A 56,286-nucleotide genomic window follows, 5' to 3' on the forward strand; every position below is an offset into this window, starting at 1 on the left:
AAGTATTCGCGCTTTCGGGCACCCCTCACCGCTCTCACCTGCGCATTCAGCTCAGCGGCAACGCCAAAATGCCTACCAACTGCGGAAGTCCGGTCAGGGGAACAGAATTGAGCCGACCACTTTCCGTGTTCCCTGCACAATCGTCGCCGATATGCAGTGCGCGAAGCGCAGTAGTTCACCACTGCAATTCAGCCTTCGATGCAACAGGGCATCTTCCAGTCGATGCGTCGGCGGCCACGCCCGGGACAGCGACTCGCCGATCGGCTCAGTACAGTTCGATGACGAGTCGATCGCTGAGCGACCGGGATACACAGAGCGCCATCTCCTCGTTGTTGGCCTTCACCGATGCGGACAGGCAGGTGTCGCGGTGATCCGGTGTGCCGGCGACGACCCCGGAGACGCACAAGCCGCAGATACCTTCGCCGCACGATCGGAAGACGTCGCATCCGGCCTCTTCGAGTATGTCGAGAATGGATCGATCGGCGGGGATCTCGAACACCTCGCCGCTGGCGAGTTCGACGGTGAACACCGTGTCGCCGGACGTGTCGACCTCCACGGGAGTGAAGGCTTCCCGGTGGACGCGTTCCGCGCCCACCACAGGGCGAACGCATCGGCGTAGGCGCGGATCGCCACAGACACCCACAGCACCCTGTTACGCGTGCAGCAACTGTCGCACAAAGCCGCCCAGCGGTTGCCTGGCGACGAGAGGTCGACTATTAGGCATTGGCCGGTCAGTCTCTGTGCGCGGCTGCGCTCGCGGAACCTTGATCGACCGTCCGGTCCGCGCCGCCGACCATGTCGTGGATCCTGCCGGAGTGCGGGTCGGTGCCGCTGCATCCACGTTCGGAGGGGAACGAGGTCCAGAACAGGTGCCTCACCGTGCGCGATCGAGGAGAAAGCGACATCGACGATGCCGGAAATAGACGTCGGGATCGATTCAGAACTCCGACCGCAAGCCGCGTGGCAGTTGGCGTCGGATCTGGCGAGATTCTCCGAATGGATGACGATCTTCGGAAGGCGGAAGGGACAGGTTCCGGAGTCGATCGGCGGGGGGAACCCAAGTGGCATCGCTGATATAGGTCAAGGGGTTCCGGAATGTCATCCATTGGACCGTCACCAAATACGACGAAGCCGAAGTGATCGCCCTGTCCGGTCACGGCCGCGGCGCGGTCCACATTGCTCTGTCGATGACGGTGACCCCGGTGATCGACGGAAGCCACTTCGACTTGAGTGCGGACATCGGCGGCGGTGTGCTCAACGGTCCGATCGGACGATTTGTGGCGCGGATATTGTCCTCCGACGTCCACAAGTCGATCGAGAACCTCGCCGCTCTGCGATGACAGACAATTCGCGAACGCCTGGGATTCAATCCGTTTCGTGGACATCGGTTGAACGGCCGGATGCTCGGTAGGTGAATCATGTTGTGTACGACGATATTGTGTTGTCAGGCAATTTTGCGACTCCGGCACTCTCAGGCTGTTGTTCCCCCGTCAATCGTGTACACGGCGCCGTTGACGAAGGACGCGTCGTCGGAGAACAGCCAGCCGACCAGGCGAGCGACTTCGTCGGGTGTGCCGTATCGACCCAGCGGGATCAGCGACACGAGTTGTTCGTGCACTTGATCGGCGGCTCCGGGCGCCCATTGTTCTTCGAGGCTTTCGATCATCCGTGTCGCGATCTGGCCGGGGGCCACGGCGTTGACGCGGACACCGCGCGGGCCGGCTTCCTTTGCTGCACTTCGGGTGAGCCCGACGACGGCGTGTTTGCTGGCGACATAGGCCGACAACAGCGGGACGCCTTCCAGGCCGGCTTGGCTGGCCGTGTTGACGATCGCTCCATTGCCACGGTCATAGAAGTGAGGGAGCACCGCCCGCATGCCCAGGTAGACGCTCTCCGCGTTGATGGTGAGGACCCGGTGGAACTCCGCCGGATCACTGTCATCGATGGCGGTCGCCCGCCCCTCCACCCCGGCGTTGTTGTGCAGGAAGTCGATTCGACCGAAGTGGTCAATCGTGGTGTCGACGTAGTGCTGCACTCCCTCGACGGTCGAGACGTCGGCTCCGATACCGACACACATCTGCCCGACGTCGTTGGCGAGCTCCTTGACTGCCGTCTCATCGAGATCGACTGCTGCGACGCGGATTCCGTGCTGGACGAGGTGGCGGACGGTGGCGGAGCCGATTCCGCCGCCGGCGCCGGTTACGATCGCGACCCGGTCGATGCTGTCTGCTGTCATGGTGGTTGTCCTTATCGTCTGATTATTGTGCGGTGTATCCGCCGTCGACCAGCAGTAGCTGGCCGGTGGTGAAAGCTGATGCGGGGGAGGCCAAGTAGGCGACCGTGTCGGCGATGTCCTCGGGTCGTGCGGTGCGGCCGAGCGGGTGCTGGGCGGCCATCGCGGTCCATTGGTCGTCGTCGGAGATCTTGTCGGCGGTGAAGCCGACACGCGAGAAACTCGGACCGACCGCGTTGACACGAATACCGTGTGGCCCGTATTCGACAGCGGCAGACCGTGTCAGGCCCAGGACGGCGTGCTTGGATGCCACGTAGGCGCTGATCGTCGGCATCGCCACCGTACTCATGATCGAGGCGGTGTTGATGATCGATCCACCTCGTCCGGCCTCGGCCATGACGGCGAGCTCGGCACGCAGGCAATAGAAGACGCTGTTCAGATTGACATCGATCACCTGATGCCACGCTTCGAGTGGATAGTCGGCCAGCGGTACCATCTCCCCACCGATGCCCGCATTGTTGACGGCAATGTCAAGACCGCCGAACGTGGTCACCACCGATCGCACCATCTCGTGCACGGCATGGGCATCGGTGAGGTCCACAGCGAACACCTCGGCGCTGCCACCGGCCCCCCGGACGGCGTCGACAGTGGCCTGCGCAGTGTCCTTGTCTCGATCGACGACGGCGATCGCAGCGCCGGCTTCGGCGAGCTTGAGCGAGATGGCACGACCGAAACCGCCACCGCCGCCGGTGACCATCGCCGCTTTGGTGGTCAGGTCATGAGATCCGGTCATTACGCTGCCTCCTCAGTGATGCGGTTGGCCCACGTCTGATCGAAAGTGCCAGAGGATATCTCGATGATGTTGTGGAAGGGGTCCTCGCAGTAAACGACGCTGCGACCCGGAAAGAGCGTCCAAACCTTGCTGCGTTGCCGGCCGCCATGGGCGGTGATGTGCTCAGCCATCCAGCCGACGTCGGGCCAGGTGATGCAGAGGTGGAAGGGCCCGGGTCGCCAGTACTCGACCTCGCCCGCGTCGGGTGTGACGGGTGAGGTGAACTGGAACAGTTCGAATCCCACACCGTCGGCAGTGGCCAGGAATGCGACCCGCAATCCGGCCCAGTCCACACCGAAGATGTCGGATAGCACCTCACCGAAGGGTTCGTCGTCCTTACCGATGTCCATCGGACCGCCGAGGACCGTCAGCCGCAGGACGTCTCGGTACCAGGTGATGGCCTCGTCGAGATCGGGGACCGAAATGCCGACATGGTTGAAAGCGGGTGGTGATGGCAATTGTGTTGTCATGAAGGTCCTTTGCGTGTTCGGCTTCCACTCACTGCAAGTCGGTCGAGCCGTAGCTGTAATCGACGAGTTGCGTGTTGTGCACGGCATCGTTGTCCTTGGCCATGTAGTAGTGCAGGCGGGCGTCACCCATCACCGCGAGCTGGCCGTCCTCGGTGTAGCCGCCGATCGGTCCGTCGAACACCGCGAGCATCAGGCAGCCGGTGTCGGTGGCAAACGGCTGGTGAATGGTGCCCGCGGTTTCCACGGTGAACGAGTCTGGTGTACCGCGGTCCTCGATGCGTTCGCCGTCGATGGTCACGGTGCCGTCGTAGTAGTAGAAACCGCCATCGAGGATGTAGACCTGCAGGTTGCCGACGTGCCAGTGCGAGGTGGCCTCGATGTTCGGATCGACCTGCAGCAGGATGGTGAAGGCCCCCGACACCAGATTGCAGTACAGCAACTTGTACCGCGTTCCGGGCATCAGCCAGTCGGTCCACTCCGTTTCCTCCATCCGGTAGAAGTCGCGGCGGTCACCTTTCGGGGTGTTACCGGGGCTGGTCATCCAGAACAGCGGGTTCCGAGGGGTGATGGTGGCGGGGGCGTCATCGAGTGCAGTCATCGTGGAGATCCTTGGGCTGGTAGTGAATTCTGTTGTGTCACAACGTTGGTGAATAACCGACCGAATGGTCGTCTGTGACACACACCACTGTGCCGCACCCTCGCTCCCAACACCAGTTCGCTTTTCGGTGCGTCCGGTAAGTGATGCTTATCGATGACCGGTCAATCCGACGAAAACATGGCCCGGGATGCGGTTTCCGCGCACACTGGTAGCGCTATGGACGTCCACCCCCGTGTACTGCGGTACTTTCTGGTCCTCGCCGAAGAGTTGCATTTCCGGCGGGCCGCGGAGCGGCTCTACATCACCAGCCCCGCACTGAGCCAGCAGATCCGGCACCTCGAGTCCACCCTCGGCACCGAACTGCTGCACCGCACGTCGCGCAGTGTCGAGCTCACCGACAAAGGGATCGAACTCATTCCGTTGGCACGCGCGATGGTTGCCGCCGCCGACGAGATCGCGGTCTGGGCGCGCACTGACCCAGGAGACGAGAAGGTGCTGCGGATCGGGTACATGGCCACCGGGGCCGGTGATTCGACCCAGACGATCCTGCGCTCGGCCGAAGAGGCGCTCACCGGCGTGGATATCCGTCTCCGATATGTGGATTGGGGAGAGCAGACCAAGGTCATCGTGGACGGTGAGGTTGACGTGGCCTTCATCCGTGATCCGGCACCCGTCCCCGACTTGCGGAAATCGACCGTCCTGACTGAGGCGCGAGTTGTGATCCTGCCCGTCGACCATCCGCTCGCGGCACGAGACAGCCTGCACTTCGACGACATTGCCGGAGAGCGCTTCCTGCCCAGCGCCACGGGCAGCCCGGAATGGATCGACTATTGGCTGGTCAATCCGCGACCCGACGGCAGTACCGCACGCCTCGGACCACCGATCTCCAGCGTCGAAGAGATGCTCGACTACTGCGCCGCCGGACGTGGCATCGCGATCACGGCGGCATCGGTCTCACGCTTCTATGCCCACCCCGGCGTCCGATTCGTCGAGATCGTCGACCTGCCACCCACACATGTATTCCTGGCCGCACGCAAGGACAACACCGACCCGCTCGTACAGCGTTTCGAAGAACTCGCACTGTCGGTCGCGCGATGACCGCGTGGTCGGTCAGGCCTACGGCCGCGCAGATCGCTCCGCCCAGTAGTCGAGAGGAGGCTCGGCCACCTCGCCGAGTTGGTCGATGCCCACCCCGAGGTCGTTGGCGATTCGTGCGGCCCGTTGCACGCCGGTCGAGGAGTGGTTGCTTCCCGGGGCGCGTCGCGCATTGGCGAAACATTCTCTGACGACGATCGCGTAACCCCGCCCGCGGGCTTCGGTCAGCGCAGCTCCGGCCGAGGGGCCTGAGGAGGTTCCACGTGGCCTGGATCGAGGAAGCGAATGTCGATGCCCTGTATCGCGTCGGGCGGCGGTCTTGTGGGTGCCGCCGCCCGACCGGCCGCCTACACCGTGTAGCGGCAGAGGGTTTCGCCGCCATCGACCTTGATGAGGTCGCCGTGGATGTAGCTCGACTCGTCGGAGGCGAGGAACACGGCGAGATTGTCGATGTCGTCGACCTCGCCCCGCCATTCCAGCGGGATCGATTCGGTGAAGGTGTCGAAGTCCTTGTCGTCTAACACTTCCCGGGTCAGCGCGGTCTTGGCATGCGTGGGGCAGATTACCGTTTCCGCGAATCTTGTTCTGGCCGTGATCGATTGCCAGGACGCGGGTGAGATTGGCCGCGGCGCCCTTGGAGATGCTGTAGTACTACAGCCGTAGATAGCGGATTCTGAGTTTTGACGGCGTGTTTGCACTGGTCAGAGCGGTTGCCGGGGCATGATTCGTGGTTTGTGAAGACAACAAATACGCCCGCGGCAGCCGCGGCTTTGAGAGTAGACCATGAGCAGTGGCGGACGCGGTTGGACACGGTGATGGACATGATTGCTCCGCATTTCGCGCGCTGCGAGGCTGCCCGCAACGCCGGCGCATTCGTACTCGGGGTGCTCTCGTCGATGGAAACGAAGAACTGCTGGACGATGGCTGAGTTGGCCGGGCACAGCAGCCCGGACAAGTTGCAGCACTTGCTGTCCCGCGCGAAATGGGACGCCGACGACATCCGCGACGACTTACGGGCGATGGTGATCGACGCGTTCGGCGAACCCGACGCGGTACTCGTCGTCGACGAAACCGGCGACCTGAAGAAGGGCACCAAAACTGTTGGTGTGCAACGTCAATACTCGGGCACTGCCGGGCGGATCGAGAACTGCCAGGTCGCGGTCTACATGACCTACACGAGTTCGGTAGGGCATGCACTCATCGACCGCGCCCTCTACCTGCCACAAAGCTGGACCGCCGACCGCGACCGCTGCACCGCCGCCGGCGTGCCCACCGATATCGGGTTCGCGACCAAACCAGCGCTGCCGCCACCCTCATCGAACGCGCTCTCGATGCGCAGATACCGGCGGGCTGGGTCGCCGCTGACGAGGTGTACGGCGCCGATCCGACACTGCGAACGATGCTGCAGCAGCGGCAGATCGGCTACGTGCTGGCCATCTCGTGTGATCGTCGCATCCCCACCCACGCCGAGCTGCGGGCTGCGGAGCTGGCCGACACGCTGACCGAGCGGGCCTGGCAGCGGCTCTCGGCCGGACACGGAGCCAAGGGCGAACGGCTGTGCTCGTGGGCGTGGATCACCTCCACCGAAGCACCGAGCACCGGCGAGTGCTCGCTACTGATCCGCCGCAACGACGCCACCGGCGAGTTGGCCTACTACCGCTGCTACAGCCCGCACCCGGTCACCCTGGCCACGCTGGTGCGCGTCGCGGGCCGACGCTGGACCGTCGAGGAATCATTCCAGACCAGCAAAGGGCTCACCGGCCTCGACCAGCACCAGGTGCGGACCTGGACGTCCTGGCACCGCTGGACCATCCTGGTCCTGCTCGCCCACGCGTTCCTCGCCGTCATCACCGCCACCCAACGCGCCCGAGAACAGCCGAACACGAACCTGATCCGACTCAGCGTCAACGAGTTTCGACGACTGTTCGTCGCGCTCGTACTGACGCCGCTACACACCGCCACCCGCCTCCTCGACTGGTCACTCTGGCGACGGCGACATCAACGACGAGCCCAGCAATACCATCAAAACCGCAGGTCACAACAACAATGAACCCGATCTACGGCTGTAGTAGTAGACCGATTGTATTGTTTCTTGACGGCCGAAAAGCTGTGAACGGCCATGAGAAAGTCCCCGCTGGTGGCCAGGTCGAGGTCCCCGGTGGTGGCCAGGTCGAGGTCCCCGGTGGTGGCCAGAAAAGAGTCCCCGTTGTGTTCGTCGTGTTGAACCTGAAATGGAGGCCCAGACGGTGACGGTGAAGGTGCCAACCGATCACTATCACCGCCTGGGAGTTCCGCTGAAACCGCGAGGGACCGAATTGGTTATGCGGGTGATGGGCAAGAGGCGGTGTCGCTGTCGAGTCGGTCGATGAGCCCGTCGGGATCAACCCGGGGTGCTGGAGACGGACCCCGACGGTCGCCAAAATGAGCGTTCATGACGATGTGCTGCCCCGTGCCCCCGCGACAGCAGGGGCCAGCGACAAGCCCGTCTTCTCTCAACGAGGCGGCCTTCGTGCTCGATGAAGTTTCGCCAATCTCGGCGATCATCGACACTCGCTGTGAACGAGCAGGGGGAGTGGCGAACGGCGACGCTCCGACCTGCGGCTCGCCATTTAGGGTGAAAGTTCGTGGCTCCGGATTCTTTTCAAAATCAGTCGCGAATGTTCGGCGCTCGCAACGATGTCGAGGTCGCAGACTGTCGCGACGTCGTCGGCAAGCCTGCGGCGCATTTGACAATCAGGGTGTCGGGGGCCAGAGCGCGACTTGGTAGCCGAGAATCCAGGCCAGTGCAATCACTCTGCGGCAACGTATTTCTGCGCAAAGATACAGCCCGACGCGATGTCAGCGTCGGTCATGTGACCAGAGCGGTCACCAACGCTACAGACTGTTGGAGCGCGTCGGAACCGATGTTGCCGATCGACTCATCGATGGCCGTGACGGGAAGCCATTGCACCAATTCGGGAAGTATCACGCCCTCGGGTTCGGGAACCGGGACGACCATCGTCATCGCACCTTCCGGTATCGGGCCGGGAATGAAGGGGCACACGATGATCCGCCCGGTGTCTGCTGCGAGGTGAATGGAGTTCGATAACACCGCAACGAATATTTCCTGGCTGACGTCACGACGAGGCGAGACATCGCCGGGGACGATCACAGGCCGGCGGCCTTGTTCGCATTGTAGATCGCGTCGGCGTACTGGTCGATATTCAGGGCCGGAACCGTGTGTTCCGTATACGCCTTGAGCGCAACTCTGAGGTGCTCGTTCCGCAGCGCACGCTCAATCAATTCTGAACGGTTGAGGCCCGCCGCCTTGGCATCGGCGTCGGCCGTTGCCAAGACCACGCTATCCACAGTGATCGACACCTTATCCTTCGCCATATGCTCATCCTACCATTAGTAGGACAAGTGTATTGCGAACGAGCGAGGAGAACGGCTCTTCCGGATTCAGAATGGCCGTGCGCGCGCGATCGGCGGCCGAGACGCCGGTGCCGATCTCCTGCACGGCGTCCACGGCGGCCGATGGTCAGGTGTGCCGTTGTCGTGTCCCGGAGCAGTCCTCGACGACGGTAGCTGCAGCTGGGCACACCGGTCTGACTCCATTGCCACACAGAAGAATCCGGTGGTGTGACGCGCCATGAAGGCCACCGCGCCGACCCAAGCGGACCCACAAGCTGTTCCGCTTGGGCAGGATGACCAGCGGCGCGAAGTCAAGCGGTCGGTCAGGAATGACGGTCAGATCGGGCAGCCGTTCGAACAATGTCTGCACGCCGATACGGGCTTGGGCCCGTCGTGTCATGACCGGCGAACGCCACTTCCGAGGCGTGCAGCGCGACTCGCTCCGCGGTAAGAACCGGTCGGCCATCGTCGTCGCCGCGCACTGGCCATGATCGAGATGATGTCCTCTCCCTGTCGAGCTACTCGACCGGAGTGACTGGCGGTCTCGAGGTTCGGAATCAGCGTTCTGATTCGGCCCGACTCTTGAGGTGCTGCAGGGTGTCGGAAATGTGTGACTCGAGCTCATCGGCGTGGGCCGCGGGACCGCCGAGGAGGCCGCCGAACACGCGGGCGATCCACGGCATCCCGTCCGGCATGCGACGGTGTTCGCGCAGGATCGTCGACGCCCCGTCCATTGTGATGCGGTATGTCCAGATTGCCCCACTGGTTTTGGTGTGCCAGGACAGTTCTTGTCCAGGGACCACCGAGACGACGCGGTTGATGGTCGGCCAGACGATGAAGCCACGCCGGTTCCAGCCGAGGTAGGCTTCACCCGCCTGGAAGGGTCCCTTTCGGCGGCGGGTGATCGCGAACAACTCGGGACTGGCGTCTGGCATTGTGCGTGGATCACTCAGCAACTGCCAGACACGATCCGGGGTGGCCCGGATCGTGATCTCGCCGTCGAGGTCCCGATCGAATGCATCTGTCGTCACATCGATAGTCTGCCCTGTTCAGTCGTGATGCGGCGGACAGTTCTCCCGAAGTTCCTCCGCCCGTTGTCCGTTCATCGTCCCCTTGCAAGGTCATGGCGAACGGACAGCGGGCGGAGGAACTTTCAGCCGGGGACACAAGTCGCCCCTACTCAGGAACCAGCCGGGACGTGTCGCGCCCTTTCGACAAGCTCAAGGGGCGGAACAGTCGCGCCCTTTCGACACGCTCAAGGGGCGGGACAGTCGCGCCGTTTCGACAAGCTCAAGGGGCGGGACGCATACCAAGCTCGGCGACCACACGCTGGGCGGACTCGATGGCGCCTTCGATGTAGCCGGCGTGCTCGGCAGCGGTTTCGGTTCCGGCCCAGTGGATGTCACCGGTCGGGGAGTGCGCCACCGGGTAGAAGCCCTCGCGGGTCCCGGCTACCGGCAGGGCCGCGTAGCCACCACCGACGAACGTGTCGGCATGCCAAACCTTCTCGTGCCAGTCGGTGGGGTGCCGCACGTCGGCGCCGAGGTGGGGTTCGAGCTGATCGAACAGAAGACTCTGGCGTTCCTCGACAGGCAGATCGCCGATGCGGCGGGCTTCGGGGCCGCCCACGAGCAGTGTCAGGTGACCGGGACCGCCGGGTGGCGACGAGTCGAAGACGGCGCAGCCCGGGTCGCCCAGCACGATCATCTCCGCGTCGGTTCGCTCACGCCAGAACGGCGCGTCGTAGACGGCCAACGCTTTGTACACCGCACCCATGAACATGTTGCGCTGCAGACGGTTTCGACCTTCTGGCAGCGGTGGATCGAAACTGATCCCGGCGACCATCGGGGGTGGTACGGTCACCACCACCTTTGTGGCAGTGATCGTCGCCGTCTTGGTCGTCACGGTGACCTCACCGTCGTGCTGAGCGATCGCGGTGACCGGGCAACCGAGGTGTACCCTCGCGCCGAGACGTTCGGCGAGGCGGTCGGCGAGCGCCCCGGCTCCTTCGACGAGCAGCGAATCTTGTGCGCCGCCGCTTGTTTTCATCATGGTCGTCAGCCCGCCCGAGACGCGGATCAGCTCCAGGAATGCCGTCACCGACAACTCGTCGGACCCGGCACAACAGGTCGCGGCGATGACGACCTCGAGGATGCGGCGTGCTCGCGCGGACGGGACACGTCGAGCCACTGACGCAGGGTCGTCGAGTTCTGTTTGTCCCGAGCAGGGAGATGCGAGGCCAGTTCGAATCCCACCAGCGCAGCATTGGCTGCCAGCATCGCGGGGGATACTGAGCTGATCGTCAAGCAGCTGTCGGCCATCATCGGCGCCTTCGGGCTGCGCATCTGGAAGGGGGTCGCGCCCAACTCTGCCGCCAGCGCCTCGAACCGGTGGTGGCCCTGACCGATCCATTGGCCGCCGAGGTCCACGGCCGAGCCGAGGGCCGTGGTCTCGACCATCACCCGCCCGCCGACCCGGTCCGCCGCCTCCAGCACGACTACATCGATTCCCCTGCGGTGCAACTCGTCCGCGGCGACGAGGCCGGCACCGACCACCACTACTTCGGCGTGCTGGGGGAGTGTCGAACTCGTGGCTTCCATCGGAGCTCGCTTCATGCTCGGGGGTCAGTTGTCGCTGTCGAGGATTGCCGCGGCGGCGCGATATCCGGACCGGATCGCCCCGTCCATGTAGCCGTTCCACACATCAGAGGTCTCGGCACCGGCCCAGTGGATACGTCCGACGGGCGCGGCGACCGCCTTGCCGTAGTTGGTCCACACCCCGGCGGCGAGTCGGCCGCCATAGCAGCCTCGGGTGAATTCCTCAGCATTCCAATTTAATTCGAGGATCTCGAGCGGCTCGGCGGCCTTCTCGCCGAAGTACTTCACCAGGGCGCCGAGGATCAGGTCCCGTCGCTCCTCGGCGGCCAGTTCGGCCGCGGCGCGGGCATGGCGGCCTTCGAGGAAGCCGACGAGCACGCCGCACGAGTCGTCGTGCGGTGAGTTGTCGAGGACGACGTTGAACGCGTCGTCGAGGCTCATCACGAATCCGTTGAGTCCTTCTTCGCGCCAGAAGGGTGTCGGGTAGGCGACGTTGACCTTGATGACCGATCCGGCGGGGAATTGTTGGGTCAACGCATCCCGGGTGGCGGGCAGCGGCGGGGAGTAGCGCAGACGCCCGGCCAGGGTCTGCGGGATGGCGACCACGGCATGGGCGGCGGAGATCTCGCCGCCGTCGAAGGTGACGACCACTCCGCGGTCGGTCTGCGTGATGCCGGTGACAGCGGTGTTGAGGCGGACGACGTCGCCGAGGTCGGCGGCCATGCGTTCGGAGAGCTGGTGGGTGCCGCCGATCACGCGAGATTCCTGCGCGCCACCGGTGGTGGAGATGAGGACCTCGAGACTGGTGCCCGACTTCATGTAGAAGAGGAAGTGCAGCAACGACAGCTCGTGGGATTCCGCAGAGAACAGCGCCGGCACGACGAGCCGGAAGAATCGGATGACGACGTCGTTGCTCGTTTCACCGACGAGCCACTGGTCGAAGGTCTGCCGATCGAGGTCCTCGGCGCCGGTGGTGGTCCACGGGGTGGCGAGGTCCACGCTGTCGGCGAGGACGGTGATCGACTCCCAGATCCGGCCGACCTCGAGGGCGTCGGTGTCGGACAGGCCGAAGCTCTCGTCGGCGTATCGGTGGACCGTCCCGTCGTAGTAGGTGATGGACTCGCCGCTGTCGTAGGACGGGTAGGTCTTGAGGCCGAGTTCGTCGATCAAGGCCAGCACGGCATCCTGTGTGGGTCCGACCCACTGGCCGCCCATCTCGATCGGAACTCCGTTGCTGAAGGTGGCGCCGTGGTTGCGGCCGGCGACCCGGTCGCGCGCTTCGAGGACGGCCACGGTCTTTCCGGCCTGGGTGAGTCGGCGGGCTGCTGAGAGCCCGGACAGTCCGGCTCCGACGATGACGACGTCGACGTGGTTCATGATGGATCTCCTTGTGGAACTGGGTTTCCGGGGTCTAGCGACGGTGCTTGAGGCGGTAGCGCAGGAGTGCGCCGACGACCTTGGGCGCGGTGGCGGTCAGGCGCAGTGCGGCGAGCGGGGAGGTGCTGGGGCGGACGTCGAGGTAGCTGTACATCTGGTGGCGGACGATCAGTCCGCCCCGGAAGGTCCAGATCTCCGTACCGAATTGCCCTGTGCCGCCATTGAATCCGCCGGTCCAGCTGAACACGAGGGTGTCGGCGCCCTCGCACTCGAGTGTCTTGTGGACCCGCAGGCCGAGGGTGTGGCAGACGTCGAACAGTTCGGTGGCGGCCGCACGGATCTGATCGATACCGCGGTAGGTGTCCGCGGCACCGTCCATGATCCACTCCGCCACCGCATCGTCGGCGAACCTGACTAGCAGCTCGTCGACGAGTCCCTCGTTGGTGATGCGCTGTGCATCGGCCAGGAACTGCTGGGCCGGCGGACGGAGTGCGAGGTTGTCGGGCTTGGTCATCTCGGTGGAACCTTCCGTGACCCGGGCACCTCCGGTGCGCTCGTCTGTCGAAGTTCTCAGTCATACAACTGACTGAGTTCGAGGATAAAGAGGTCGACGAGGTTCCGCAAGGGGTCGGGTGAAACTCGCCGAACCGGCCACGCCGCCCGGGGGCGGACACCATGCCGACAGGCTGGTGGTGTCAGCGCTTCTTTCGGGTCGTCGCGGGCCGTGGCGCGGCGAGTCCGACGAGCATCTCGATGATCTTCTCCAGGTCGTCCTCGGCACGCGCATCGTCTGGATCGCAGACGTACTGCAAGATGAGGCCGTCGATGCACGCCACCATGATTCGGGCGAATTGCGGGAGAGGAATCGCCGACACCTCACCGGCGGCTTCGGCGGCCTCGGTGCACCAGGCGGCCACGACGTCGGCGTAGGACTCGTACCGCCAGCGGGCCAACTGTTCCTGCCCCTGGGTGCGCAGCGAGTACATCGTCAGCTCGTACTGCATGATCTGCAGATCCCGGTTGGAGACGAGTTCCTTCCAGAAGGCGCGTACCCCTTCGCGAATCGCATGGGCGAGTCCTTCACCGGTCGGCGCAGAACTGGTGAACACCTCGCCGATCTCGGTCACGACGTCCTCGATCACGGCGCGCAGCAACAACTCCCGCGAGGGGAACACATATTGCAGCGTGCCGAGCGGGACGTCACCTTCGGCGGCAACCGCGCGCAGGGGAGTGTTCGCGACGCCATCGCGAGCCAACACTTCACGGGCTGCCGCAACCAACTGCCGACTGCGAACCGACGCCTCGACGCGTGCCATGCGGATGTCCTCTCGTCGTGCCACGGACTTCCAGACTATTACGTGACGTCGGAGTTGAGCGGTAGCGCGTCGTCGCCGGAGCGGATCAAATCGCGCATCGATGCCGTAGCCGTTGCCGTAGCTCATGGCGAAGGCAGCGACACCACCCATGACCCCGAGCGGTGATGCGGTGGCTATCACCATCGCGACTTTGTCGAAGACACCGAGGTCGCCGGACAATCGGTGGGTCGTGGCGGTTTGGGTTGATGCGGCGGCCGCCACAACCCCTCGCCGAACATTCACCCGGTTCCGCGAAGTTCGTCCGCCCGTTGTCCGTCCTTCCTCCCCGTGCAAGGTCAAGGCGAACGGACAACGGGCGGAGGAACTTTCAGAAGGGGAGTGCGTCCTGTGAGTCACCAACCGGACGGGATATGCCACGACTGGTATATCCTCAAGCCATTGATGCCGCAGAGTCACCTTTCTCCCGGACACCCACCTGGGCGAGGTGGGCATCCTGATGTCCGAACTGCGCGACCTGCTCGGAATCGACGTCGACGTGATCAGTGAAGGCGCGCTGCATGATGATCGCTTTTCCCGGCGTGTACTCCACGACGAGCCTTGGGATCTGATCATCGGAATACGCATCGTCGTCGACCATCGGTACCGGAGTCCGGACTGCAACCAGGTTTTGGACAACACGAGAAGCAGCGGACACGCTACCCCGATACATCGAAGACGACGTCTTCGGCGGCGCGATCCAGAACAGGAAAGGGCGCGAGAACTGCTCGGCGACAATCAATCCAAGATTGCAGACGCTGCCAGTCATCCCTTTGTGAACCAGGCCAACACACCCGCAAGCACTGCCTGAATGGCGCCTTCGCGCCCTCGTACGGTGACGCAGTTCAACCGATGCCGAAAACAGACGCGGGCCGACCCAGTAGATTCGATTCATCACCGGCCCGAAAAGGAGACAGCGACAAACATGCGCATCACAGCGGCGAGCGTGCTGGTCGATGACCCGGCGAAGGCACTCGCTTTCTACACCGACGTTCTCGGCTTCGTGAAGAAGACCGACATCCCGATGGGCGACGACAATCGATGGCTGACGGTGGTGTCGCCACAGGATCCCGACGGGGTGGAACTGCTGCTGGAACCCGATGGACATCGCGCGGCGCGCCCCTTCAAGGAGGCGCTCGTCGCCGACGGTATTCCGTTCACGCAGTTCGCCGTCGAGGACGCACAGGCCGAGTACGACCGCCTCGTCAAACTGGGGGTCACGTTCACCCAGCCCGCGGTGGATGTCGGACCTGCTGTGATCGCGATACTCGACGACACGTGCGGCAACCTCATCCAGATCGCGCAGATCAAAGGCTGAAGCAGTAGTTCCCGAGAACGGCGGATTGCCCACCGCGACAAGTCTTTTCCACGTCCTGGCCAGCATCTGAACTGGGGCTCTCCATCCTGGCTGGATCTCGAAGGCGCCGAAGTCTGTCCAACTGACTCCACTTCTGCATGGGCCTGATCGGCACTATAGGTCGCAGCCCTCCCGCTCAAGGTCGGCCCATGCGCTGTGATGAGTAGAGACCACCGCAGACCGGGACGCTCAGCAGGATGAAGTCAACGGCGTACATCTCCGAGGGGTAAGCCCCGTGGGTGGTGGGGTTTCGGACCACGACCTCAGCTTCGCAGTTCATCGCGTCGCGTGAGGGCGTGTCCGATGTTGTCGGCCGCTGCCCGAACATGGGTGGCGTATGCCTGTGGGCGGAATCGGTGCGAGGGTCCGGTCACGCTCACTGCTCCGATGAGGTTGTCGTTTTCCCAGATCGGCGCCCCGACACAGACCCCGCCGGTCGCCGATTCCTCGAATTCGTAAGCGACACCGTCATTTCGGATGCGGTCGAGTTGGGTGCGCAGGGTCCCCGGTGCGATGACCGTGTGTCGGGTCCGTCGGACGAGCGGGCGGCCCAGCACCTCGTCGCGCAGTCCCGCGTCACTGAAGGCCAGCAGGGTTTTGCCGATTGCGGTGCAGTGCAGCGGCATTCGCCCACCGATCCGTGACGGCGTCGCAGCCTGCCGATGCCCTCGTCGTCGCCAACGCCGGCATCGCCGCCTTCGCTCCCGGGCATCTCATCTCCGAGGACGAGTGGGCCGACACCATCGACATCAACCTCTCGGGCGTGTGGCGCACGGTCAAGGCTGCGGTGCCCTTCCTCCTCGAGCGCGGCACGGGGTCGATCATCCTCACCTGTTCGTGTGCCAGCGTCCAGGGGCCGGCCAACCTCGCGCACTACACCGCCGCCAAGCACGGCGTACTCGGGCTGGTAAAGACCGTCGCAAATGAGCTGGGACCGTTCAACATTCGCGTCAACGGTCTTATGCCGACGCAAGTCGACACGACGATGATCATGCACGCCGACATGTACAAGCTCTTCCGCCCGGACCTCGACGAGCCGACTCGTGACGACTTCGCTCCCGCCAGCCAGTCCGGCCACGTCCTCCCGGTGCCGTGGGTCGAACCGATCGACGTGGCCAACGCCGCGGCGTTCCTCTGCTCCGACGAGGCCCGCTACATCACCGGCGCAGCATTGCCGATCGACGCGGGCATGCTGATCAAGCGCTGACGGTGCTGTGAACGAGCAGGGGAGTGACGAACGCCGACGGACTGACCTGCGGCTTGCCATTCGAGGTGAATATCGCCGGCCGGATTCGGTTCAAGACTGCCGTCGCCGACCAGGCTCTTGATACTGGTGTCGTCGGAGATTGCCGGTCCCATGGTGCACACGATCTTGGTTCGACGGGTCATGTGTCACTTGGTCCTTCGCTTCGCCTCTCACTGAGGCGCGGTGAGTGGTTGTGGTTCAACGGAATTGGCATCCGTCAGGCAGTGGTGGGGGAGAGGGCGGTGCTATGGGCGTTCGCGCCGTACTCCAGTCCGATCTGTTGTCCGATCGTGGTGAGGACGGACGCGGTCAGGTCCGGATTGTCAACCGTGGGGAGTCCGGTGTGCTCACCCAGGGTGTGAATCGCGGTGAAACCTGCTTTCTGCCATCGCGATCGGGGCAGAGTGGATCGTCCGGCGACCGCGATCAGTGGTAGCGGGCGCACGCGCTCTGCGAGTACACCGAGCAGTTTTCCCTGCTCTGTTTGATCGTCGATGCTGCCCTCGCCGGTAATGACGAGGTCCGCGGCGGCGAGATGGTGATCGATGTCGAGGAGATCGAGGAAGTAGTCGGCGCCGGAGGTCATGTCGGCTCCCAGGAGAAGTGCGCCGAAGCCGATTCCACCGGCGGCGCCCGCACCGGATTGTTGGGCGAGTGTCGGCGCGGTCGGGAATCCTGAGGCGGCCAACGCCGCGGTGAGGTGTGCGAGTCCGGTGTCGAGGTGACGGACCATCTCCGCGTCGGCGCCCTTCTGCGGCCCGTACACGTGAGCTGCGCCGTGGGGGCCGGTCAGCGGATTGGTCACGTCACCGGCGATGATGATCCGCACTCCGGCGAGATCTACTGCGTCTTCGGCGGTCACCGCGGCGATTCTGGAGAGGTGGCGTCCGCCGGGGTCGACGAGAGCGCCTGTCGCGTCGCGGAATTGGTAACCGAGTGCATGCAGGAGACCGGTTCCGCCGTCGGTACTCGCGCTACCGCCGAGTGCGAGGACGACGGTATCGACTCCTTCGGCGAGTACGTACTTCAGGGCTTGGCCCAGGCCCAGGCTGGAGGCGTCGAGCGGTCGGAGTGCAGTGCTGGGCAGGGTGGCCAGTCCGCACAGGTTCGCGATCTCGACGACGGCGGTGGTTCCACCGATGGCGACCGACCCGGTGCGTGGGGCGCCGTCGGCGCCGGTGACGGTGACCGGATGGCGCCGGAATCCGGCGGCCATGGCGGCGTCGACGCTCCCATCGCCGCCGTCAGCGAGCGGGAGGTCGGTGGTGGTGTGGCCGACCGATGAGAGTCCCTGTGACAGGCACGCGGCGACCTCGTGCGCGGTCAGTGAACCCTTGAACTTATCCGGTGCGACAAGCACTCTCATCGATCTGCCTTTCTCGGGTACGGGCGTCGCTTCGACAGGCTCAACGAGCGGGGGAGTGCGTCGTTTCGACATTTAGGCTCAACGAGCGAGGGGAGTGCGTCGTTTCGACAAGATCAACGAGCGGGGGTGGCCCCGTCCGTTGAGATGGTCAGCGGATGGTGCGTGGCGTGGTCAGGACTCGGTCGGATGCGTCGTCGGGATCGGTGATCGCGTCGAGTTCCCCGGTGGACGGGGCGGCGTCGTGGTCACGCTGCGGGTCGTTGTGTTCGAGAATCTCTCGGGTGAAGTCGTCCTCGACGACGCCCTGCGGCGGTGGCAATACCTCGCCGGCGAAGACCCGTCGGGCCCGGTCGGTGTCGAGTTCGTGGTTCCACTTGGCGACGAACAGGGTGGCCACGGCGTTGCCGATGAAGTTGACCAGGGCGCGGCATTCGGACATGAACTTGTCGATACCGAAGATGAGCATGATGGCAATCGCCGGGATGTGGCCGATGGTGCTCAAGGTGGCTGTCAGGGCGATGAATCCACCGCCTGCGACACCGGCCGCACCCTTGGAGGTCAGCAGCATGACGGCGAGCAGTCCGAGTTGCTGTCCGATCGACAGATCGGTGTTGGTGGCCTGGGCGAGGTAGAGCGCGGCCAGTGACAGGTAGATGGCGGCACCGTCGAGGTTGAAGCTGTAGCCGGTCGGAACAACCAGACCCACAGTCGGTTTGCTGACACCGGCGTATTCGAGTTTGCGCATCAAACCGGGCAGGGCGGGCTCGGCGGTCGAGGTGCCGAGGATGAGCAGGAGTTCTTCCTTGAAGTAGCCGAGCATCCGGAAGATGTTCAGGCGCAGATACGCCATCACCGAACCGAGGACCACGATCACGAAGAACGCTGAGGTGACATAGAACAACAGGATGAGGCTGCCGAGGCTGGTGAGTGTGGAGACCCCGTACTTGCCGATGGCATACGCCATCGCACCGAACGCGCCGAGCGGTGCGAGTTTCATGATGAAGCTCAAAACCTTGAACACCACCGCGGTCAGGATCTCCACGGCCCGGCGGACCGGGTCGGCGATCTGCCCGACAGCATTGAGCGCGACACCGAAAATGATTGCCAGGAAGATGATCTGGAGAATGTCTCCCTCGACGAACGGGCCGAGCACACTTTCGGGCACGATGTGGGTGATGAACTCCCACCATTGCTTGGTCTCGCCGGTGGTGATGAGCTTTTCGGCGGATTCGCTGGGTTCGATCTGGCTGACATCGGCGTTGACACCATCACCGAGCCGGAAGATGTTGATCGCCACCAGGCCGGTCACCATGGCGATGATCGTGCCGACCTGAAAGTAGGTGAGCGCCTTGACTCCGGTGAGTCCGACTTTCTTGAGATCGGCGACGCTGGCGATTCCACCGACGATGGTCAGGAACACGATCGGACCGATCAGCATCTTCATCGCGGTGATGAACGTCGTGCCGACCGGTTCCATCGCGATGCCGGCGGCCGGGGCGAGCCAGCCGACCAGAATGCCGGCCACGATGGCGAGCAGCACCCAGAAGTACAGCTGTTTGTACCAACGTTTCTTTGTCGTCGCTGGTCGGTAGTCGCCGGCGGTGGCCGAAAGGTCCATGAGGATCACCTCTGCGGGTTTGTGGGGGGTGGGGGGTCGATGTCGTCGGGTGGGTGGTGCTGGTCGGGTTCGGTGTGGTCTGCCGCCGAACCCGACCAGAGTCGGTGATCAGGCCGGCGTGAGCGCGCGCTGCAGAGCGTCGACGATGGCGTCGGTGACCTCGTCGGTGTTCGACGTTCCGCCGATGTCACGCGTGAGACTGCCACCGGCCGTGGCGGTTTCGATGGCCTTCTCTACGCGGCGGGCCTCGTCGTGCAGACCGAAATGATCGAGCATCAGCGCGGCGCTGGCGATGGCGCCGATCGGGTTGCTGATGCCCTGACCGGCGATGTCGGGAGCCGAGCCGTGGACGGGTTCGAACATGCTCGGGAAGCGGCGCTCGGGGTTGAGGTTGGCGCTGGCGGCCACACCGAGGCTGCCGGCCAGAGCCGATCCAAGGTCGGAGAGGATGTCGGCGTTGAGATTCGACGCGACGACGACCGACAGGTCTTCCGGATGCAGGATGAACTTGGCGCTCATCGCGTCGACCAGGACACTCTCAGTCGAGACATCCGGATAGTCCAGCGCGACCCGGTTGAAGACCTCGTCCCAGAGCACCATGCCGTACTGCTGGGCATTGGACTTGGTCACGCTCGAGACCTTCTTCACCGTGCGAGTGCGCGCCAGGTCGAAGGCGAACCGCATGATCCGTTCGCAGCCCTTCTCGGTGAACAGCGCGGTCTGCAGTGCCACTTCGTTGCCCGGTCCGCGGCCCGACAGGTTGCGGCCACCCAGCCCGGCGTACTCACCCTCGCTGTTCTCCCGGACGACGACCCAGTCGAGTTCGGTGTCGTCGGCCTTGCGCAACGGGGAGGTGACGCCGGGCAGGAACTTCACCGGGCGGACGTTGGCCCACTGGTCGAAGTTCTGGGTGATGTTCAGGCGCAATCCCCACAGGCTGATGTGGTCGGGCACGTTCTCCCAGCCGACGGCCCCGAAGTAGATGGCATCGAACGGCTGAAGCGTGTCGAGTCCATCGGCAGGCATCATCACCCCGTGACGGTCGTAATACTCCGAACCCCAATCGAATTCCTGCCAATCGAACGCGAACCCGCCAGCCGACTGCGTGGCCAGGACGTCGAGCACGCGGCGGCCGGCCGCGACGACTTCCTTGCCCACCCCGTCGGCGGGAATGGATGCGATGGTGAATGTGCGGGTCATGATTCCTCCGATGTCGTGCAGATCACATTGTCTCGTACATCCATTAACGGGCCACACCCCGCGCCGCGTCCAAGACCAGAACCCGATCCGCGTTATAGGACTTGCCTATCTGAGAGTGAACGTGCAGGTTAGAGGATATGGATGTGCGGCAACTGAAGTACTTTCTGGCAGTCGTCGACGAGGGCAGCATGAACAAGGCCGCCGAGACGCTGCTCATCGCGCAGCCATCGCTGTCGCAGACCATCGCCACCCTCGAGCGTGAACTCGGGGTGGCGTTGTTCCACCGCATCGGTCGCCGCCTCGTGCTGACCGATGCCGGCACCGAACTCATCGGACCGGCCAGAATCGTGCTGCGCGACATCGACCACGCCGAAACCTCGGTACGCGCGCTCAAACAGCTACGTGCCGGCCGGGTCGACCTGATCACCATGCCCTCGCCCGGGATCGAGCCGCTCACGCAGATCCTCGCCGACTTCGCCCGGGCCTACCCGGGGGTCACCGTCAACGCCGAAGCCGCCTTCACGCCCGATGACGTTCTCAACGCGGTGCGCTCGGGACAATGCGAGGTGGGCTTGCTCGGCGCCGCCACACCCGTCCGCGCCTCCGACCTCGATACCCTCGATCTCGGCAAGCAACCCCTGATCCTGATCTGCGGCCACACTGATCGCGAACTGCCGGCACACGTGCCACCCGACGACCTCGCCGGACTACGACTGATCGTCTCCCAGCGCGGCTCACTCATGCGCGCCCTTGTCGACGACGTACTCGCCAGCGGCGTCGACGTGACAATCGCCGCCGAAGTCGCCCACCGAACCTCGATCCTGCCGATGATCCTCGACGGCATCGGGCACGCCGTCATGCCATCATCCTGGGCCCGGCTTGCCGAACGCCTCGGCGCCACAGTGCATCACATCATCCCGGAAACCTACCTCCACGTCGCACTCGTGAGCCGGAAGGGAAACCTCACACCACCCGCACGCGCGTTGGTGGCTGCAGCCCGAACACACCTCGACACACCGCCCGATCAGACGATCGGATCCTCGTCGCATACGCGTCGTAGCTGACGCAGCAGTGCCGTGCACTCAGTTGTGGTGGCCCGGCTACCGGCTGAGAACCGTTGGCACGTACAAGTTTTCGTTCCGCACGGGGTCAATCAAGTACGGGAAGCGTCAACGCACCAGGGAGCGTTCAAACGGATCGGCGATTCAACTCGGTGTGCATCTTCAAGCGTTGCGCACGTGGGTCAAGCAGGCCGAGATCGATCGTGGGGTACGGCCGGGCCGGGGCCGACAACATCCACTTTCGTCACAGTGACGTTTCTCGTCCTCACGGAGTGGCCGAATCATCGCGTAGCAGGTAACCTCCCGACATCTAACTACACCGAAAGTACCACGGTCACAGGGACATTGATCCGCAGCCAGCTCCAACATGCATCGACCGTCGATTCTCAGCAGAGCAACTGAGAGCCCGGCCGTGAGCAATCGTTGCCAAATTTCGGCTCTTTTTTGCCAACTCGTTGCACATTCGCCAATTTCGATGCTCAGCCACAAATCGACGGCGATCCAGGTTGAACGCGCCCTCCTTAACTGGTAACGAGACGTGTCGAAGTAGGACGAGTAGGTGTTCTCCGGGTCACCGGAACCCGAACATGAGCCATGTCTGGTGGCATACCCAGTCGGGGTAGAGGTCGGTCATGGCGTCGTAGAGTTCGCGGTCGTCGGTGATTGCGGCGCGCAGTCGGTCAAACGCGATCAGGTAGCCGCGGGTGGCTTCGATGATGTCGGGAGTGTCGAGGGCGCCGACCTTCTTGTGTCCGGCGACCACCATTTTCGGGTGGAGAGCTTCGAGCCCGTCGAGGGCTTGTATCCAATTGGCTCGGCTTTCGGACGTAGTGTCGCCGACGTAGACGTGACATTTGTTGTAGACGACGTCGCCTGCCACGATGAGGTCTATCGAAGGAACGTACAGCGAGGTGGTGTCGACGGCGTCGGTGCGGCCTTGTTCGATGATGCGGACTTCTTCGCCCTCAAGGCTGAACGACCCCTCGGCGTAGGCCTCGGGTAGCACAACGTCGTCGGGCAATTGACCGGGGAAACGCTTGTGGAACAGTGGCATCGCGCCGACTTGCGCGCGCATGAGTTCCACGGATTGTGGTGTCGCGATGGCACGGGCGGCCGGGAAGTGCTTGCGGAGCGTGCTCAGACCGAGGAAGTGGTCGAAATGGCCATGCGTGATATATATCGTCGTCAGGGTACGGCGATGGAGCTTGATCCATGCGGCGAGCGCCTCGGTTTCGGCGACCGTCGCCTGCGTGTCCACCAGCATGGCGTCGCGCTCACCGTAGATCAAGGTTGATGTGGCGGGGTCGAACGCGGGTTCCGGGCCGAACGGACGCACACGCTCGGCGGCCATTTCCTTTTCGGGGCTGGTGAACACATTGACGTTGAGCGGCGACATTTTCGATTTCCTTTTCAGAAGCATCTCTGGGGCGTGGCGGGACCAATCACCTGTAACTATACAAACCGTAGTATACTATTGTAACCGTAGCAAAGGAGGGCGCGCGATGGACGAACCGAAGGAGTGGGTGCCGTACTGCCCGTACTTCGCGGTGGCCGGTGAACTGCTGGGTCGGCGGTGGGCGCCAACAGTGTTGCGCGCCTTGGTACCCGGACCGGCCCGGTTCACCGAGATCGCAAACGCGATCCCGGGTATCACCGACCGAATACTGTCCCAACGCCTGAAGGAGTTGGAGGGGGAGGGACTCGTCGAACGCGCCCTCGGCGCCGACAAGCCGTCTCGTGTCGACTACCGACTCACCGAACGGGGCGCCGAGATGGGCGAGGTGCTCCTCGACCTCAACCGCTGGGCCCTGAAATGGGCCGAACCCAAAGTGCAACAACGTAAGGACACACATGCCTGAGCTACACCACGAGGACAGCGGCGTTTTCCTGCTCGACCTGGGAGACAGTGAGAATCGCTTTCATCCGGACTGGATCGCCTCGGTCAACGATCCGCAGCGTTCGCGATCGCGGAGGGTAACACCGCGAAGGCCGGGACCACCCTCGGGATCATCAAGCAACGCATGTACGGTCCGGCGCTGTCCGCGCTCGAATCCAGCGATCACAAGGAAGTCCGACCATGACACACGTTGACATTGCATCGATGAGCGGGCTGGAGTTGCTGCGCTGGATTCAACAGCACGACAACGATGATGTCCCCTCCATCCGCCGTCTGCTGAGCATGCGTTTCGACGAGGTCGATCATGGCCGGGTGGAGATGTCGCTGACGACGATTCCTGATTTCACTAATCCGCTGGGCACGGTGCACGGTGGGATTTGCGCGACCATGCTCGACTCCGTCATGGGCTGCGCAGTTCACTCGACGCTGCCGGCTGGAGTCAGCTACACCACCCTCGAACTCAAGGTCAACTACATTCGAGCGGCTCAGGTCGATGGGAAGAAGCTCAGCGCCACAGGAACAGTCATTCACGTCGGGCGTCGATCAGCCACCGCCGAGGGCAAAGTGGTCGACGACAACGGCAAACTCATTGCACACGCCACCACCACCTGCATGGTCTTCACGCCGGAGGCCTGAGTCACACACTCGATCGCAATTCGTTGCGCACAGCGGGCAGTTCAGCGAACTTCACCGTGACGCACTCAAGATAGGAGGAGGATGTGAACGGGCAAGGGGAGTGGCGAGGGGCAAGGCACTGACCTGCGGCTCGCCACCTTGGGTGAAATTCGTGGGCCGAGAACCTTGTCAAAATCGGTGGCGAATGTTCTGCAGAGCCATGACCAGAAGCTATCGGGTCTCCATCTGATCCGTCCCGGGGTTTCCGGAGGGCTCCTCTCAAGGGAGGATGAAACCTATGGCAGCAGGATCGAAGCGGTACTCGGCTGAGTTGAAGCGAGACGCCGTGGACATGGTGACCCAGTTGGTGGCGCAAGGGTCGGCGGAGTGGCCGGCGATGCGCAAGACCGCGGATCTGCTGGGGGTGACCTCGGCGGAAACTGTCCGCCAGTGGGTTCGTAAGGCCCCGGCCGCTGATGCTGAGGGCGCCACCGCGAAGGCCGACAACGAGGAGATCCGCAGGCTCAAACAGGAGGTCGCCGAACTCAAACGGGCCAACGGGATCCTGAAGGCGGCGTCGGCTTTCTTCGCGGCCGAAATGTGCGCCACGAGGCGCTGGGTATATCGAGAGGTGGTGAGAGACCGTCTCTTTCGGGTCGTCGCAGCGGCCTGATGAAGCTGGGGGCAGCCTGATCCGGGGAGCGCCGGGGAGGGTGGCAAGCGGCCCCGACAAAGGCGAGTCGTGCTGGTACTGCCAGACGGTGCGGGCTCGTCGAGCAAGGTCAGAAGGTACAGCGTGAGCGAACCAGTGGTGGACGCCCCGTAACCGCGAAGCCGGCTCCAAACCTGGCGGATCTGGGCCGGTCTGCAGTGCTCGACGTCCTCTATCTCCGAGGGTGTCGTCTCCGATGCCGTGTATTTCGGGCGGTGAGGAGGCCACGGTGAAGGTCTGCGGCGTAGTCGTGGCGATGCTGCCGGGGTAAAGCTGGGTGCCTCCCTGACCGATCGATGTCCTGGTGAACGTGGGAACCGACCTGTGTGTGGCCCATCGTGGCGAGTATCCGGCTCGTCGTGATGGAAGGCCCGTGTCCGGCTGACAGACGCAGGTTGGGGCAGAGGTCTCGTAGTAGTCGCGGGTGGTGACGTGCCCGTCTCGGCGGCCGTGAGAGACGGCTACAGGGCGAAGGGGACCAGCGAAAGACGCAGTGACAGTACTGGAATGTCAGGAGGAGTGGTCGACGGTGAATACCGACGAACTGGAGTCCGCGCTGGTGCAGGCGGAACGCCGGGTACTGAAGATCCAGACCAAACTGCACCGTTGGGCACGCGATGATCCGCATCGCAGGTTCGACGATCTGTTCAATGTTGTTGCCGATCCGGCGTTTCTGTTGGTGGCGTGGGATCGGGTGAGCGGGAACAAGGGTGCCGGAACTGCCGGGGTGGATGGGCGTACCGCGTCCAGCGTCGCGCAGGTGCAGGGCGTTGAGGAGTTCCTTGACCGATTGCGGTCTGGTCTGAAGGACCGCAGTTTCCGGCCGGTGCCGGTCCGTGAGCGGATGATTCCCAAGAGCGGCGGCACGTTGCGTCGACTGGGTATTCCCACGATCGCTGATCGGGTGGTCCAGGCATCGTTGAAGCTGGTGTTGGAGCCGATCTTCGAAGCGGATTTTCTGCCGTGTTCCTACGGGTTCCGTCCGAAGCGCCGGGCTCATGACGCGGTGGCCGAGGTGCGTTACCTCGCGACCCGACCTCGGTGTTACGAGTGGGTTGTCGAGGGAGACATCAAGGCATGTTTCGACGAGATCGACCACACGGCCCTGATGGGCCGGGTGCGTCGACGTGTCGGCGACAAACGCGTCCTGGCCGTGGTGAAGGCATTTCTGAAGGCGGGCATCCTCACCGAGGACAAGCTGCTGGAAGACACCACCGCCGGTACCCCGCAGGGTGGGATTCTCTCACCGCTGCTGGCGAACATCGCCTTGTCGGTGCTCGACGAGTACATCGCCGGGCTCGCGGGCGGGCCGAATACCGGCAAGGTTGAGCGGGCGGCACGCCTGCGTCATGGCCTGCCGAATTTCAAGCTCGTCCGCTACGCCGACGACTGGTGCCTGATGATTCGGGGCACCAGGGCTGACGCCGAGCAGTTCCGGGAGGACATCGCCGCCGTGCTGGCGGCGATGGGGTTGCGTCTGTCACCGGACAAGACCCTGATCACCCACATCGACGACGGGTTGGATTTCCTCGGGTGGCGCATCCAGCGACATCGCAAACGAGGAACCAACCGGCACTACGTCTATGTCTATCCGTCCAAGAAGGCCGTGGTGGCCGCGTGCCGGAAGATCAAGACGTTGTGCAGACAGATCGGGGTCGGCCAACCGCTCGATGTCCTGTTACGCCGCGTGAACGCGAGTGTGCGGGGATGGGCGGGGTATTTCCGGGCCGGGGTGTCCTCGGCGGTGTTCTCCTACATCAGCCATTACCTGTGGCAGACGGTGTGGAGATGGTTGCGCCGCAAACACCCGAAAACGACCTGGACGCAACTCCGCCGCCGCTACTGCGGCGGCGGATGGTGGCCCGCTGGGGACGAACGGGAATTGATCGATCTGGAGAAGATCGGCACCACCCGATACCGCTACCGCGGTTCGGTGATCCCTTCACCCTGGCCAGAACCTGTCGACACGGTGAACGCCGATGCCACAACGGCTCTCGTGGAGAGCCCGGTGCATTGAAAGGTGCACGCCGGGTTCGGGAAGCGGTCCGGGGAGACGGAAATGCCGCAAGGCATTCACCGCGCCCCGGGCCGACTTTCATCGACCGGCCACACCGGTAATTGTGGACTTCATCCGCACCTACCAGGGACACCGGGTGGGTGCGGATGGTCTTATCTGGGGAGTCGATTCGATGTGCACTGTGCTCTCTGAGCACGGCTGGCGCATCGCCCCGTCCACATATTACGACCACATCAACCGCGGGCCGAGCGTGCGGATGCTCGCCGACGCGCAGGTCATCGATGCGATCTTCATGCTCCGCAAGAACAAACCCCTGACCCGCGTTCTGGGTACACGAAAGACGTGGATAATGCTGCGTGGCACCGGATTAGATGTTGCTCGGTGCACGGTTGAGCGGGTCATGCGGGAGATGGGATGGCACGGCGCGATCAAGAAGAAGCGGGTGCGCACGACCATCCCCGACGCGGCGGCCAAGCGGCCGACGGATCTGGTCGACCGGCAGTTCTATGCCGCGGCACCTAACCGCCTGTGGGTGGCCGATTTCACCTACTGCCGCACCGAATCCGGTTGGGTCTACACGGCATTCGTGACTGACGTGTTCGCCCGCAAGATCGTCGGTTGGAAGGCGGCTACGGAGATGACGGTGAACTTGGTGACCGATGCGATCAGCAATGCGATCGATTACAGAAAGCGTTGCGGGGTAGTCGATTTGAGCAAACTGGTCCATCACAGCGACGCCGGATCGCAGTACACTGCCATCGTGTTCGGGCAGCGATTGGCCGAGGACGGGATCGCGGCCTCTATCGGCAGTGTCGGGGACAGTTTCGACAATGCCCTGGCCGAATCGGTGAACTCGGACTACAAGAACGAACTGGTCGACAACCAGCCCCTGTTCCATGGAGCTACCGAGCTGTCGCTGGGCACCGCCGAATGGGTGGCGTTCTACAACCGAGAACGGCCACACAGCTACTGCCACGACCTCACCCCCGACCGGGCAGAGCAACTCCACTACGATCGCATGCGCACCCTCAATCCGGAGGAAGCACTCACAACATGAGCTCTCCGGAAACGCCGGGAGGGATCAATCCTCGGGCCTGCTGCGGGTGGAGGTGACACTTGATCTGGCTTCCCTGGGGAGGCTGCCCTGGAACGATGACAACCGTGCCGAACCTTCACCCGCAGGAATTCCGTGACGATGTGGTCGAGTAGCCCGTCACCGTCAAACCAACGTGACGCTCGCGCAAATCGCGAAGGACTTCGGGATCCACGAGATGGCATTGACCATCTGTGGCGGTGAATCTTTGAGGTCATGCAGTGGGTTGAGTCCCGTCAACTCACGGCGGCGCGTAAACGGGGAAGTTGCTGTAACGCGTTGATGCGTTCGATCTCGTAGCGTTGGCTAGCGTTGAACACGCCGCTCAATCCGCGAGCAGGGTCACCCCCGCCTTCGAGGAACACGGTTTGGCTGAACGGCCAGTCGGAGCCGAAGACGATATGAGAACGCGGTGCGACTGCGAGTACCGACCGCATTGCGGCTTCGGACGCGCTCAGAGCGGTGTCGAAGTAGAACGTGCGGATCAGTTGTTGCACGTCGATGGCCGAGGGACGCGGAGCATCGGCAGGCCAATGGTTGCCGACGGGCGTTTCGGCAAGGACGCCGATGCGCCACGACAGGAATGGCAACGTCCCGCCGGCGTGGGAGAGTTGAAACCGGATGCCGGGGTAGCGGCGCAGGGTGCCGCCCGCCAGCATCAGGGTTGCTGCGCGGGTTGTGTCGAAAGTGAATTCTTCGAGGAAGTCCGGAAGTGGGAGTACGGGTTTGGCGTTGTCCGGGATGGCGGCGGGATGGACGAACACGAACGCCTTGCGGCGGTTGAGCGCAGCCATGAGCGGTTCGAATCGAGGATCGCCAAGGTAGACGCCGTCGTAAGCGGACAACAACACAACGCCGTCGAGGTGGAGGGTGCCGAGTGCGTACTCGAGTTCGGCGATCGAAGCCGCGACATCGGGCATGGCGAGCACCGCGAATGCGCCAAAGCGGGTGCGGTGGGTGCGGAACAGTTGGGCGGCGTAGGTATTGCAGTAGCGGGCGAGATCGCGGGCTTCCTTGCCACGCAGGAAGGACACACCCGGGTCGGACACCGACAGTGCCTGGGATTGAATGCCCCAGCGGTCCATGAAGTCGATCGCTGATTCCGGCGACCACTGCGGGGTGGGATATCCACCGATGGTGAAGTGGCCGTGTTCGAGCAGTGCGGCTCGGTACTCCGGTGGGAGGAAATGGGCGTGTAAATCAATCCGGTACCGCCCCGAAGGTGCAGGTGCAGCACCCACTGGTGCAGCGCTCGTCGCAACTGCGGCCCCGGCAGCCACCGCGCCGGCACCGATGAGTAGTGATCGACGACTCACGGCGAACGGAGACTCAATGTTGCTGGGCAAGGATGGATTCGGGGTAGTAGTCATCGACTCTGGACCTTTCGGGGTGAAGTGGTGTGGCGACGTCGATCGACAATCTCGGCTGGATTCGGCTATCAGATGGCTCGGGGTGAGTCACCGGTTGTCGGCGGCGTCGCTGTCGGGTGGTTGTCCAGGAGCTTTGAGAGCGCATCCGATCGCAGCGACGAGCAGAACGACGGCGACCGAGATCATCGACGCGGACATGCCTTCGATGAAGGCGCTTCGGACCGCGGCGCCGAGTTGAGCACCTGATGGACCGCCGAGTTGTTCCGCGGCGGCCAGACCACCGGCGGCCGAGTCCCGAACGGCATCGGCAGCCTGAGCGGGGAGCTTGGTGAGATCGGGAAGGTGCTGGCTGTACTGGCTGGAGAACACCGAGCCCATGATCGCGATCCCGACAGCCGAGCCAACCTCGCGCGTGGTGTCGTTCATGGCCGACGCGACGCCTTGCTGGTCGCGCGAGAGGGAACCGACGATTGCGCTGGTTCCAGTGGAGCTGGCCAAACCGATGCCGAGACCGGCGACGATGAGGCCGCCCAGAAAGGGACCGTACCCGGAGTCCACGTGCAAGCGTGAGATCCATAGCAGGCCAGCCGCGATGAGCGTCAAACCGGCGGCCATCACGTACTTCAGGCCGACCCATGCCACCATGCGCGGAGTCACTGTGGCCGTGGGCATCACCACTGCTGCGACCGGGATCAACGCTGTGGCCGCCAGCAGTGGGCTGTAGTCGAGGATGAGTTGCAGGTACTGCAGCCCCACGAAGAAGAACCCGAAGATGGCCATGAACTGGGTCAGCACGACGATGGCGCCCGCTCGGAAGCCCGGTAGTCCGAACAACTGCGGGTCCAGCAGTGGGTGGTGGGTGCGCATCCCTTGGACTGCGTAGACGACGAAGCCGAGAACGCAGACTCCAGCGCAGATGAGGACCGGGAGAGAGGTCCAGCCACGGTCGTTGCCTTCGATGATCGCGAAGACCAGGGTGCCGATTGCGATAGATGTTGCCAGCGCACCGATTACATCGAATCTGTGGGGGTCGTGATCGCGGGTGTTCGGCGCCAGGGCTGCGGCGGCGATGGCGGCCACCACGCCGACGGCAGCGCTCGTGACGAAGATCGATTGCCATCCCCAGCGTTCAAGCAGGGTTCCGGCGACGAGCATGCCGATGATCGCTCCTGCTGCGGCGAATCCCGACCAGATCGCCACTCCCTTGCTGCGCTGTTCGGGCGGGAAGGTGGCGGTGATCGTCGACAGGGTGCCGGGCATGATCATTGCTGCACCCACACCCATCACCACCCGTGCTGCGATCAGCGACATCGTGGAGTCTGCGCATGCGGCCGCCAAGGATGCGGCGGCGAAGACGACCGCGCCGACGATGAGTACCGAGCGCCTTCCGATACGGTCGCCGACCGCACCGAGCGGCAGAACCAGCGCCGCCAGCGCAACGGTGTACCCGTCGGCGATCCAGGTCAGTGCCGTGTTGTCCGCCTCGAGACTGATTGCCAGGTCAGGGAGCGCGAGATTGAGTGCAGACACCGAGGCCACAACGAGGATGAGCGCCAGACACATCGCGAGGAGCACTCCACGGTGCCCCCACCGTCCGGACGGCAGATCGACACCGGCGGTGGACGATGTCTCAGACATTGGCCGTCGCGTCATCGTCGACCTCAGACGCCTGCGTTCGACTGCTGGCGAGCAGATCGAGCGCGATGTCGACGAGCATGTCTTCTTGGCCGCCGACCATGCCTCGGCGGCCGGCTTCCACCAGTAGGCTGCGGGCATCGATGTCGTAGCGTTCGGCGATGGATTCCGCGTGGCGCAGGAAGCTGGAGTAAACCCCGGCATAGCCCAGAGTCAGCGTTTCGCGATCGACGCGCACGGGCCGGTCCTGCAACGGGCGGACGAGGTCGTCGGCGGCGTCTTCGAGCGCATGGAGGTTGCAGCCGTGCTCGATACCGCTTCGCGTGGCGGCTGCCACGAACACCTCCAGCGGCGCGTTGCCGGCGCCGGCACCCATTCCGGCCAGCGACGCGTCGACTCGGTTCGCGCCATGCTCGACCGCCACCAGCGAGTTGGCCACACCCAGTGAAAGGTTGTGGTGGGCATGGATGCCGATTTCGGTGTCGCCGTGCAGAACTCCACGCAAAGCGTCACAGCGCTCGGCGATGTCACGCATGGTCATCGCTCCTCCAGAATCGACGACGTATACGCAGGTAGCGCCGTAGGACTCCATCAAGGCGGCTTGGTGGGCAAGTTCGTGCGGGCTGGCCATGTGGCTCATCATCAGAAAGCCGACGGTGTCCATGTCGAGTTCGCGGGCGGCCGCGATGTGTTGGGCGGAGATGTCTGCTTCGGTGCAGTGTGTCGCGACCCGCACTGTTCGTGCGCCCGCGCGGTAGGCATCCTTCAGATTGCCTACGGTTCCGATCCCGGGTAGCAGTAGCGTCGCAACTGTGGCGCGTTCGACCGCACCGGCGACGGCTTCGATCCATTCCAGGTCGGTGTGGGCACCGAATCCGTAGATGCAACTGGAACCGGCAAGTCCGTCGCCGTGCGCGACCTCGATCGAATCCACACCGGCGGTGTCGAGTGCCGTCGCGATGGCAACCACATGCTCGGTCGTGTACTGGTGCCGGACCGCGTGCATGCCGTCTCGCAGGGTGACGTCACTGACGTAAACGGTGGTCATGACGCGACTCCGGTGGACTGTGTGGCGTGGGCGGCTATGCGTTCGGCGGTGGCTTTCGCGGCCGAGGTCATGATGTCGAGGTTGCCGGCGTACGCGGGCAAGTAGTGTGCTGCGCCGGTCACCTCGAGCATCGTGGTGACTCGTGTGCCGCTGAACTTGCCGGTCTCGGGGATGTAGAGCGGGTTGTCGGCGGAGAATGTCTCGAATTGCACGCGTTGCTTGAGCCGGTAGCCGGGGACGTAAGAATTGACCCGTTGGACCATCTCGGTGATCGACGCTTCGATCGCCGAATGGTCGGTGTCGCCGTCGACGAGGCAATACACGGTGTTGCGCATGAGGATCGGCGGGTCGGCCGGGTTGAGAATCATCACAGCTTTTCCGCGTTGCGCGCCGCCGACGTCGCGCAACGCGGTGGCGGTCGTCTCGGTGAATTCGTCAATGTTTGCGCGTGTTCCCGGCCCAGCCGACTTGGAGGAGATCGAGGAGATGATCTCGGCGTACGACACCGGCGCGACTGCGCCGACGGCGGCGACGATCGGGACGGTCGCCTGCCCGCCACAGGTCACCATGTTCAGGTTCGGCGCATCCAGGTGTTCATCGAGATTGACCACCGGCACGCAGAACGGGCCGATCGATGCCGGCGTGAGGTCGAGTACCCGAACCTTGGTGGGCTCGAGTTTGCGCCAGTTGGCGCGGTGCGCTCCGGCTGAGGTGGCGTCGAAAACCAGTCGGACATCGGCGAACTCGTCCATGGCGAGCAACCCGTCGACACCTTCGGCGGTGGTGGCGACGCCGAATCGCTGTGCACGGGCCAAGCCGTCGGAGTTCGGGTCGATCCCCACCATGGCGACCACCTCGAGGGGGCCGTCGCTGCGGAGGATCTTGATCATCAGATCGGTGCCGATGTTTCCCGAGCCGATGATGGCGACGGGGTAGCGTTGTGTTCTGGTCATCGATGCTCTTTCAGGTGAAGTCGATGGAGACGTGGCCCAGGCCGGGCAAGTCCGCGGACGCTGTGTCACCGGCGTGGACGAAAACTGCCGAGGTGATCGATCCGGACATGACGAATTCCCCGGCCTGCAGTCCGGTGTCGAATGCGGCCAGTGCGTTTACCAGCCACGCCACTGCTTCGGCAGGGTGGCCGAGAACCGCGGTGGCTACCCCGTGGTCGACCTGCTCGCCATTGACGTGCAGGGATGCCGTGATGTCGTCGAGGTCGGGTGCGTCGTTGATCGGCAGCCAGGGGCCGAGGACCACTGCGGCTGAGCTGGCGTTGTCAGCGACGGTGTCGCACAGGGTGATTCGCCAATTGGCGATCCGGCTGTCCACGATCTCGAGGGCTGCGGCGACCGCGTCGGTCGCATCGAGAACGTCGGCGACGCCCACATTCGGGCCCTGCAGCGGACGGCTGAGCCGGAATGCGATTTCCGGCTCAACCCGTGGCGCGCACAGCGATGACAGGCGAATCGAGCCACCATCGGGGTGCACCATGGTGTCGAGAATGTATCCGAAGTCGGGCTCGTCGACTCCCAGTAACTGCTGCATCGGCGCGGACGTCAGACCGATCTTGCGGCCGACCAGCCGCGCACCTTCGTCGAGCATGCGATGAAGATTGCGCTGTTGGATCGCATACGCGCCGGCCACGTCGAGGTCGGGGATGCTCTCACTCAACGGCGGAATGGGGGAACTGTCGGTCAGCGCGTTGTGTAACCTGTCTGCCCAAACATCGAGGTCGGCGGTGGGTAGGGGAGAGCTCATGAGTCCTCGTCTCGGGTTGATTCGGCGAGCTGGAGTGCGGCATCGATGACCATGCGGCCGTGGAGTTCGAACATGGCTGGAAGATCGACCGAATCACCGCCGATCTCCTTGGCGATGAAGAGTCCGTCGGCACCTGCCATGGCATAGGTGGCGAGTTGATCGAGCGCGGCAGCGTCCAGGTCCGGGGACAGGTCTGTCGCCGCTTCGCGCAGTTGGTTCTGTGCTTGCGCACGTACCTGGAGGTACATCTCCCGGGCGCGTGGTTCTACGGGTCGCCGTTCCAACGCGAGCATCAATCCGAGCCGCAGAAAGTCGGGTGACTCGAGTAGCGCTTTGGCAACCTGCATTGCCATCTCGGCGACTCGGTCACGGGGCGTCCCGTCCTCGGGCATGTTCCACGCCGAAAGCCATCGACCGAAGCTTCGCTCGATCACTGCCGCAATGAGGTCGTCTTTGTCGGCGAAATGCCAGTAAATCGAACTCGCCGGCAACCCACACCGCTTGCTCACCAGGTTGATGCTCGTTCCCTCGTATCCGCGTTCACTGGCGACTTCGGTTGCCGCATCGAGAATTTTGACCCTCGACGCCTCCCCGTTGGCGCGCCGCCGCCGCGATGTGTCTGCCATTGATTTGCCCTTCTGACAACCGTCGAACACGGTCACCCATTGCCGTAGCAATCACTACAGTAAGTCCTTGACGGCCGTCGGTCAAGCACTTACCGTAGTGATCATTCCAGCAAGTTGAGGCATCTCGCCCTGGAGGCGAGATCCGGTCGAGGAGACTTTTGTGTCCGATATTCCGCACTACGACGTGGCGATCATCGGCTACGGCCCCACCGGGGTCACCGCGGCCAACCTTCTAGGTCAGCATGGGCTGAACGTGGTTGTCCTCGAACGTGATCCAGACATCTACGGCCGTGCACGCGCGATCTCGACAGACGAAGAAGTCATGCGCATCTGGCAACACGTCGGCCTGGCCGACCGCCTACAGGAAGACATGCTTCCCGGCGGAGTAGTCGCCTTCGTCGACTCTGCGGGTCGGCCATTCGCGGAAGCGCAGCCTGCGTCGCGAGGTGCCGGCCACCCGCCTCAGCAGTTCATCTACCAGCCCGCCGTCGACAAGACGTTGCGCGGCGGGGTGGAACGATTTCCCAACGTCACCGTGCTGACACGACACGAGAGCCTCAAGGTGCTCAGCGGAGCCGAGGACGCCGAGATCTTGGCGGCCGACCTGGCCGACGACAGCTTCGTCCGGATCCGCGCGTCGTATGTGATCGCCGCTGACGGCGGGTCTTCTGCAACCCGGGGACAGTTGGGCATCGGATATCAGGGCACGACCTACACCGAACGATGGGTCGTCATCGACACAAAGGTCCTCAGTGACTGGGATGGCAGCTCACGATTGCGTTTTCACTGCGATCCGGCACGTCCCACGGTGGATTGCCCGACGCCGCTTGGTCATCACCGCTGGGGATTTCCCGTTCGGGATGGCGAGGACGAGAACTACCTCGTCACGCATCGGGCCATCTGGTCGATCCTGAACAGTCAAGGAATCACCGGCGACAACGTCGAGATCCTGCGCGCGGTGGTCTACAGCCATCATGTGCGAGTGGCCGATCGTTGGCGTGTCGGGCGGGTGTTTCTCGCAGGCGACGCCGCGCATGCGATGCCGCCGTGGATCGGCCAGGGGATGGCATCAGGTGTGCGCGACGCCGCCAACCTGTGTTGGAAGCTCGCCGCGGTCATCGATGGAACCCTTCCAGAGTCGGCGCTCGACAGCTACCAGCTCGAACGAGAACCTCACGTACGCGAGACCACAGCCCATGCAGTGTTCGCCGGCAAGGTGATCACCGAGCGTCGCCCGTGGGCAGCAGCGTTGCGCAATCACGCATTTCGAGCGGCGTCGAAGTTCTCGTCCTTCTCGCGGTGGATGGTCGACACGAAGTGGATCCCGGATGCCTACTACGCCGACGGGTTGTTCAGCGATCAGGCACAACCCGCCCGTGGACGGCAGATTCCGCAGCCATGGGTGCTCGACGCACACGGATCACGCGTGCGCCTCGACCATGTGCTGAGCGGGCGCTGGCGAGTACTCAGTCTCGACGGTCGGCACCACCCGGCGTGGCGCTCGGTCGGCGTGGAAGAGATCAGAGTGCTGCCGGCGGTGTCGGCTCCGGAACCGGGCGCCGTCGTCGACGCCGACGGCGCACTCCGGACGTGGTTCGGCAAGCATCATGCGTCGACAGTTGTTCTCCGTCCCGATGGCTTCGTCTATGCCGCGGCCGATTCCGGCCGAACCCTACCAGCACCGCCCGCAGGATTGCGTGCGGCGACCGCCACCTCACGATGAAGGAAACCCCGATGTTGGCCTCCGACAACACCTCCCACGCCATCACAGTCAACGGCGACACCGAGATCTTCTACACCGACATCGGCACAGGCGACCCGGTCGTACTTCTGCACGGCGGCGGACCGGGCGCCTCCGGTCTGTCGAACTATGTTCGCAACATCGACGCTCTGGCCGCCCGTTTCCGCGTGATCGTGCCGGATCTACCCGGTTATGGGCGAAGCAGCAAGAACCTTCAGCAGACGGATCCATTCGGTGCTCTCGCCGATGCCATCCGGGCCTTGCTCGATCACCTCGGACTCGACAGCGCGCATCTGGTGGGCAACTCCTACGGCGGTGCCTGCGCGTTGCGACTGGCCCTCGACACTCCGCACCGCGTCGACCGGCTGGTTTTGATGGGGCCAGGCGGAATCGGTACCACACGCGGCGCCCCCACCAAAGGTCTCAACGCGCTCCTCGGCTACTACACCGGTTCGGGACCCAGCCGCGACAAGCTCGAAGACTTCATCCGCACATACCTGGTCTACGACGCAGAAGCCGTTCCCGACAACGCAATCGAGGAACGCTACCGGTCCTCGGTCGACCCGGACGTCGTCGCCAACCCGCCGCTGCGGCGACCATCCGGGCTCGGTGCGCTGAAGACCTTGTGGCGCATGGACTTCACTCGCGATCCACGTTTGCGCACGCTGACAACCCGCACTCTCGTCATCTGGGGTCAGAACGACAAGGTCAACCGTCCGGCGGGTGGCCAGATGCTGGTCGATCGCATGCCCAACGCCGACCTGATGATGCCGGCCCGAACCGGCCACTGGGTTCAGTGGGAACGCCCCGATCTTTTCAACCGCGTCGTCGCGGACTTCCTCGACGGCACCTACGCGTGAAGGAACGGATGATGAACACCTCCATCACCGACGCGCCCTCCGTGTTCGGCAACGTGCACCTCGGTTACATCGTCATCGAAAGCCAACGATTCAGCGAATGGCGACGATTCGGAAAGGATGCCATCGGAATGCATCTCGACGAGGTGTCGCCGGGGGTGATCCGATTCCGCCTCGACGACCATCAAGCGCGATTCATCATCGTGCGCGGCCCGGCCGAGGACGTCGTCGCCCTTGGCTGGGAACTCGACGACCACGAGTCGTTTGATCATATCGTCGGCCGGGTGACCAATCGCGGCGTGCCCACGGTGGCCGGCACCGAGGAAGATGCCGCCATCCGCGGGGTGGAACGGCTGATCCGCTTTCCCGGCCCCAACCGTCTGGCCCAGGAGATCTTTACCCGCGCGTACCTCACCGACGAACCACTGGCGATGACCAACCGCGGCGGATTCGTCACCGGCACAGCCGGTATGGGGCACGTGGCGATCACCTCGACCAAACCTCACCAGATGCGGGGCTACTACAACACCGTCTTCGACGCCCGCCTCACCGACTACATCGACGAGACGATCAGCGGAGCCAAGCTCAAGATCCGGTTCCTCCGCGTCAATGAACGCCATCACTCGATTGCGGTTGCCAATGTCCGCACCCTGCCGGTCAACCCGATCCGCACCCGGGTTCAGCACCTGAACATCGAGGTCGCCTCTCTCGACGACATGACCAGGGCCTATCAACGTGTGAAGCAATTGGGATTCGATATGGCATTGTCGGTCGGTCAACACACCAACGACAAGGAGTTGTCCTTCTACGCTCAGACGCCGTCGGGTTTCGAGTGGGAGGTGGGGTGGAACCCGCTCACCGTGGACGAGAAGACTTGGGAACCAAGCACCCACCGAGGGATCAGCATCTGGGGACATACGCCTGAGGGGCAGACCATCATCGACAAGCTCGGCCAGTTTCGTCGGGGAATGATCTCCCTACGCCACGCCGAGGACCCCGTACGGGCGCTCGCGGGCGTCGGCATCCCGGACAACTAGTCAATCAGCACGCAGAGCGAGAAGCCACTATGTCCCGAATCGACACTCACCACCACATCATTCCCCCGTTCTACCTGACTGCACTGAAAGCCGCCGGCATCGACGCTGCAGGGGGACGCAACCTGCCCGACTGGAGCCCAGAGAAGTCACTCGAGACGATGGACGCGTTAGCGGTGCGCGCCGCCATCCTGTCAGTGTCCACCCCGGGAACGACCTTCCTCGACGACACACAGGCCGCACGCCGCCTCGCAGGCGAACTCAACGACTACAGCGCCGACCTCGTGTGGGATAGACCGAGGCAATTCGGCTTCTTCGCAACTCTTCCTACACCTCATCCCGAGGATGCGACCGCCGAAGCCATCCGAGCGCTCGATGAGTTGCACGCCGATGGCGTGGTACTCCTGGCCAACTCGGCCGGACGCTATCTGGGTGAGCCCGGTCTCGAACCGCTGTGGTCAGAACTGAACGCGCGCAAGGCCGTCGCCTTCATCCATCCCGCAGAGCTACCTGCACCGGCTGTGGCAGGGGTACCACCGTTTGCGACAGACTTCCTGCTTGACACCACCCGTGCCGCATATCTGCTCGTGCGCAACAGAATTCGAGAGCAGTATCCCGATATCCGATTCCTGCTCAGCCATGGCGGTGGATTCGTACCCTACGCCTCGCACCGTATGGCGATCGCGATCGCCGGCGAAACGGGCCGGAGCATTCTCGATATACTCGATGAGTTTCGCACCTTCTACTTCGACCTCGCGCTGACCGCCAGCGCCGCATCGCTGCCAAGTCTTCTGGCGTTCGCTTCGCCCGGGCATGTCACCTTCGGTTCTGACTGGCCATTCGCGCCGGTTGCCGCCAGCTCTTATTTCGCCGCCAATCTTGAGATCTATGCTGGCCTGAACACCGAAGAGCGTTCAGCAATCGAATGGTCGAACGCGGCACGCCTGTTCTCTCGGTTTGACACCGAAGACGGCGCACGACTCCCGCCACACAGCATCCGAGGCGCCGCGCGTAGAAGAGTCATGCGGGTGGTCAGCAAAGCATTGCACCGTGATAACGAACGAAATCGTGCATGGGTCATCACATACAGACAAGCGAGAGCCGAGCCGCCGACCTCATCACCGGTCTCGACCGGCCCACATCGCCGCCTGTGGCACCCGCGGCGTTTCGTCACTGGTGACGAAACACATTGCGCGCCAACCTAAACTGGTAATGGGACGTGTTGAAGTGGGACGAGTAGCTGGACCTGTCGCGCCCGCGGATGTCGAGGCGTCGCGCGGATACTGCGTCGGTCGGATCGCGGTGCACCAGCCGGCCGGTGGGCACTTCGCGGTCTTCGAGCACCTGGACGCCGTAGCGAACCATCATCTGGTCACGGACGTGGATGCAGCCCTGACAGGTCCCACAGCCAGTAGTCGGTGATCTGCGTGAACCCCATCCGTGTGTAGACCGGGTAGCCTGCAGTTGTGGCCTGCAGCACCGCGGTGCTGGCGGCCGGGTTCGCCCCGTCGTGGATCGCGTGCCAGGTGACGGCCGCAGCGAACCCGCGCCGGCGGAGGCCTCGCCGGACGGCGACGAAGTACACGCCGACGGTGTCGCCGGACCGCACGCTCACGCTCACGGCGACACAGCGCCCGTCGAGGCGGCCAAGGTGGAACCGCAGATCGCCCTCCGCCAGCGCCGCCTTGGTGGCGAGCGGCTTGAGTAAGGCCGGGTCCATCCGGTATCCGGCCCCAGCGCAGTCCACGAACGAGCGGAGGCCGGCGACGTCCTCCGCGGTGGAGAGCACGAGCGGCGTCTCCGGCGGTGGCACGGAACCGGCCAAGGGCATGGCCATAACCGGGTACAGCGGTTCGCGCTCGACCCCGTAACGCGCGGCGAACAGCTCGGCCGCGACGCTGGGCCCTTCACTTACGATCCGCCACGACCCACTCGACCCGAAGTGCTTATCGGCGGCAGCGATCGCCGCCTCGTCGCTCCCGGGCGATACGCCGTCACAATGGAGCTGATTGAAACCGGTGGCCTGAATTCCGGTCTCGACGATCAGGCCACCCGGTACCTCGTTCACGGCACCGCCACACACCCGGGCGATCTGCTGCCAGAAAGCTCGATGATTGCGGTGCGCTGCTCGTACGTCGATGCACTTCCCCTCTCCTCGGCGCGGCGGGCCGGGCCCGAAGATACCGTCAGAACGCCTCGTCGATGCCACCACGCGATCCGGCCTGCGATTCATTCAAGATTCGTTGGGACGAGTCCTCTCTGTCTGTGTCAACTCGAACGAAGCCCACGTGACGGCTTGTTCGAGGTCCACGTGACTCCTTGATCGGGGACCATCACTAGCCGCAACCGAAGCCGCAGACCGCATGGTCTATACTTAGACCATGCGGTCAGAAAAGGGTGGTGGACGGACGTTCGCCGATCGGGCTCGGCGAGAGCAGATCGTTGGGTGTGCGATCGAGTTGATCGCCGAGGTGGGGTATCCGCAGGCGTCGTTGGCGAAGATCGCGGACCGGGCGCAGATCGCGAAAAGCGCGTTGCTGTACCACTTCACCAGCAAGGACGAGATTGTCGCCGCGGTGGTCGAGTCGGTGTTTACCGCGTCGGCGGCGGTGATGGTTCCTGCTGTGTCTGCTGCCACGACTGCGCGCGATCAACTGGCCGCCTACATCAGCGCCAACGGGGCGTTCTTGGAATCGAACCGGGCGGGCGCGGTGGCTCTGTACGAGATCTCCACCAGCTACCGCACTGCTGCTGGTCTCCGGTTCGATCAGGCGGTCGCCGCTTCGGTCGATGAGCATGGGGTCCCACCGGAGTTCGCGCTGCTCGACCCGCACACCATCATCGACCGCGGTATCCGGTCGGGTGAATTCACGACCGCCGTCGACCCTGCCCTGGTCAAAGATGCGTTGCGTGCAGCACTCGATGGCGCGGTCAGCAACCTTTCCCGCGACGCCACCTACCCGGTTGGCCGCTATTTCGCGGGAGTAGGCGAACTATTCCTCCACGCGTTAGGAGCACCGCTGTGACCACCGTCGTCATCCTCGCCTTCGGTACCCGCGGCGACGTCGCCCCGCTGACCGGGCTCGCGACCCGGCTACGAGACGAACTGGCAGTGACCGTTGCGATTGCCGCTCAACAGCCCTACCGCCAGCTCATCGTCGACGCGGGATTGGACTACCGCGAGCTGCCTGGCGATACCGAGCAGGCCACTCGCGACTCGACCTACGGCCAGGCGATGGTCGACGGCGAGAAACTACGGCCATCAAAACAGGCCCTGGCCGGTATGCGCGACGACCTCGCCGGCGTCGGCGAAGCCATGGCGGCCGCAGCCAAAGGTGCTGACCTGCTGCTGTGCGAAGGTCCGGTCGGATCTCTGTTGGGCTGGCATGTAGCCCAGGCAGCCGACATCCCCAGCGCAGCACTGTTTCTGCAACCATCGACGCCGACAGGCGATTTCGCGCCCCCGCCGTTGGGAACCCGGTCGTTCGGCCGGTGGGGCAACCGCACCGCCTGGACCATGGCCACCGCTGGGGAGAAGCTATTCACTCCACTGGTCGACGATCTGCGTGCCACCCTGGGTCTACCGAAGCAGTCCCGACGTAGCTATCAACACCACCGTGCTGCTACCTGGCCACAACTACATGGCATCAGCAGCCATGTCATCCGACGCCCCGAGGACTGGCCTGCCCACGCCCATCTCACCGGATACTGGTGGCCCACCGAGCCCGCCGGCTACACCCCGCCGCAGCCGCTGGCCGAGTTCCTCAACGACGGCCCACCGCCGATCTACATCGGCTTGGGTAGCACAGCGACCACCCACGGCGACCGCCTCAGCGACGTCTTCGCCGAGGCGCTCACCCAGACAGGACGGCGCGGGATCATCCACCGCGGCTGGGCCCACCTGCACGGTAACGACGCACCGCACATCCACGTCGTCGACGACGTTCCCCATAGCTGGCTGTTGCCGAGAACAGCAGCCGCAGTGCACCACTGCGGTGCAGGAACCACCGCGGCAACCCTGCGAGCGGCAATTCCATCGATCGCGATTCCCGGAATCATGGACCAGCCGTTCTGGGCGCAGCGACTGCATCAGCTCGGCGTCAGCCCGGCACCACTGCGCCGCACCACACTGACCGCCGATGCTCTCGCCGCCACCATCACAACCGCCGTCACCGATCCGACCTATAGCGGCCACGCCCGCGACCTCGGCGAACGACTACGCGCCGAAGACGGTGAACGTGCCGCCACCGGCATCATCGAACGACTCCTCAGTACCGGCACGGTGAACCGGTGAGCGCCGACCCAGCCCTGGTCAACGCCATCATCTCCGCCGGCGCACTCACCGGCGGCGGAATCCTGCTCGCCGGCGGAGCCATCGGAGCAGGTATCGGCGACGGGATCGCCGGCGGCAAACTCATCGACGGCATCGCCCGCCAACCAGATGCCCAAGGACGACTCCTCACCCCATTTTTCATCACCGTCAGCCTCGTCGAGGCCGCCTACTTCATCAACCTCGCATTCATGGCACTGTTCGTTTTCGCCACACCACGCCTATAGCCGCGAGACTCATTGCTGATTGGCGGTGTGGGCGAGGCGGTAGGAGTGGGTGCCGGTTTCGATGATGGTGCCGTTGAAGGTGAGGCGGTCGACGATCGCCGCGCAGAGGCGGGCGTCGGTGAAGGTTTGTGACCAGCCGGAGAACGGCTGGTTCGAGGCGATCGCGACGGATGCTTTTTCTTCGCGTTCGGTGAGGACCTGAAACAGTAGCTCTGCGCCGCGGCGGTCGAGTTCCATGTAGCCGAGTTCGTCGATGCACAGCAGATCGACGCGACCGTAGCGGGCGATGGTTTTGGCCAGCGTTTTGTCGTCCGCGGCTTCGACGAGCTCGTTGACGAGTTTCGTGGCGAGGGTGTATTTCACCCGGAACCCTTTCTCCGCAGCTGCCGTCCCCAACCCGATGAGTAGATGGGATTTGCCGGTGCCGGAATCGCCGATCAAACACAGCGGATGGCCCTGGCGGATCCAGTCGCCGGTGGCAGGTATTGATGGTGGCCGGGTTGATCGACGGATTGGCATCGAAGTCGAAGTCGGGCAACCATTTCTGGCGCGGGAACCCCGCAGACTTGACCCGGCGTACGACCGAGCGGCGATCACGGTCATCACACTCGGCAAGAAGCAGTTCAGCGAGCAGCGCGTGATAAGACCACTGCCCAGTCGTGGCGGCGGTGACGGTATCGGCGACGTTGCTGCGGATGGTCGGTAGCCGCAGTCGACGACACGCTTGATCGATTCCTGCGGCGGCGGCCTCGTCGGTCAGTGCCCGTTGGCGTGGCCCACCGAACGTGGCGCGTGCTGCGGTGGTGGTCATGTGCCGGTCTCCTTCTGGTGGCCACCGCGGGCGGTGGATGTGCGGATCAACAGCTGGTCGTAGATGGCGGTGTTCGGTAGCGGACGGGTATCGGCGGGGAGGCCGGCGATGACCGCGGCCGGATCAGCCAGGCGGTACTGGGTGAGGCTGACAACCCGATGCACATTCAGTGGTGCTTGGTCGTCGAGATGACGGCCCGAGCTGGACCCACCCGCGGTGGCGGCGTGGCGGCGGGCCTCGACCGCGACGACATCGGGGCTAATCGCCCCGACCCGCAGCGCAGCCTCGATCCCCGCGACGACCGATGCGTGCGCCATGCTGCGGTGCAGCAACAGAACCTCGATGAGGGTGCGGGTGCCCGCGGCATCACCATCAGTTTTGCGGGCCGCGGCCCATAGCGCTTCGTGGGCGGCGGTGAACACCCCGGTCGCCCGGGCCTGGGCCAACGCGGTCGACCCAGGCAGGGCGCCGGGTTTGTCGGCGAGGACCTCGAGGTAGTGATCGAGGTGCAGGCTGTGGCGGCCGTTACCGACCACCCGCGGATGGATAGCGACGACCCGGTGTTTGTCGTCGCGGATCGATAGATCAAACGCCCGTAACGACACCCGGACCCGCTGCCCGATCAGGTGCGCCGGCACCGAATACCGCGCCATCCGCACCGTGACCAGCGCTGAGCGGTCCACCCGCGGGGTGAGCACCACACCGGGATCGAAATGCTCGCCCGGCAGTGGCGCGAGCAGTGGGTGTTCGATCGCGAAGTCTTCACCCACGGTGCGGATACGGGAATCGATGCGGCGGGCGTTGTCGATCTCGTCCCACACCCGCACCCGGTCGTTGAGTTCGGCGAGCGTCTCACACACCGGCATCGGCGAGAGCCGGTTGCGGCGGAACCGGCCGACCTCGCCTTCGACGCCCCCTTTCTCGTGGGCGCCGTCGATACCGGGTTGGCAGTAGAACGCATCAAACCCATAGTGCGAGCAGAACAGTTGCCAGCGTTCGTTCTCGACCCGCTGACGACCAGTCCCATAAATGACCACCGCCACCGCACTGGAGAGGTTGTCGTAGCGGATGTGGCGGGTCGGGACGCCACCGATCTCGGTGAACGCCTCGACATGTCCTTCGAGGAACGCTTCCTGGCCCTGGGTCGGATAGATCCGGTGCACCGCCTTACCCGAATGCGAGAGCCGGAAGGTGAACATGTGGCACTTGGTTTTGACCCCGGCCAGCATCACCCACACCTCACCGAAATCGACTTCGGCCTCCTCACCCGGGGCGTGGTCCTGCGGGATGAACACCTCCACCCGCCGCCCGGCATCGACCTCGATCTGCGCCCGCCGAACCCGCACATAGTCACGCACCGACGAATACGACACCCGCTGGGCGTCATATTCCTCGATCAGACGGGCATGCACCCGACGGGCGGTATGGCGCTGTTTGCGCGGCGCGGAGAGGTCTTCGACCAACATCGCGTCGATCGCGAACTTAAACGGCCCCAACCGCGGCGACACCCGCACCGGAACCTTCCGGGCCGGCGGCGCGGCACCTGAGAGCGCTTGGCGGACAGTGGCCCGCCCCACCTGATGACGGCGCGCCAACTCCCGGATCGAGAGCTCCTCAACCCGGGCATCACGACGAATCTGGGCGAACAACTCCACACGAGTCCCCATCCACACCACCCACCCTCAACAGGCTCGGTGAACCGGGGCTACTCCCCAGTCCTTCCGAACACCCTCAGGTGGGTCTGAATCAAACCGTCACAACCACACGGCGAGTCGGCAAGGTGGGCCTAGAACAAACTGTCACGTGGTCTCAGATCAAGCTGTCATAACCATCCTCTCATCGATTTGAACTTGTCCTCATTAACTGGTAACGAGACGTGTTGAAGTGGGACGAGTAGCGGGAGACCCGGTCTAGCAGACTCGATTCCCGAGTGAGGTTTGAGGAAGACTACTGCAACGCCGCGTTGTACGCGGATCGCGCTTCGGCCAATTCAGCCCAGTGGGCTTCGAGTCCGACGAGTGTGGGGCTGACCCCGAGGCTGGGCAAGGGTTGCGAGTGGCCGTCGATGTACCGACACGCTTCCTCGAAGATGCGGTTCACAGTGTTGATTGCGGATGGGAGTGCTTCGGACTTGATCTTGGGCAAGTTGGTCATGCGCACGTTGGGTTGGTAGCGCTGGGTGACACCTTGAAGCAACTCAGTCTCGGTGAAGACCTCACACCACGCACGCACCCAGTCGTAGCCTGTGCGGACCAGCGCCGCCCGGGCATCGCCGTCCTGTGACTTCGCCGCTTGGATGGTCTCGTTGATGTTCTTCCTAATGTTGTTCAAGCTGTCCCAGCGGGGACCCGTCGCTCGGGCGACCTTCCCTTTGCCGTCTTCATCGGTGATCTGGTAGTAGGAGCAGCGCTTGCTCGCCTCCATGAGCAAAAGCAGCGTGCTGGCGAAGAAGATGTCGTGGGTGAACACGATGACCTGTGTCGTGTCAGCGAGCGACGCGACGCGCTGCGCGACTTCGTTGATGCGGCGATGATCGAGGCTTGAGACAGGATCATCGAAAATGACCGGCGCGGTGATTCCGGCGAGGCGCGCTTCGGCGAGAAAGTCCGCTATTGCGAGGACCTTCTGCTCTCCTTCGGATAACACCTTGGATGGTTTATGTTTCCCGCCGAGGATCTTGCGGCGTTGTGCGCGCCCCTGACGGCCGACGAACTCCACGTGCAGCGCGGGCGCGCGGAGTGCCGCGCACTCTTCGTTGAAGAGCGCGTCGAAGCTCTCGTTGATCATCTGGTCACTTGCGGTCTTAGCCAGCCCGGTCACAGCGCGCAGAAGACCAGGCATAGCTTTGGCGAGCAGCGTGAGCCGGTCAGCCTGCTTGGCGTCGCGGACGCATGACTCGATGAGCGTCCACGACTTCGTCAGTTCTGCCGCCGCTTCTAGCTCGACAAGCTCCTTCTTTTTCTCGGCCAATGTGTCAGCCCGCGAAGCTGCCTGTGCCCTCAGTTCGTCGAGGGCGTGCTTGGCGGTCCCCAACGCCGTGGCGAGCGCTATCGCATCTGTACCGGCGTGTGCGGTCAGCGTTGTGTTCACAGCGGAAGCGGAGAGAAGCTGCTCGGTCAGCTCCGCGATGGTGCTCAGAGTCCGGTCGAGTTCAACGTGGAAGTGGGGCTTTTCCTCGGCATCTGCGTACTCGTCGGCGAAGGTAGAGACGTCGTTGACCTGGATCGAGGTGACCGGTTCTGTACGTGCGTGGACCCGCGCCTTTGAAGCGGCGATGTCAGTGGTGATCTTGTCTTCGAGGTATTCGGAGTACTTGCCTATCAGCGATCGCGCCGCTTCGTTCAGAGGCTGCCGACAGTACAGGCACCGATCGGCGTCGTGTGCTCCGACCGCGATGAGATGTGCTTGGTATGCCTCGCCGGCCTCGATGAACGTGCTCCAGGTGTCGTCGGGCTCGGCCGGCAGGTCGGCTGCCTCGAAAAGGGCGGCTCGGAAGGCGCGGTAGTCCTCTTCAAGTCCGTGGAGGGTGTCGCGTTCGCGGCCGTATGCCTCCACGTTGAAGTCAGCCATCACGGTGGCCGCGTTGGAAGCTTGCGTCAAGACGCGTTCGACTCGCTGTTGCAGCTTGATCTCAGCGCTGATGGTGTCCGCCTCCAGCGCCGCGACCGTGCGGCGCAGGTCCCCGATACGTGTCTCGACGTCGGGATCGGAGTCGGCGAGCGACCTCAGGTGTTCCAGATCAGTGGACGCTCCCAGCGTCTCGATGAGCGGGTAAACCGCGGCAGTTCGTGGGAAGCGAGACAGAAGCCCTGTGGACCCAGATCGTAGGTCTTCGACGGCCTCGTCGATGTGGGCTTGTACCGACTTGATGCCTGCGATGACGTGATTGAACAGTGCCAGGGCTGCTGGCACGTAGACGTACTCAAGGTCGTCATCGACGTGGAAGCTGACAGAAGGGCTGTCGAAGATGGACATCCTGGTGAAGGGCGCGACGCCCTGTTGTCCGGTCCAGGTGTAGGTCTTCGTCTCAGTGCCGAGCGTGTAGCCGACAAGTGCTGATTGGGGCTGCGGCGATGCCGCTTCGATGTCGCCGAGGATCACATCGGCAGTGCGGCTCGCCGCGAGGGCTTTAAAGATGCGGGAGTACCCCGTCTTACCCGTGCCGTTCTCTCCGAACAAGATCGTCAGGCCGGCATGCGGCTCGATGACTCCGCCCTCTACCAAGGCGTTGACGCCAACGACATCGGAGAGCGAGGTAAGGGTCAACGGCTCGATCGCCTCATCCTCGGGTTCGAGGGTGACGAGTGCCTCCTCCGTGGGGAGTTCGCGGGTATCGAGGGCTTTCTCCTGACGAAACAAGACGTACGCTCCGGAATGCTCCTCGCTTCCGAGCGGTCCGCCGCCGTTGAGGACGTGCCGCACGATGTAGCGCACCCACTCGTCGGATGTGTTCGCCCACTCGCTGAGTAGACCGCGCGGGTCCACCGGTCTTCGCGGCACTACGCGATCTGTCATAGTCGTCCTCTCGCAATGAGTGCGAGATCCGCTACTCCCGTTGATAGTAGGTCGAACTGTCCCTCGGCGAAGGTATGCCACTCCAAGGGGAGGCCGATCAAATGGCCGCCCGGACTGCCTCCTCGAAACGCTTCGCCGAGAACCACCAAGCATTCCGGACTGCTTCCCGTTGCTTCTCGGCGTCTACACCGATCTCATTCATAACCACTAGATGCAGTAGCGCTTTTGTTATATAGGTAATTCTAAATCTGGCGGACTCGGGAACCTTTCGATCGAGCTCACCTGTATTGAGATGACCAATCGCATTGCGCGCATTCTTAAGCCATCTCGCCCACACTTCAACATTGCAGACTAACGCATTTACAGCCTCGCTATCTGGGATTCCCGCGAGCTCTACATAGCGATCTTTTAGCCCCGGACGGTTCTCGCCAACACGTGGGAGAATCCATTTCAAGTCATCGTCTTTAAAGTGATCTTTCACTTCGTCAACAATCGATGCGTGCACGCTTGGGTCTAGCGATACCGAGTTCGGCCGGAGAGCTTGGTGAAACCCCTCGGCAGCGGACGCCGCGTTGAAAATCTGGTTCTCGTAGTACCCACTAGGATCGTAGTCTAAGCCAAGCAAGACATTTAGGGGCAAGCCCAGCGTGTCCGTGAGTTTGATCCACCGATTGATTCCCGCGGCAATCTCAAGATCACCAAGGCGGAACAGAAGCCCGTGCGAATCAGTTTTGTCTCTAGTTGCCTCTGCATTTACCGCCGTCCGACCGCTATGAAAGTGCACATCAACCTTATGTGCCGGACCTTCGTCGCGGACAATCTTCAGCTCTAACGATGAAGCAAGGCACGGCGCCTGGGTGGCGATAGTCAGGAGGTCTTGAATATCGCAAGCAGTACGCCAGTAGCCCATCCAGCTCCTGGGTTCTCCTGCACGCACTTCCAGCCTCACCGCTTCTCTGACACGGTATTCGCGGAACGGCACATAATTCTGAATCGTGTTCCCTCTCATACACCAGCGAAATATAATCTCTTCCTTTCGATCTGTGAGAGCAACTGCGATATCATCTATTGGCTCATATTTGAACTCAGCTCGCCTAAATTTCCATAGATCTTTGTCATAGGTGTCGATTGCCTCAAACGCCGACCGGTCTGCCCAAGTAGTCAGGTTCGCGATACTCACCCACATCGCATCGAACACAGCATCATCGGCGGATTCCAGATGGATTCCTACAAGGACTGCGTCCGAACGCAACACCTGCGTTTCTGTATGTTCTTGTCCGATGACCGTCTTGCCGCCATTCGAGGGACTTGCGTTAATGACTGTGATGGATTTTCCAAAAGCCTTGCCATGTAACAAAACTTGTGTTTCGTGGTGCTCGAGGAGCGAATCAACGAGCTCCAATCGACAGCGGCCCGCTTCATCTATCTCAAGCACTCCGCCTACTGCGTGCTCACGACTGCCTGCTCGCCACCAGCTGCCAACAAACCGTCTATCTTGTTCTTTCATTAGTCTCGCAGTCCTATCGTGTCTGTCGCTGGGGCCACTTCACTATCAGTCTCTGATTGTTGATACGTACTGAGCGTAGATTGCTCCTGACGCGATGGAGTGGCGTTCGATGGTGGCAGGGGAGTAGCCGAGAGTGTCCGCGAGTATCGCTGCGGGTGCGAGCTTGGTGAGTTCATGCAAGGTGCCCAATCGGGCCGCCCGGGTACTAAACGTCGACTTCAACCGGTTCCGTAGGTGGCCTGGGTTGATGTGTTGGCCGGGGACGTATCCGCGGAATACACAGTTGGTGGCGGGGTGGGCGGCGGTGTTCGCAAGGTCGCGTTCTCCGGCGAGATAGCGGAATGGCTCGTCGAGCGGGGCCGGCAGGGCTATAGCGATGTCGCCGAGTGTGACGGTCGCGAGTTCGTCGGAGACGATGACGCGGTCCCAAGTAAGTTTGACGACCCGGTCGATCTGCTGGCCGAAGACGAGCACCAGGATCGCAGCGGCTCGGTCCCGTGGATTCAGTGCCGGTTGGTTCGATGTGATGCTGTCGACGGTGTCTTGCTGAGCCTCGGCACTCATCTTCTGACTGGTGCCGCGACGATGAGGCGTCATCGTGAGGTCCGCAGCGACCACTTTGGTCTTGATTGCCCACGCAAGGAAGCGGATGGCAAATTCTCTCGTGCTCGGGCCTTCGGCTTGCCATGCGTCCAAATCCGCTTGGGATAGAACGCCGATCGAAATGTCCCGGTCGGTGAGCCAGTTGAGGAATTCGATTGTGACGGTGACGGTTTGCTTCGACCGTAGGAACGTGCCGTGCGACACCGACTCCATCGAGTGCATCTGCCGCAGGTGGTGCCAGCGGATGTAGCGGTTGGCGATGTCGCGATGTTCCGCCGATTTCAGGCGGTCGAGGGCGTCGTTTGACCAGTCGATATAGCGGTGCAGCAGTCCGTCCCTGGGCGGCAGGATTTGATGGGTGACCAGGAGTTCTCGGACGTATTCTCGGGTGCGCGATCGGGGGAGTTGGTCGATGACGTCGTGGGAAACGAGCGGCGTGCGAGCCAACTCGGTGAGGAACACTGTGACATGTTCTTGGTTGATCCAAGTCAGACCGCTGTTGGCTCGCTTCATCGACTTCAGGGCAGTTGCAAAAGGTTTCAGCTCATCGGTGACGACACCGGTCTCTGGATTCGTCAACAGTCGGTCCACGGTCGCTCCCAGGACGCATCGCCAGCAGCGCCCCTGTGCGTAGAGTTCTTCCTCGGCGCCGCACTCAACGCAGTCGACGTTGAGTTTGATACCGGTGCATTTGCGGCACGCCGGTTGGCCATTGATGATTCCTGGTAGCACGCCGTCGTGACCGCACGGGCACACACCCCGGGTACGTTTGGCTGCCTGGTAGCAGTAACCGCATACTCCGAGGCCTTGCCAGGTGACGACGCATTCACGATGCTCGCCGCAGCGGTCGCATGGAACTTCCCACCGTTGTGGGTCTTCGGGTTTACGTGGTCTTGCCATCGTCATCATCGGTACGGACGACTCGGATTCGGCGGGCAACGGATCGCTTCTCGCCGATGCCGAGTTCGGCCGGGTTGGCAGGTGCTTCGGCCGTGGCCGCAGCGCGGATCTCTACATATGGTTCGAAGAGATCGTTGGGTGTGCATTCAAGGATGTCGCACAGCGCAGCGAAGGTGCGGGCAGGGATCCGCTCGGGTGTACCGGTCACCAGTCGGTGCACTTGTGCGTTTGAGAGGTTGATACCACGCAACTTCAGCAACGGGATGAGTTCCGTTGTCTTCCAGAGGTTGTGATCAGCCATCCGCTGGCGAAGATTCCAGTGGTACCCGATGCGACGTTGCTCGCTCACGTGTCCTTCCTGACCTCTTTTTCGTCACGCGTGACGATTCGCTGTTGGATCATCCGTTGGATGGTCTTCTGCTTGAAGTCTGCCGAGACCGAGGTGTAGAGCGCCGTGGTGGATGAGTAGGCGTGGCCGACTTGCTGCTGGACGAACATTGGGTCGTATCCGGCTTCAAGGAGATGGGTGACGTAAGAGTGGCGCAGGCAGTGCATTTTCAACTCCTTCGGCAGCCCAGCGAGTTCGCGAACCGTGGTGAACGTGCGATTAAAGTTGCGGATTCCCGTGGCACCGGCCCTTTCCGACGGCCACAACGAGGCCGAACGATCGGCGGTAGTGAACTGCTCGCGACCCTGCGGCGAGAGCCAATGTTCGAGAAGGTCGACGACCCAGTCGAACTCGGGCACTGTGAGGACTGTGCGTCGACGTGGTCCCGATCCGGACATTCCCTTTGCGTAGCGGACCTGGACAGCGCCGTACTGCTTGAAGTTCTCAACGTGCGGGTTCGGGCCGAAGTCGTGATAGTCGAGCATGGCAAGTTCGCGACGCCGCAGGCCGTAGGCGTAGCACACCTTGAACGCGGTGGAGTCTCGCAACAGTGGGAGCCAGCGCTTCGACCCTTTGGCGAACTCGCGGTCAACCAGGTCGTCGCATGCATCGAAGAACGCCTGCAACTCGGCTTGGGTGAAGCTCCGCCGGTCAGCGGGTATGGCGTCATCAGTCTTGTGGCGCGGCGTGTTCCACTCGAAAACGACTTGGGCGGGAACGTCATCAAATGCTTTGCTGCAGAACGCAGCCCACCCGTACCTTTCGTCAGTGACGTAATAGCAGAAGGCTCTGATCGTGCCGGCGTTCGCGCGCAGCGTCGACACTGAGACGGACTTTGGCCCGGTTCGTCGATCAGCCAGGAACTCATCGACGTGGATCGGCTGCCAGGCCCACGGGTACTCGTTGGAGTGCTCTTGGAAACGAGACACCAGGCTGCACGATGACTGGATGAATGGCACACCGAGTCCACGGGCCAGCATCTGGGCTCGCCAGCCATCCAGCATCGCCTCGAACACTCGGTCCTCGGGTCGGAGCAGACCGACGACGCCGTTCGACAGGAACTCTGGTAGCCGACCTGGAACACTCTGCATGAAACGAACTCGACACCGGGAGCAGCCAGCAGTTTCGCTCGAGATTCACGAGGACGCAGGAGAATCTCCATCTGTTTAAACTCGTCTCCTTTAGTGCCGATAAGATACATTATGTCAAGTAATCCACTGCGTATTGCGCCGCGCCGCAACACTATTCAGGTGCGCCGTTGTCGTCAGCTATGTGATTCGTCGGCCGCCGGCCCCCTATTTGCCTACGCGTCATCGCGCAAGTCCCAGAAACGCCATCAACGAGCGTTCAACCTCAACTAGCTGCTCGGATGTCAGACGTCCAACACGAGTTAGAACATTCGATCGCCGGACCGCGGTCAGCTTGTCAATCATCACGTCACTGTCGCGCTCGAGGCCCGAGATCGCATCCCGGTCTCCTGGGATACGAATCCGCAACAACGGCGCCTCTGTGAGCTGGCTCGTCATCGGCACAACCACTACCGACAGAGTCGAATCGAAGAGGTCATCCTGCACGATGACCGCGGGCCGCGGCTTCGATGCATACACACCACCGGCCAAAGTCCAGATCTCGCCGCGTATCACGTCTCGTCGTCCCATGACGCAGAGACGGCCTCGACGAAATCCTGCTCGTCCCCATCGACATCGGCCTGAGCGACGAGAACCGACTGCGTGTGGGCTTGCGCGGCAAATTCGGGCGTGCGCACGTCGGGAACCCAGACCTGTAGTGGTCGCAAACCGCGCTCGCGCATCCGGCGTCGATACTCACCAACCCTGTCCCTCACTGCCATGGCCCCATGTTACATGTAACGCTCCGGGGTGGCCAGGCTGTGCGTTGGCTGCGAATATGCAGCAATCGAATATGCAGGGTTACCAGCAATTGGCTGCGTATTGCTCAGCACCCCAACGGAATTCGAGTTCCGATTCTCGTCCACTCACAGGCATCCGCAGAGGGCGGTCCTTCAATACTGCCCGGTGTCGGAGTGATCTCATATCGGCAGACGACGAACTCGTATCGTGGCTTCTCCAAGCACAACTACGGCTCCCGCTTCGAGTTCCTCAGCGACGAGCGGAAGGTTCTCAATCAGGAGTCGTGCTTGCTCGGACGCCCGCCGTCCACTCGCCCTACGGATGAGTACGAAGGATGGCCTCACCGCGTGGCTTCGGGCAAGCAATGTCCCAAAGTCGGTGTCGGCGCTGATGAGAATCAAACCAAGTGACGCCGCGTGTGCTATCACCACTTCATCGGTCGCCCCAGCCACATCGAAATCTCGCACATGCCTGCATCGTGACCAGCTTCGACAAGCACGGCGCACAAAGTCGGTGAGAGATTCTCGTCTAGCAGAAGCTTTACGCCGGGTGTCGGAGTGGAAGTTCGCGCTCTCGGAGTGCTTCAGCGGCGTACTTCAGGGCTTCAGAAACGTCCTCGAGTTCCAGATCGGGGTGCCCGGCGACGATGTCCTCTGACGACATGCCATCAGCCACCATCGCAACAACGCTCGCGACCGGGAACCGCATGCCGCGAATGCACGGCATGCCACCCATTACCGCCGGGTCGACTGTGATGCGTGCGAGAAACATGGCCCTAACTCTACCCCTGGGCCAAGTTTGAACCCGTTCCAAGCGTCGACGCCGCGCCCGCGAAAGCAACAATGTCCAACCCAACGGTCAAACGCTCTGATGCGGCACCTCCCGCACCATCGGTGCCATCCGGCCAGGCCGCCCGAGAATATTCAGCAATCGAATATGCAGCGCTACTGGCAAACCACTGCCTATCACACTGCGCCGCAGCTGAATTCCCGGATCGGCTGCCGGATGACAGCATAGTTGAGACTTGGCTTGGACTCATACACACCCCCGCAATGGTCCAGATCTCGCCGCGAATCACGCCTCGTCATCCCGTGGCATGGCGACGACCTCGACGAAATCGAGCTCCTCACCACCGACGTTGGCCTCTTCAACAAGAACCGATTGCCGGTGGCCTGCGCGGCAAATTCGGGGCGCTCACGCATCCGGCGCCGTATCGACGTCACGGAACCTTCACCTCGCACCGCAGACCTGGCGCCCTACCTATGCGACGGTCAAGCGTGATGAGAGGCGCATCCGCCAGTTCGGCAACAGCGACGTAGCTGGCGTCGTATCCGGACAGATTGCTGCGCAATTCCCACACCCGTGAACCGAGAAGTTCGTACGGCCACTGCTCGATCGACAACTCGAGCAGATCACCATGGGCCTGCACCGCCTGGTCGGCACTGACGACCCCGGCGAGTTCTTGTCGGCGAATGATGTTGCCTGCCTCGAACATCACCAGCTGAGGTGCGAGCAAGCGAGTGCCGGATAATTGCTCGACCACCCAGCGACCGTCCGGACCGTTGTCGAGCAACAGCGCCACGAGGGCCGAGGAGTCACACACAACGTCGATGGTCAACGTCGGTCGGCATCTCGCGCGTCGAGGATCGCGGCGGCATCGAGCCTGACTCCGGTGGCGCCGACCCGCGCCCGCGCCCGCGCAATGACGTCATCGACCGGCGGACGTGCCGCAGAGTCGATCAACATGCCGCGCAGGTATTCCTGCAACGACTTGCCCGCCCGTGCGGCCCGCGCTGCAAGCTCATCTCGCACCGCGTCCGGAACGTCGCGGACTGTGATCACCACACTCATGCAGCTATATTAGCTGCTTTGCTAGCATTACGCAGCTAGGCGCCGAGTCAGGACAGATCGCGCCACTTACCCCGACACCACTCAAATCAGAGCACTTTGAGGTCTTGAGTGGCGCTGTAACCAAGTCCCCTCCCCGAGTGTCTCGTGGCAGCACACGACCTTCGCCGGCCTTGGTTCCGGTCTCCATGAGTCTCGAAGGTCTCGAGGGTGACGGTGCTACGTCGCATTACCATGTGCTCATGAGTACTCCGCGAGAAGTCAGCCAACGTGACCTCCGGATGCGATCCAAGGAAATCATGGACGCGGTGGAACACGGCGATTCCTTCACGGTCACCCGCGACGGACGCCAGATCGGAGAACTCGTCCCTCTACGTCGACGACGCAGCTTCGTTACGCGCGCAGAGTTTGCCCGCGGATCGGCATTGGCGCCAATCATCGATGCAGAGAAATTTCGGGCCGACCAGGACCGTGTGTATGCCGAAACCTCGAGCGACCCTTATGCCTGATGATTTGCGGCGCGGATTGCTCGACACGAACATCTTGATTCTTCGCCATGCGATCGACCCTGACGAACTTCCCGACGAGGTGGCCGTCAGGGGGCCATCACACTGGCTGAACTCTCCGCCGGCGTCCACCTGATAGCCGGCAATGACGCCCAGGCGGCCGACGAACGCGCACGCCGAGCCGATGTTCCCCAATGCGTCGAGAACGAGTTCGACCCCTTACCTTTCGACGCCAACGCTGCTCGTGCAGTCCGACGTATCTGCGCCGCGGTCCAAGCTCGCCGCAGGACACCCAGGCGACGCGTAGCCGATCTCATGATCGCATCTGTTTCGACCGCGGCCATTCTGCCCCTGTACACAACCAACCCTGACGACTTCGAGGGCCTTGACGGCATCGTCCGCGTCATTCCAGTGAGTCGTCCCCAGTAGGACCGATCGGAGTCAGGGCAATCCGCCCTGGACGATGGCTGCCGGCTATGGGGTGCGCAACCCGCGATCACCAAATCTGGCATATCGACCGCGCAGGTCCGACCAGTACGCGACAAGTCCCGCGCCACAACAGAGTTGATCGTGGCAGCCGCCCCA

At 63.1% G+C, this 56,286-nt stretch carries 56 protein-coding genes and 4 pseudogenes; 19 read left to right on the forward strand and 41 right to left on the reverse strand.

From position 1 onward, the window contains the following. Positions 1-265 precede the first annotated feature (265 nt). On the reverse strand, positions 266-556 hold the full coding sequence (locus ACWDTI_RS14635; RefSeq protein ID WP_449738824.1) for a 2Fe-2S iron-sulfur cluster-binding protein: 291 nt from the start codon (positions 554-556) through the stop codon (positions 266-268). A 354-nt stretch (positions 557-910) separates the two neighbouring features. Here ACWDTI_RS14635 and ACWDTI_RS14640 point away from each other — a divergent pair. Beyond that, positions 911-1,340: pseudogene (locus ACWDTI_RS14640) on the forward strand (type II toxin-antitoxin system Rv0910 family toxin). Between the two features lie 131 nt (positions 1,341-1,471). Here the strand turns inward: ACWDTI_RS14640 and ACWDTI_RS14645 are convergent. From ACWDTI_RS14645 to ACWDTI_RS14660, 4 genes are read right to left on the reverse strand one after another with little or no spacing between them, the layout of a single operon-like run. After that, on the reverse strand, positions 1,472-2,236 hold the full coding sequence (locus ACWDTI_RS14645) for an SDR family NAD(P)-dependent oxidoreductase (RefSeq protein WP_449738825.1): 765 nt from the start codon (positions 2,234-2,236) through the stop codon (positions 1,472-1,474). A gap of 22 nt (positions 2,237-2,258) precedes the next feature. Next, the gene (locus tag ACWDTI_RS14650) at positions 2,259-3,026 is read right to left on the reverse strand and encodes an SDR family NAD(P)-dependent oxidoreductase (RefSeq protein WP_449738826.1); all 768 of its coding nucleotides are present in this window, start codon (positions 3,024-3,026) and stop codon (positions 2,259-2,261) included. After that, positions 3,026-3,535 carry a VOC family protein gene (locus ACWDTI_RS14655; RefSeq protein ID WP_449738827.1) on the reverse strand — a complete coding sequence of 170 codons (510 nt, stop codon included), beginning with the start codon at positions 3,533-3,535 and terminating at the stop codon, positions 3,026-3,028. Before ACWDTI_RS14655 ends, ACWDTI_RS14650 begins: the two co-directional genes overlap by 1 nt. 28 nt (positions 3,536-3,563) lie before the next feature. Continuing rightward, positions 3,564-4,133, reverse strand: a complete 570-nt coding sequence (locus ACWDTI_RS14660) for a cupin domain-containing protein (protein ID WP_449738828.1) — start codon at positions 4,131-4,133, stop codon at positions 3,564-3,566. 216 nt (positions 4,134-4,349) lie between these two features. Between ACWDTI_RS14660 and ACWDTI_RS14665 the strand changes: the two genes are divergently transcribed. Then, positions 4,350-5,231, forward strand: a complete 882-nt coding sequence (locus ACWDTI_RS14665; RefSeq protein WP_449738829.1) for a LysR family transcriptional regulator — start codon at positions 4,350-4,352, stop codon at positions 5,229-5,231. 344 nt (positions 5,232-5,575) lie between these two features. Here ACWDTI_RS14665 and ACWDTI_RS14670 read toward each other — a convergent pair whose 3' ends face one another. After that, complete coding sequence (locus ACWDTI_RS14670) at positions 5,576-5,752, reverse strand: SDR family oxidoreductase (RefSeq protein WP_449738830.1); 177 nt, start codon at positions 5,750-5,752, stop codon at positions 5,576-5,578. A 291-nt stretch (positions 5,753-6,043) separates the two neighbouring features. Here ACWDTI_RS14670 and ACWDTI_RS14675 point away from each other — a divergent pair. After that, positions 6,044-7,278: pseudogene (locus ACWDTI_RS14675) on the forward strand (IS701 family transposase). Between the two features lie 798 nt (positions 7,279-8,076). On the opposite strand, the gene ACWDTI_RS14680 reads toward ACWDTI_RS14675, so the two are convergent. The 10 genes from ACWDTI_RS14680 to ACWDTI_RS14725 all read right to left on the reverse strand — a co-directional run bounded on the left by ACWDTI_RS14680 (position 8,077) and on the right by ACWDTI_RS14725 (position 14,716). Beyond that, positions 8,077-8,379 (reverse strand): toxin, encoded by a 303-nt coding sequence (locus ACWDTI_RS14680; protein WP_449738831.1) that lies wholly within the window; start codon positions 8,377-8,379, stop codon positions 8,077-8,079. Further along, positions 8,376-8,603: a ribbon-helix-helix protein, CopG family gene (locus tag ACWDTI_RS14685; protein ID WP_449738832.1), complete on the reverse strand. Its 228-nt coding sequence runs from the start codon at positions 8,601-8,603 to the stop codon at positions 8,376-8,378. The genes ACWDTI_RS14680 and ACWDTI_RS14685 overlap by 4 nt, the downstream gene beginning before the upstream one ends. 4 nt (positions 8,604-8,607) lie before the next feature. After that, positions 8,608-8,736 carry a hypothetical protein gene (locus ACWDTI_RS14690; RefSeq protein WP_449738833.1) on the reverse strand — a complete coding sequence of 43 codons (129 nt, stop codon included), beginning with the start codon at positions 8,734-8,736 and terminating at the stop codon, positions 8,608-8,610. A 442-nt stretch (positions 8,737-9,178) separates the two neighbouring features. Then, a complete protein-coding gene (locus ACWDTI_RS14695; protein ID WP_449738834.1) occupies positions 9,179-9,652 on the reverse strand; it encodes an SRPBCC family protein in 474 nt (157 codons plus the stop codon). Between the two features lie 259 nt (positions 9,653-9,911). Next, complete coding sequence (locus ACWDTI_RS14700) at positions 9,912-10,811, reverse strand: flavin monoamine oxidase family protein (RefSeq protein ID WP_449738835.1); 900 nt, start codon at positions 10,809-10,811, stop codon at positions 9,912-9,914. Further along, positions 10,718-11,221 (reverse strand): FAD-dependent oxidoreductase, encoded by a 504-nt coding sequence (locus tag ACWDTI_RS14705; protein ID WP_449738836.1) that lies wholly within the window; start codon positions 11,219-11,221, stop codon positions 10,718-10,720. The genes ACWDTI_RS14700 and ACWDTI_RS14705 overlap by 94 nt, the downstream gene beginning before the upstream one ends. Before the next feature lie 24 nt (positions 11,222-11,245). Beyond that, positions 11,246-12,595 carry a flavin monoamine oxidase family protein gene (locus tag ACWDTI_RS14710; RefSeq protein ID WP_449738837.1) on the reverse strand — a complete coding sequence of 450 codons (1,350 nt, stop codon included), beginning with the start codon at positions 12,593-12,595 and terminating at the stop codon, positions 11,246-11,248. Positions 12,596-12,629: 34 nt separating this feature from the next. Beyond that, positions 12,630-13,109, reverse strand: coding sequence for a nuclear transport factor 2 family protein (locus ACWDTI_RS14715; RefSeq protein WP_449738838.1), 480 nt, complete (start codon positions 13,107-13,109; stop codon positions 12,630-12,632). Positions 13,110-13,290: 181 nt separating this feature from the next. Further along, positions 13,291-13,911 carry a TetR/AcrR family transcriptional regulator gene (locus tag ACWDTI_RS14720; protein ID WP_449739046.1) on the reverse strand — a complete coding sequence of 207 codons (621 nt, stop codon included), beginning with the start codon at positions 13,909-13,911 and terminating at the stop codon, positions 13,291-13,293. Between the two features lie 430 nt (positions 13,912-14,341). After that, on the reverse strand, positions 14,342-14,716 hold the full coding sequence (locus ACWDTI_RS14725; RefSeq protein WP_449738839.1) for a hypothetical protein: 375 nt from the start codon (positions 14,714-14,716) through the stop codon (positions 14,342-14,344). A gap of 156 nt (positions 14,717-14,872) precedes the next feature. On the opposite strand from ACWDTI_RS14725, the gene ACWDTI_RS14730 reads away from it, so the two are divergent. Beyond that, positions 14,873-15,265, forward strand: coding sequence for a VOC family protein (locus ACWDTI_RS14730; RefSeq protein WP_449738840.1), 393 nt, complete (start codon positions 14,873-14,875; stop codon positions 15,263-15,265). A gap of 302 nt (positions 15,266-15,567) precedes the next feature. Here the strand turns inward: ACWDTI_RS14730 and ACWDTI_RS14735 are convergent. After that, positions 15,568-15,972: pseudogene (locus ACWDTI_RS14735) on the reverse strand (IclR family transcriptional regulator); the annotation flags it as partial. Between ACWDTI_RS14735 and ACWDTI_RS14740 the strand changes: the two are divergent. Beyond that, positions 15,945-16,511: an SDR family oxidoreductase gene (locus ACWDTI_RS14740; protein WP_449738841.1), complete on the forward strand. Its 567-nt coding sequence runs from the start codon at positions 15,945-15,947 to the stop codon at positions 16,509-16,511. The pseudogene ACWDTI_RS14735 and the gene ACWDTI_RS14740 sit on opposite strands and share 28 nt — an antisense overlap. Before the next feature lie 256 nt (positions 16,512-16,767). Here ACWDTI_RS14740 and ACWDTI_RS14745 read toward each other — a convergent pair whose 3' ends face one another. From ACWDTI_RS14745 to ACWDTI_RS14755, 3 genes are all read right to left on the reverse strand, one after another. Further along, positions 16,768-17,916, reverse strand: coding sequence for a glycerate kinase (locus ACWDTI_RS14745; RefSeq protein ID WP_449738842.1), 1,149 nt, complete (start codon positions 17,914-17,916; stop codon positions 16,768-16,770). Between the two features lie 148 nt (positions 17,917-18,064). Further along, positions 18,065-19,534 (reverse strand): C4-dicarboxylate transporter DctA, encoded by a 1,470-nt coding sequence (gene dctA, locus ACWDTI_RS14750; RefSeq protein ID WP_449738843.1) that lies wholly within the window; start codon positions 19,532-19,534, stop codon positions 18,065-18,067. A gap of 108 nt (positions 19,535-19,642) precedes the next feature. After that, the gene (locus tag ACWDTI_RS14755; RefSeq protein ID WP_449738844.1) at positions 19,643-20,734 is read right to left on the reverse strand and encodes a tartrate dehydrogenase; all 1,092 of its coding nucleotides are present in this window, start codon (positions 20,732-20,734) and stop codon (positions 19,643-19,645) included. A gap of 137 nt (positions 20,735-20,871) precedes the next feature. Here ACWDTI_RS14755 and ACWDTI_RS14760 point away from each other — a divergent pair, with 137 nt between their 5' ends. Continuing rightward, positions 20,872-21,798, forward strand: a complete 927-nt coding sequence (locus ACWDTI_RS14760) for a LysR family transcriptional regulator (protein ID WP_449738845.1) — start codon at positions 20,872-20,874, stop codon at positions 21,796-21,798. A 568-nt stretch (positions 21,799-22,366) separates the two neighbouring features. On the opposite strand, the gene ACWDTI_RS14765 is transcribed toward ACWDTI_RS14760, so the two are convergent. Beyond that, complete coding sequence (locus ACWDTI_RS14765) at positions 22,367-23,191, reverse strand: MBL fold metallo-hydrolase (RefSeq protein ID WP_449738846.1); 825 nt, start codon at positions 23,189-23,191, stop codon at positions 22,367-22,369. A gap of 106 nt (positions 23,192-23,297) precedes the next feature. Between ACWDTI_RS14765 and ACWDTI_RS14770 the strand changes: the two genes are divergently transcribed. The 5 genes from ACWDTI_RS14770 (at position 23,298) to ACWDTI_RS14790 (ending at position 28,093) form a co-directional block, all read left to right on the forward strand. After that, positions 23,298-23,654 (forward strand): winged helix-turn-helix transcriptional regulator, encoded by a 357-nt coding sequence (locus tag ACWDTI_RS14770; protein ID WP_449738847.1) that lies wholly within the window; start codon positions 23,298-23,300, stop codon positions 23,652-23,654. A gap of 218 nt (positions 23,655-23,872) precedes the next feature. Beyond that, a complete protein-coding gene (locus ACWDTI_RS14775) occupies positions 23,873-24,328 on the forward strand; it encodes a PaaI family thioesterase (protein WP_449738848.1) in 456 nt (151 codons plus the stop codon). Between the two features lie 277 nt (positions 24,329-24,605). Beyond that, positions 24,606-24,980: a transposase gene (locus ACWDTI_RS14780; RefSeq protein ID WP_449738849.1), complete on the forward strand. Its 375-nt coding sequence runs from the start codon at positions 24,606-24,608 to the stop codon at positions 24,978-24,980. 568 nt (positions 24,981-25,548) lie between these two features. Beyond that, on the forward strand, positions 25,549-27,036 hold the full coding sequence (gene ltrA, locus ACWDTI_RS14785; RefSeq protein WP_449738850.1) for a group II intron reverse transcriptase/maturase: 1,488 nt from the start codon (positions 25,549-25,551) through the stop codon (positions 27,034-27,036). Between the two features lie 103 nt (positions 27,037-27,139). Beyond that, the gene (locus tag ACWDTI_RS14790) at positions 27,140-28,093 is read left to right on the forward strand and encodes an IS3 family transposase (RefSeq protein WP_449738851.1); all 954 of its coding nucleotides are present in this window, start codon (positions 27,140-27,142) and stop codon (positions 28,091-28,093) included. 272 nt (positions 28,094-28,365) lie between these two features. Here the strand turns inward: ACWDTI_RS14790 and ACWDTI_RS14795 are convergent, their stop codons facing one another. The 6 genes from ACWDTI_RS14795 to ACWDTI_RS14820 all read right to left on the reverse strand — a co-directional run bounded on the left by ACWDTI_RS14795 (position 28,366) and on the right by ACWDTI_RS14820 (position 34,566). Further along, entirely contained in the window at positions 28,366-29,499 is a 1,134-nt protein-coding gene (locus tag ACWDTI_RS14795) for an amidohydrolase family protein (protein WP_449738852.1), read from the reverse strand. An 87-nt stretch (positions 29,500-29,586) separates the two neighbouring features. After that, complete coding sequence (locus ACWDTI_RS14800; RefSeq protein WP_449738853.1) at positions 29,587-31,137, reverse strand: MFS transporter; 1,551 nt, start codon at positions 31,135-31,137, stop codon at positions 29,587-29,589. Next, complete coding sequence (gene dmpG, locus ACWDTI_RS14805) at positions 31,130-32,182, reverse strand: 4-hydroxy-2-oxovalerate aldolase (protein WP_449738854.1); 1,053 nt, start codon at positions 32,180-32,182, stop codon at positions 31,130-31,132. Before dmpG ends, ACWDTI_RS14800 begins: the two co-directional genes overlap by 8 nt. Next, positions 32,179-33,135 (reverse strand): acetaldehyde dehydrogenase (acetylating), encoded by a 957-nt coding sequence (locus ACWDTI_RS14810; RefSeq protein ID WP_449738855.1) that lies wholly within the window; start codon positions 33,133-33,135, stop codon positions 32,179-32,181. Before ACWDTI_RS14810 ends, dmpG begins: the two co-directional genes overlap by 4 nt. Before the next feature lie 10 nt (positions 33,136-33,145). Then, positions 33,146-33,940 carry a 2-keto-4-pentenoate hydratase gene (locus ACWDTI_RS14815; protein ID WP_449738856.1) on the reverse strand — a complete coding sequence of 265 codons (795 nt, stop codon included), beginning with the start codon at positions 33,938-33,940 and terminating at the stop codon, positions 33,146-33,148. Next, positions 33,937-34,566, reverse strand: a complete 630-nt coding sequence (locus tag ACWDTI_RS14820) for a TetR/AcrR family transcriptional regulator (protein ID WP_449738857.1) — start codon at positions 34,564-34,566, stop codon at positions 33,937-33,939. The genes ACWDTI_RS14815 and ACWDTI_RS14820 overlap by 4 nt, the downstream gene beginning before the upstream one ends. A gap of 160 nt (positions 34,567-34,726) precedes the next feature. On the opposite strand from ACWDTI_RS14820, the gene ACWDTI_RS14825 reads away from it, so the two are divergent. Genes ACWDTI_RS14825 through ACWDTI_RS14840 form a run of 4 tightly spaced genes read left to right on the forward strand, consistent with a single transcriptional unit; the run spans position 34,727 to position 39,403 of the window. Then, a complete protein-coding gene (locus ACWDTI_RS14825; RefSeq protein ID WP_449738858.1) occupies positions 34,727-36,289 on the forward strand; it encodes a bifunctional 3-(3-hydroxy-phenyl)propionate/3-hydroxycinnamic acid hydroxylase in 1,563 nt (520 codons plus the stop codon). Between the two features lie 11 nt (positions 36,290-36,300). Further along, entirely contained in the window at positions 36,301-37,167 is an 867-nt protein-coding gene (locus ACWDTI_RS14830) for an alpha/beta fold hydrolase (RefSeq protein ID WP_449738859.1), read from the forward strand. Between the two features lie 8 nt (positions 37,168-37,175). Next, positions 37,176-38,201 carry a VOC family protein gene (locus ACWDTI_RS14835; RefSeq protein ID WP_449738860.1) on the forward strand — a complete coding sequence of 342 codons (1,026 nt, stop codon included), beginning with the start codon at positions 37,176-37,178 and terminating at the stop codon, positions 38,199-38,201. A 29-nt stretch (positions 38,202-38,230) separates the two neighbouring features. Continuing rightward, positions 38,231-39,403, forward strand: coding sequence for an amidohydrolase family protein (locus ACWDTI_RS14840; RefSeq protein ID WP_449738861.1), 1,173 nt, complete (start codon positions 38,231-38,233; stop codon positions 39,401-39,403). Positions 39,404-39,570: 167 nt separating this feature from the next. Here ACWDTI_RS14840 and ACWDTI_RS14845 read toward each other — a convergent pair whose 3' ends face one another. Beyond that, positions 39,571-40,266, reverse strand: a complete 696-nt coding sequence (locus ACWDTI_RS14845; protein WP_449738862.1) for a GNAT family N-acetyltransferase — start codon at positions 40,264-40,266, stop codon at positions 39,571-39,573. 391 nt (positions 40,267-40,657) lie between these two features. On the opposite strand from ACWDTI_RS14845, the gene ACWDTI_RS14850 reads away from it, so the two are divergent. The 3 genes from ACWDTI_RS14850 to ACWDTI_RS14860 are packed head-to-tail and all read left to right on the forward strand — an operon-like array spanning position 40,658 to position 42,755. Continuing rightward, complete coding sequence (locus ACWDTI_RS14850; protein WP_449738863.1) at positions 40,658-41,224, forward strand: TetR/AcrR family transcriptional regulator; 567 nt, start codon at positions 40,658-40,660, stop codon at positions 41,222-41,224. Continuing rightward, entirely contained in the window at positions 41,221-42,492 is a 1,272-nt protein-coding gene (locus ACWDTI_RS14855; RefSeq protein WP_449738864.1) for a glycosyltransferase, read from the forward strand. Before ACWDTI_RS14850 ends, ACWDTI_RS14855 begins: the two co-directional genes overlap by 4 nt. After that, positions 42,489-42,755: a F0F1 ATP synthase subunit C gene (locus tag ACWDTI_RS14860; RefSeq protein WP_449738865.1), complete on the forward strand. Its 267-nt coding sequence runs from the start codon at positions 42,489-42,491 to the stop codon at positions 42,753-42,755. Before ACWDTI_RS14855 ends, ACWDTI_RS14860 begins: the two co-directional genes overlap by 4 nt. A 9-nt stretch (positions 42,756-42,764) precedes the next feature. Here ACWDTI_RS14860 and istB read toward each other — a convergent pair. The 13 genes and pseudogenes from istB to ACWDTI_RS14925 form a co-directional block, all read right to left on the reverse strand. Then, a pseudogene (gene istB / locus ACWDTI_RS14865) lies at positions 42,765-43,566 on the reverse strand (IS21-like element helper ATPase IstB). After that, a complete protein-coding gene (gene istA, locus ACWDTI_RS14870; protein ID WP_449738866.1) occupies positions 43,563-45,233 on the reverse strand; it encodes an IS21 family transposase in 1,671 nt (556 codons plus the stop codon). Before istA ends, istB begins: the two are co-directional and overlap by 4 nt. A gap of 280 nt (positions 45,234-45,513) precedes the next feature. Further along, complete coding sequence (locus ACWDTI_RS14875; RefSeq protein ID WP_449738867.1) at positions 45,514-48,000, reverse strand: AAA family ATPase; 2,487 nt, start codon at positions 47,998-48,000, stop codon at positions 45,514-45,516. A gap of 178 nt (positions 48,001-48,178) precedes the next feature. Next, on the reverse strand, positions 48,179-49,588 hold the full coding sequence (locus ACWDTI_RS14880) for an ApeA N-terminal domain 1-containing protein (RefSeq protein WP_449738868.1): 1,410 nt from the start codon (positions 49,586-49,588) through the stop codon (positions 48,179-48,181). Positions 49,589-49,633: 45 nt separating this feature from the next. Beyond that, entirely contained in the window at positions 49,634-50,782 is a 1,149-nt protein-coding gene (locus ACWDTI_RS14885) for a Fis family transcriptional regulator (RefSeq protein ID WP_449738869.1), read from the reverse strand. A gap of 292 nt (positions 50,783-51,074) precedes the next feature. Beyond that, a complete protein-coding gene (locus ACWDTI_RS14890; RefSeq protein WP_449738870.1) occupies positions 51,075-51,440 on the reverse strand; it encodes a helix-turn-helix domain-containing protein in 366 nt (121 codons plus the stop codon). Further along, positions 51,437-52,570 carry a tyrosine-type recombinase/integrase gene (locus ACWDTI_RS14895; RefSeq protein ID WP_449738871.1) on the reverse strand — a complete coding sequence of 378 codons (1,134 nt, stop codon included), beginning with the start codon at positions 52,568-52,570 and terminating at the stop codon, positions 51,437-51,439. The genes ACWDTI_RS14890 and ACWDTI_RS14895 overlap by 4 nt, the downstream gene beginning before the upstream one ends. 219 nt (positions 52,571-52,789) lie before the next feature. Continuing rightward, positions 52,790-53,122, reverse strand: a complete 333-nt coding sequence (locus tag ACWDTI_RS14900) for a type II toxin-antitoxin system PemK/MazF family toxin (RefSeq protein ID WP_449738872.1) — start codon at positions 53,120-53,122, stop codon at positions 52,790-52,792. After that, complete coding sequence (locus tag ACWDTI_RS14905) at positions 53,119-53,328, reverse strand: antitoxin MazE-like protein (RefSeq protein WP_449738873.1); 210 nt, start codon at positions 53,326-53,328, stop codon at positions 53,119-53,121. Before ACWDTI_RS14905 ends, ACWDTI_RS14900 begins: the two co-directional genes overlap by 4 nt. 198 nt (positions 53,329-53,526) lie before the next feature. Beyond that, entirely contained in the window at positions 53,527-53,853 is a 327-nt protein-coding gene (locus tag ACWDTI_RS14910) for a DUF5615 family PIN-like protein (RefSeq protein ID WP_449738874.1), read from the reverse strand. Between the two features lie 34 nt (positions 53,854-53,887). Continuing rightward, the gene (locus ACWDTI_RS14915) at positions 53,888-54,118 is read right to left on the reverse strand and encodes a DUF433 domain-containing protein (RefSeq protein WP_449738875.1); all 231 of its coding nucleotides are present in this window, start codon (positions 54,116-54,118) and stop codon (positions 53,888-53,890) included. A 448-nt stretch (positions 54,119-54,566) separates the two neighbouring features. Next, positions 54,567-54,950, reverse strand: coding sequence for a type II toxin-antitoxin system VapC family toxin (locus tag ACWDTI_RS14920; RefSeq protein WP_449738876.1), 384 nt, complete (start codon positions 54,948-54,950; stop codon positions 54,567-54,569). Positions 54,951-54,961: 11 nt separating this feature from the next. Then, entirely contained in the window at positions 54,962-55,198 is a 237-nt protein-coding gene (locus ACWDTI_RS14925; protein WP_449738877.1) for a FitA-like ribbon-helix-helix domain-containing protein, read from the reverse strand. A gap of 239 nt (positions 55,199-55,437) precedes the next feature. Here ACWDTI_RS14925 and ACWDTI_RS14930 point away from each other — a divergent pair, with 239 nt between their 5' ends. After that, entirely contained in the window at positions 55,438-55,704 is a 267-nt protein-coding gene (locus ACWDTI_RS14930) for a type II toxin-antitoxin system Phd/YefM family antitoxin (RefSeq protein WP_449738878.1), read from the forward strand. Positions 55,705-56,286 lie beyond the last annotated feature (582 nt).

This window comes from Gordonia sp. NPDC003424 (assembly GCF_053588655.1).

Excerpts from the sequence above, each read along its gene's own strand:
- ACWDTI_RS14645 (WP_449738825.1), bottom strand. The coding sequence starts at position 2,236 with ATGACAGCAGACAGCATCGACCGGGTCGCGATCGTAACCGGCGCCGGC.
- ACWDTI_RS14650 (WP_449738826.1), bottom strand. The coding sequence starts at position 3,026 with ATGACCGGATCTCATGACCTGACCACCAAAGCGGCGATGGTCACCGGC.
- ACWDTI_RS14655 (WP_449738827.1), bottom strand. The coding sequence starts at position 3,535 with ATGACAACACAATTGCCATCACCACCCGCTTTCAACCATGTCGGCATT.
- ACWDTI_RS14660 (WP_449738828.1), bottom strand. The coding sequence starts at position 4,133 with ATGACTGCACTCGATGACGCCCCCGCCACCATCACCCCTCGGAACCCG.
- ACWDTI_RS14665 (WP_449738829.1), top strand. The coding sequence starts at position 4,350 with ATGGACGTCCACCCCCGTGTACTGCGGTACTTTCTGGTCCTCGCCGAA.
- ACWDTI_RS14685 (WP_449738832.1), bottom strand. The coding sequence starts at position 8,603 with ATGGCGAAGGATAAGGTGTCGATCACTGTGGATAGCGTGGTCTTGGCA.
- ACWDTI_RS14705 (WP_449738836.1), bottom strand. The coding sequence starts at position 11,221 with ATGGAAGCCACGAGTTCGACACTCCCCCAGCACGCCGAAGTAGTGGTG.
- ACWDTI_RS14710 (WP_449738837.1), bottom strand. The coding sequence starts at position 12,595 with ATGAACCACGTCGACGTCGTCATCGTCGGAGCCGGACTGTCCGGGCTC.
- ACWDTI_RS14715 (WP_449738838.1), bottom strand. The coding sequence starts at position 13,109 with ATGACCAAGCCCGACAACCTCGCACTCCGTCCGCCGGCCCAGCAGTTC.
- ACWDTI_RS14720 (WP_449739046.1), bottom strand. The coding sequence starts at position 13,911 with ATGGCACGCGTCGAGGCGTCGGTTCGCAGTCGGCAGTTGGTTGCGGCA.
- ACWDTI_RS14725 (WP_449738839.1), bottom strand. The coding sequence starts at position 14,716 with ATGACTGGCAGCGTCTGCAATCTTGGATTGATTGTCGCCGAGCAGTTC.
- ACWDTI_RS14730 (WP_449738840.1), top strand. The coding sequence starts at position 14,873 with ATGCGCATCACAGCGGCGAGCGTGCTGGTCGATGACCCGGCGAAGGCA.
- ACWDTI_RS14745 (WP_449738842.1), bottom strand. The coding sequence starts at position 17,916 with ATGAGAGTGCTTGTCGCACCGGATAAGTTCAAGGGTTCACTGACCGCG.
- dctA (WP_449738843.1), bottom strand. The coding sequence starts at position 19,534 with ATGGACCTTTCGGCCACCGCCGGCGACTACCGACCAGCGACGACAAAG.
- ACWDTI_RS14755 (WP_449738844.1), bottom strand. The coding sequence starts at position 20,734 with ATGACCCGCACATTCACCATCGCATCCATTCCCGCCGACGGGGTGGGC.
- ACWDTI_RS14760 (WP_449738845.1), top strand. The coding sequence starts at position 20,872 with ATGGATGTGCGGCAACTGAAGTACTTTCTGGCAGTCGTCGACGAGGGC.
- ACWDTI_RS14765 (WP_449738846.1), bottom strand. The coding sequence starts at position 23,191 with ATGTCGCCGCTCAACGTCAATGTGTTCACCAGCCCCGAAAAGGAAATG.
- ACWDTI_RS14770 (WP_449738847.1), top strand. The coding sequence starts at position 23,298 with ATGGACGAACCGAAGGAGTGGGTGCCGTACTGCCCGTACTTCGCGGTG.
- ACWDTI_RS14775 (WP_449738848.1), top strand. The coding sequence starts at position 23,873 with ATGACACACGTTGACATTGCATCGATGAGCGGGCTGGAGTTGCTGCGC.
- ACWDTI_RS14780 (WP_449738849.1), top strand. The coding sequence starts at position 24,606 with ATGGCAGCAGGATCGAAGCGGTACTCGGCTGAGTTGAAGCGAGACGCC.
- ACWDTI_RS14795 (WP_449738852.1), bottom strand. The coding sequence starts at position 29,499 with ATGACTACTACCCCGAATCCATCCTTGCCCAGCAACATTGAGTCTCCG.
- ACWDTI_RS14800 (WP_449738853.1), bottom strand. The coding sequence starts at position 31,137 with ATGTCTGAGACATCGTCCACCGCCGGTGTCGATCTGCCGTCCGGACGG.
- dmpG (WP_449738854.1), bottom strand. The coding sequence starts at position 32,182 with ATGACCACCGTTTACGTCAGTGACGTCACCCTGCGAGACGGCATGCAC.
- ACWDTI_RS14810 (WP_449738855.1), bottom strand. The coding sequence starts at position 33,135 with ATGACCAGAACACAACGCTACCCCGTCGCCATCATCGGCTCGGGAAAC.
- ACWDTI_RS14815 (WP_449738856.1), bottom strand. The coding sequence starts at position 33,940 with ATGAGCTCTCCCCTACCCACCGCCGACCTCGATGTTTGGGCAGACAGG.
- ACWDTI_RS14820 (WP_449738857.1), bottom strand. The coding sequence starts at position 34,566 with ATGGCAGACACATCGCGGCGGCGGCGCGCCAACGGGGAGGCGTCGAGG.
- ACWDTI_RS14830 (WP_449738859.1), top strand. The coding sequence starts at position 36,301 with ATGTTGGCCTCCGACAACACCTCCCACGCCATCACAGTCAACGGCGAC.
- ACWDTI_RS14835 (WP_449738860.1), top strand. The coding sequence starts at position 37,176 with ATGATGAACACCTCCATCACCGACGCGCCCTCCGTGTTCGGCAACGTG.
- ACWDTI_RS14840 (WP_449738861.1), top strand. The coding sequence starts at position 38,231 with ATGTCCCGAATCGACACTCACCACCACATCATTCCCCCGTTCTACCTG.
- istA (WP_449738866.1), bottom strand. The coding sequence starts at position 45,233 with ATGGGGACTCGTGTGGAGTTGTTCGCCCAGATTCGTCGTGATGCCCGG.
- ACWDTI_RS14880 (WP_449738868.1), bottom strand. The coding sequence starts at position 49,588 with ATGAAAGAACAAGATAGACGGTTTGTTGGCAGCTGGTGGCGAGCAGGC.
- ACWDTI_RS14895 (WP_449738871.1), bottom strand. The coding sequence starts at position 52,570 with ATGCAGAGTGTTCCAGGTCGGCTACCAGAGTTCCTGTCGAACGGCGTC.
- ACWDTI_RS14905 (WP_449738873.1), bottom strand. The coding sequence starts at position 53,328 with ATGGCAGTGAGGGACAGGGTTGGTGAGTATCGACGCCGGATGCGCGAG.
- ACWDTI_RS14915 (WP_449738875.1), bottom strand. The coding sequence starts at position 54,118 with ATGTTTCTCGCACGCATCACAGTCGACCCGGCGGTAATGGGTGGCATG.
- ACWDTI_RS14925 (WP_449738877.1), bottom strand. The coding sequence starts at position 55,198 with ATGAGTGTGGTGATCACAGTCCGCGACGTTCCGGACGCGGTGCGAGAT.
- ACWDTI_RS14930 (WP_449738878.1), top strand. The coding sequence starts at position 55,438 with ATGAGTACTCCGCGAGAAGTCAGCCAACGTGACCTCCGGATGCGATCC.